This window comes from Streptomyces sp. NPDC003379, assembly GCF_053589195.1.
In genome coordinates this window covers 22,847-79,181 of the sequence record NZ_JBSFRK010000018.1, presented here as the reverse complement: position 1 = coordinate 79,181, position 56,335 = coordinate 22,847, and the positions used below count along the sequence as shown (strand labels likewise).

Annotated in this window: 49 protein-coding genes and 2 pseudogenes (1 of these 51 only partly in view); 13 read left to right on the top strand and 38 right to left on the bottom strand. The window is 71.7% G+C overall.

Translation table 11 applies throughout. The annotated features are described in order from the left end of the window. The 4 genes and pseudogenes from ACWDVB_RS19685 to ACWDVB_RS19670 form a co-directional block, all read right to left on the bottom strand. Window positions 1–546 carry the 5' portion of a helix-turn-helix domain-containing protein gene (locus ACWDVB_RS19685; protein WP_451518213.1) on the bottom strand. It extends 18 nt beyond the left edge of the window, so the window shows 546 of its 564 coding nt (coding positions 1–546); it begins with the start codon at window positions 544–546; its stop codon lies off the left edge, out of view. Between the two features lie 101 nt (window positions 547–647). Then, window positions 648–1,131: pseudogene (locus ACWDVB_RS19680) on the bottom strand (ABC transporter ATP-binding protein); the annotation flags it as partial. A 2-nt stretch (window positions 1,132–1,133) separates the two neighbouring features. Next, window positions 1,134–1,487, bottom strand: a complete 354-nt coding sequence (locus ACWDVB_RS19675) for a hypothetical protein (RefSeq protein ID WP_451518214.1) — start codon at window positions 1,485–1,487, stop codon at window positions 1,134–1,136. Window positions 1,488–1,617: 130 nt separating this feature from the next. Further along, window positions 1,618–2,517, bottom strand: coding sequence for a LysR family transcriptional regulator (locus ACWDVB_RS19670; protein WP_451518215.1), 900 nt, complete (start codon window positions 2,515–2,517; stop codon window positions 1,618–1,620). A 184-nt stretch (window positions 2,518–2,701) separates the two neighbouring features. On the opposite strand from ACWDVB_RS19670, the gene ACWDVB_RS19665 reads away from it, so the two are divergent. Further along, the gene (locus tag ACWDVB_RS19665) at window positions 2,702–3,604 is read left to right on the top strand and encodes an aminoglycoside phosphotransferase family protein (RefSeq protein ID WP_451518216.1); all 903 of its coding nucleotides are present in this window, start codon (window positions 2,702–2,704) and stop codon (window positions 3,602–3,604) included. An 11-nt stretch (window positions 3,605–3,615) separates the two neighbouring features. Here ACWDVB_RS19665 and ACWDVB_RS19660 read toward each other — a convergent pair whose 3' ends face one another. The 3 genes from ACWDVB_RS19660 to ACWDVB_RS19650 all read right to left on the bottom strand — a co-directional run bounded on the left by ACWDVB_RS19660 (window position 3,616) and on the right by ACWDVB_RS19650 (window position 7,207). After that, the gene (locus ACWDVB_RS19660; protein ID WP_451518217.1) at window positions 3,616–4,824 is read right to left on the bottom strand and encodes a glycine C-acetyltransferase; all 1,209 of its coding nucleotides are present in this window, start codon (window positions 4,822–4,824) and stop codon (window positions 3,616–3,618) included. A gap of 46 nt (window positions 4,825–4,870) precedes the next feature. Next, complete coding sequence (gene tdh / locus ACWDVB_RS19655) at window positions 4,871–5,899, bottom strand: L-threonine 3-dehydrogenase (RefSeq protein ID WP_451518218.1); 1,029 nt, start codon at window positions 5,897–5,899, stop codon at window positions 4,871–4,873. Window positions 5,900–6,022: 123 nt separating this feature from the next. Then, window positions 6,023–7,207, bottom strand: a complete 1,185-nt coding sequence (locus tag ACWDVB_RS19650) for a Gfo/Idh/MocA family protein (protein WP_451518219.1) — start codon at window positions 7,205–7,207, stop codon at window positions 6,023–6,025. Between the two features lie 264 nt (window positions 7,208–7,471). On the opposite strand from ACWDVB_RS19650, the gene ACWDVB_RS19645 reads away from it, so the two are divergent. Then, window positions 7,472–9,991: a polysaccharide lyase 8 family protein gene (locus tag ACWDVB_RS19645; RefSeq protein WP_451518220.1), complete on the top strand. Its 2,520-nt coding sequence runs from the start codon at window positions 7,472–7,474 to the stop codon at window positions 9,989–9,991. A 227-nt stretch (window positions 9,992–10,218) separates the two neighbouring features. Beyond that, window positions 10,219–12,117 (top strand): DUF2264 domain-containing protein, encoded by a 1,899-nt coding sequence (locus tag ACWDVB_RS19640; protein ID WP_451518221.1) that lies wholly within the window; start codon window positions 10,219–10,221, stop codon window positions 12,115–12,117. 19 nt (window positions 12,118–12,136) lie between these two features. Here ACWDVB_RS19640 and ACWDVB_RS19635 read toward each other — a convergent pair whose 3' ends face one another. The 6 genes from ACWDVB_RS19635 to ACWDVB_RS19610 all read right to left on the bottom strand — a co-directional run bounded on the left by ACWDVB_RS19635 (window position 12,137) and on the right by ACWDVB_RS19610 (window position 17,464). Further along, window positions 12,137–12,667 (bottom strand): GAF domain-containing protein, encoded by a 531-nt coding sequence (locus ACWDVB_RS19635; protein WP_451518222.1) that lies wholly within the window; start codon window positions 12,665–12,667, stop codon window positions 12,137–12,139. After that, a complete protein-coding gene (locus tag ACWDVB_RS19630; RefSeq protein WP_451518223.1) occupies window positions 12,664–13,257 on the bottom strand; it encodes a GTP-binding protein in 594 nt (197 codons plus the stop codon). The genes ACWDVB_RS19635 and ACWDVB_RS19630 overlap by 4 nt, the downstream gene beginning before the upstream one ends. Next, window positions 13,235–13,606, bottom strand: a complete 372-nt coding sequence (locus ACWDVB_RS19625; RefSeq protein WP_451518224.1) for a DUF742 domain-containing protein — start codon at window positions 13,604–13,606, stop codon at window positions 13,235–13,237. Before ACWDVB_RS19625 ends, ACWDVB_RS19630 begins: the two co-directional genes overlap by 23 nt. 2 nt (window positions 13,607–13,608) lie before the next feature. Beyond that, window positions 13,609–14,043: a roadblock/LC7 domain-containing protein gene (locus ACWDVB_RS19620; protein WP_223778127.1), complete on the bottom strand. Its 435-nt coding sequence runs from the start codon at window positions 14,041–14,043 to the stop codon at window positions 13,609–13,611. A 105-nt stretch (window positions 14,044–14,148) separates the two neighbouring features. Then, window positions 14,149–15,846, bottom strand: a complete 1,698-nt coding sequence (locus ACWDVB_RS19615) for a sensor histidine kinase (protein WP_451518225.1) — start codon at window positions 15,844–15,846, stop codon at window positions 14,149–14,151. A 394-nt stretch (window positions 15,847–16,240) separates the two neighbouring features. Then, complete coding sequence (locus ACWDVB_RS19610) at window positions 16,241–17,464, bottom strand: MBL fold metallo-hydrolase (protein ID WP_451518226.1); 1,224 nt, start codon at window positions 17,462–17,464, stop codon at window positions 16,241–16,243. Between the two features lie 175 nt (window positions 17,465–17,639). On the opposite strand from ACWDVB_RS19610, the gene ACWDVB_RS19605 reads away from it, so the two are divergent. Together ACWDVB_RS19605 and ACWDVB_RS19600 are read left to right on the top strand one after the other, a co-directional pair. After that, window positions 17,640–18,209 (top strand): carboxymuconolactone decarboxylase family protein, encoded by a 570-nt coding sequence (locus ACWDVB_RS19605; protein ID WP_451518227.1) that lies wholly within the window; start codon window positions 17,640–17,642, stop codon window positions 18,207–18,209. 48 nt (window positions 18,210–18,257) lie between these two features. Continuing rightward, window positions 18,258–18,872, top strand: coding sequence for a TetR/AcrR family transcriptional regulator (locus tag ACWDVB_RS19600; RefSeq protein ID WP_451518228.1), 615 nt, complete (start codon window positions 18,258–18,260; stop codon window positions 18,870–18,872). 89 nt (window positions 18,873–18,961) lie between these two features. Here ACWDVB_RS19600 and ACWDVB_RS19595 read toward each other — a convergent pair whose 3' ends face one another. Further along, the gene (locus ACWDVB_RS19595) at window positions 18,962–19,768 is read right to left on the bottom strand and encodes an SGNH/GDSL hydrolase family protein (RefSeq protein WP_451518229.1); all 807 of its coding nucleotides are present in this window, start codon (window positions 19,766–19,768) and stop codon (window positions 18,962–18,964) included. 85 nt (window positions 19,769–19,853) lie between these two features. Next, on the bottom strand, window positions 19,854–21,977 hold the full coding sequence (locus ACWDVB_RS19590; protein WP_451518230.1) for an alpha-galactosidase: 2,124 nt from the start codon (window positions 21,975–21,977) through the stop codon (window positions 19,854–19,856). 182 nt (window positions 21,978–22,159) lie between these two features. Here ACWDVB_RS19590 and ACWDVB_RS19585 point away from each other — a divergent pair, with 182 nt between their 5' ends. Continuing rightward, window positions 22,160–22,966, top strand: coding sequence for a tyrosine-protein phosphatase (locus ACWDVB_RS19585; RefSeq protein ID WP_451518231.1), 807 nt, complete (start codon window positions 22,160–22,162; stop codon window positions 22,964–22,966). Window positions 22,967–22,986: 20 nt separating this feature from the next. Here the strand turns inward: ACWDVB_RS19585 and ACWDVB_RS19580 are convergent, their stop codons facing one another. The 18 genes from ACWDVB_RS19580 to ACWDVB_RS19495 all read right to left on the bottom strand — a co-directional run bounded on the left by ACWDVB_RS19580 (window position 22,987) and on the right by ACWDVB_RS19495 (window position 42,918). Next, window positions 22,987–23,169: a DUF6126 family protein gene (locus ACWDVB_RS19580; RefSeq protein ID WP_451518232.1), complete on the bottom strand. Its 183-nt coding sequence runs from the start codon at window positions 23,167–23,169 to the stop codon at window positions 22,987–22,989. Next, a complete protein-coding gene (locus ACWDVB_RS19575; protein WP_451518233.1) occupies window positions 23,166–23,792 on the bottom strand; it encodes a helix-turn-helix domain-containing protein in 627 nt (208 codons plus the stop codon). Before ACWDVB_RS19575 ends, ACWDVB_RS19580 begins: the two co-directional genes overlap by 4 nt. Before the next feature lie 65 nt (window positions 23,793–23,857). After that, window positions 23,858–25,243 (bottom strand): aspartate aminotransferase family protein, encoded by a 1,386-nt coding sequence (locus ACWDVB_RS19570; RefSeq protein WP_451518234.1) that lies wholly within the window; start codon window positions 25,241–25,243, stop codon window positions 23,858–23,860. Beyond that, complete coding sequence (gene dxs / locus ACWDVB_RS19565) at window positions 25,240–27,150, bottom strand: 1-deoxy-D-xylulose-5-phosphate synthase (protein WP_451518235.1); 1,911 nt, start codon at window positions 27,148–27,150, stop codon at window positions 25,240–25,242. The genes ACWDVB_RS19570 and dxs overlap by 4 nt, the downstream gene beginning before the upstream one ends. A 26-nt stretch (window positions 27,151–27,176) precedes the next feature. Next, window positions 27,177–28,199, bottom strand: a complete 1,023-nt coding sequence (gene hpnH, locus ACWDVB_RS19560; protein WP_451518246.1) for an adenosyl-hopene transferase HpnH — start codon at window positions 28,197–28,199, stop codon at window positions 27,177–27,179. A gap of 5 nt (window positions 28,200–28,204) precedes the next feature. Next, window positions 28,205–28,858: a phosphorylase family protein gene (locus ACWDVB_RS19555; RefSeq protein ID WP_451518236.1), complete on the bottom strand. Its 654-nt coding sequence runs from the start codon at window positions 28,856–28,858 to the stop codon at window positions 28,205–28,207. Continuing rightward, on the bottom strand, window positions 28,858–30,861 hold the full coding sequence (shc, locus tag ACWDVB_RS19550) for a squalene--hopene cyclase (protein WP_451518237.1): 2,004 nt from the start codon (window positions 30,859–30,861) through the stop codon (window positions 28,858–28,860). The genes ACWDVB_RS19555 and shc overlap by 1 nt, the downstream gene beginning before the upstream one ends. Window positions 30,862–30,992: 131 nt before the next feature. After that, complete coding sequence (locus ACWDVB_RS19545; protein ID WP_451518238.1) at window positions 30,993–32,123, bottom strand: polyprenyl synthetase family protein; 1,131 nt, start codon at window positions 32,121–32,123, stop codon at window positions 30,993–30,995. Next, window positions 32,120–33,529, bottom strand: a complete 1,410-nt coding sequence (hpnE, locus tag ACWDVB_RS19540) for a hydroxysqualene dehydroxylase HpnE (protein ID WP_451518247.1) — start codon at window positions 33,527–33,529, stop codon at window positions 32,120–32,122. Before hpnE ends, ACWDVB_RS19545 begins: the two co-directional genes overlap by 4 nt. Before the next feature lie 124 nt (window positions 33,530–33,653). Then, entirely contained in the window at window positions 33,654–34,604 is a 951-nt protein-coding gene (hpnD, locus tag ACWDVB_RS19535) for a presqualene diphosphate synthase HpnD (RefSeq protein ID WP_451518239.1), read from the bottom strand. Next, the gene (gene hpnC, locus ACWDVB_RS19530) at window positions 34,601–35,500 is read right to left on the bottom strand and encodes a squalene synthase HpnC (protein ID WP_451518240.1); all 900 of its coding nucleotides are present in this window, start codon (window positions 35,498–35,500) and stop codon (window positions 34,601–34,603) included. Before hpnC ends, hpnD begins: the two co-directional genes overlap by 4 nt. Before the next feature lie 346 nt (window positions 35,501–35,846). Beyond that, window positions 35,847–36,644, bottom strand: a complete 798-nt coding sequence (locus tag ACWDVB_RS19525) for an ABC transporter ATP-binding protein (protein WP_451518241.1) — start codon at window positions 36,642–36,644, stop codon at window positions 35,847–35,849. After that, window positions 36,637–37,575, bottom strand: a complete 939-nt coding sequence (locus tag ACWDVB_RS19520; protein ID WP_451518242.1) for an ABC transporter permease — start codon at window positions 37,573–37,575, stop codon at window positions 36,637–36,639. Before ACWDVB_RS19520 ends, ACWDVB_RS19525 begins: the two co-directional genes overlap by 8 nt. A gap of 95 nt (window positions 37,576–37,670) precedes the next feature. Next, the gene (locus ACWDVB_RS19515) at window positions 37,671–38,543 is read right to left on the bottom strand and encodes a glycosyltransferase family 2 protein (RefSeq protein WP_451518248.1); all 873 of its coding nucleotides are present in this window, start codon (window positions 38,541–38,543) and stop codon (window positions 37,671–37,673) included. A 17-nt stretch (window positions 38,544–38,560) separates the two neighbouring features. Then, window positions 38,561–39,340 carry a CDP-alcohol phosphatidyltransferase family protein gene (locus ACWDVB_RS19510; RefSeq protein WP_451518243.1) on the bottom strand — a complete coding sequence of 260 codons (780 nt, stop codon included), beginning with the start codon at window positions 39,338–39,340 and terminating at the stop codon, window positions 38,561–38,563. Further along, window positions 39,318–40,382 (bottom strand): iron-containing alcohol dehydrogenase family protein, encoded by a 1,065-nt coding sequence (locus ACWDVB_RS19505; protein WP_451518244.1) that lies wholly within the window; start codon window positions 40,380–40,382, stop codon window positions 39,318–39,320. Before ACWDVB_RS19505 ends, ACWDVB_RS19510 begins: the two co-directional genes overlap by 23 nt. Beyond that, window positions 40,370–41,107 (bottom strand): phosphocholine cytidylyltransferase family protein, encoded by a 738-nt coding sequence (locus tag ACWDVB_RS19500; protein WP_451518245.1) that lies wholly within the window; start codon window positions 41,105–41,107, stop codon window positions 40,370–40,372. The genes ACWDVB_RS19505 and ACWDVB_RS19500 overlap by 13 nt, the downstream gene beginning before the upstream one ends. Next, window positions 41,104–42,918 carry a DUF5941 domain-containing protein gene (locus ACWDVB_RS19495; RefSeq protein ID WP_451518249.1) on the bottom strand — a complete coding sequence of 605 codons (1,815 nt, stop codon included), beginning with the start codon at window positions 42,916–42,918 and terminating at the stop codon, window positions 41,104–41,106. The genes ACWDVB_RS19500 and ACWDVB_RS19495 overlap by 4 nt, the downstream gene beginning before the upstream one ends. A gap of 484 nt (window positions 42,919–43,402) precedes the next feature. Between ACWDVB_RS19495 and ACWDVB_RS19490 the strand changes: the two genes are divergently transcribed. The 3 genes from ACWDVB_RS19490 (at window position 43,403) to idi (ending at window position 46,549) form a co-directional block, all read left to right on the top strand. After that, on the top strand, window positions 43,403–44,341 hold the full coding sequence (locus ACWDVB_RS19490) for a cation diffusion facilitator family transporter (protein WP_451519129.1): 939 nt from the start codon (window positions 43,403–43,405) through the stop codon (window positions 44,339–44,341). Window positions 44,342–44,554: 213 nt separating this feature from the next. Then, window positions 44,555–45,811 carry a GNAT family N-acetyltransferase gene (locus ACWDVB_RS19485; RefSeq protein WP_451519130.1) on the top strand — a complete coding sequence of 419 codons (1,257 nt, stop codon included), beginning with the start codon at window positions 44,555–44,557 and terminating at the stop codon, window positions 45,809–45,811. A gap of 144 nt (window positions 45,812–45,955) precedes the next feature. Continuing rightward, window positions 45,956–46,549, top strand: a complete 594-nt coding sequence (gene idi, locus ACWDVB_RS19480; RefSeq protein ID WP_451519131.1) for an isopentenyl-diphosphate Delta-isomerase — start codon at window positions 45,956–45,958, stop codon at window positions 46,547–46,549. A gap of 46 nt (window positions 46,550–46,595) precedes the next feature. Here the strand turns inward: idi and ACWDVB_RS19475 are convergent, their stop codons facing one another. Further along, window positions 46,596–47,072, bottom strand: coding sequence for an ATP-binding protein (locus tag ACWDVB_RS19475; protein WP_451519152.1), 477 nt, complete (start codon window positions 47,070–47,072; stop codon window positions 46,596–46,598). Window positions 47,073–47,201: 129 nt separating this feature from the next. Continuing rightward, window positions 47,202–47,849, bottom strand: coding sequence for an HdeD family acid-resistance protein (locus ACWDVB_RS19470; RefSeq protein ID WP_451519132.1), 648 nt, complete (start codon window positions 47,847–47,849; stop codon window positions 47,202–47,204). A gap of 71 nt (window positions 47,850–47,920) precedes the next feature. On the opposite strand from ACWDVB_RS19470, the gene ACWDVB_RS19465 reads away from it, so the two are divergent. Beyond that, complete coding sequence (locus tag ACWDVB_RS19465) at window positions 47,921–48,694, top strand: enoyl-CoA hydratase/isomerase family protein (RefSeq protein ID WP_451519133.1); 774 nt, start codon at window positions 47,921–47,923, stop codon at window positions 48,692–48,694. Here the strand turns inward: ACWDVB_RS19465 and ACWDVB_RS19460 are convergent. After that, complete coding sequence (locus tag ACWDVB_RS19460; RefSeq protein WP_451519134.1) at window positions 48,688–49,320, bottom strand: DJ-1/PfpI family protein; 633 nt, start codon at window positions 49,318–49,320, stop codon at window positions 48,688–48,690. The two genes, ACWDVB_RS19465 and ACWDVB_RS19460, sit on opposite strands and share 7 nt — an antisense overlap. Before the next feature lie 7 nt (window positions 49,321–49,327). After that, window positions 49,328–50,365 (bottom strand): GlxA family transcriptional regulator, encoded by a 1,038-nt coding sequence (locus ACWDVB_RS19455; RefSeq protein ID WP_451519135.1) that lies wholly within the window; start codon window positions 50,363–50,365, stop codon window positions 49,328–49,330. Window positions 50,366–50,478: 113 nt separating this feature from the next. Here ACWDVB_RS19455 and ACWDVB_RS19450 point away from each other — a divergent pair, with 113 nt between their 5' ends. From ACWDVB_RS19450 to ACWDVB_RS19440, 3 genes and pseudogenes are all read left to right on the top strand, one after another. Beyond that, the gene (locus ACWDVB_RS19450; RefSeq protein ID WP_451519136.1) at window positions 50,479–51,369 is read left to right on the top strand and encodes an SCO6745 family protein; all 891 of its coding nucleotides are present in this window, start codon (window positions 50,479–50,481) and stop codon (window positions 51,367–51,369) included. A 92-nt stretch (window positions 51,370–51,461) separates the two neighbouring features. After that, window positions 51,462–51,593 (top strand): annotated as a pseudogene (locus tag ACWDVB_RS19445) (LPFR motif small protein); the annotation flags it as partial. A 111-nt stretch (window positions 51,594–51,704) separates the two neighbouring features. Next, a complete protein-coding gene (locus ACWDVB_RS19440) occupies window positions 51,705–54,167 on the top strand; it encodes a Tex family protein (RefSeq protein WP_451519137.1) in 2,463 nt (820 codons plus the stop codon). Between the two features lie 27 nt (window positions 54,168–54,194). Here ACWDVB_RS19440 and ACWDVB_RS19435 read toward each other — a convergent pair whose 3' ends face one another. After that, window positions 54,195–55,853 (bottom strand): ABC-F family ATP-binding cassette domain-containing protein, encoded by a 1,659-nt coding sequence (locus ACWDVB_RS19435; RefSeq protein ID WP_451519138.1) that lies wholly within the window; start codon window positions 55,851–55,853, stop codon window positions 54,195–54,197. Window positions 55,854–56,335: the final 482 nt, after the last annotated feature.

Here is a 56,335-nt window from a genome sequence, read left to right as displayed (position 1 = left end):
GAGCGCGTACCGCACGGCCTGCTCGCCCAGGCAGCGGAACCGCGAGGCGCCCCACAGGCGGTAGCGCAGGCAGTCGCCGGTGCGCAGGGCGTGCGCCTCTCCCTGGACCGTGACCTCCAGGGCGCCTTCGAGCACCCAGATGTGCTGTTCCAGACCGGGCACGGGCGGCCGGTCGTACGTGATGTCGGCGCCCGGCTGCAACCGGGCCTCGACCAGTTCGCCGCGCATCCCGATGTGCGGGGGCGAGACCTGCCAGCGCATGAAGCCCTCGTCGTCGTCCGCCCAGACCGCCTGGTCGACGGCGCGCACCAGCTGCGCGGGCTCCGCCTCCACCTCGCTCAGGAGCTGCGACATGGTCCGCTCGTAGACCGCGCAGAGGCGGTTCAGGAGGGCCGCCGTGGGGCTGATCTCCGCGCGCTCGGCGCGCGACAGGGTGGAGCGGCTGATTCCGCTGAGTTCGGCCAACTCGCCCAGTGACCAGCCGCGTTCGGCGCGCAGCTCGGACAGTCGGGTGGCGAGGCGCGCGTCGACTCCGCCATGTTCCATATTCGGCACGCTATCCCGTATTTGGGATTCCGGGCAAGCGGCGTCTGGTTCGGCGGTGCCGCAGCTCTCAGTCGTGCGCCACGACCGCCCTCAGGAGTTCCCTGATCCATGAGCAGTACGGGCGGCTCGTGCAGCAGCGCCCGGCACAGCGCCACGCGCGCTGCTGCATGCCGCCCGACAGCTCGTGCGGGTAGGCGTCTTCGAAGCCGTCAAGTCCGGTCATGCGATCAAATCGTCGGTACGCGCGCGTGCCCGGGCCGCGGGGATCTTCCGCATCTCCGCCTGGAGCAGGATGTTGCGCCGGGCCAAGCGCCAGTCCAGGAGGGCGGCGCGCTGAAAGACGTATCCGATGTCGCGCCGTGGACCCCGCACCCACTCGCCCCCGAGGAGCACCTCGCCCGCCGGCGGCGCGAGCAGGCCCGCGACCAGCTTGAGCAGCGTGGACTTGCCGCAGCCCGACGGTCCCACGATCGCCACGAACTCGCCTCCGCCGATGTCGAGTGAGACGTCTCGCAACGCGGTGACGTCCTTCTTCTTCGTACGGAAGCGGACGGCGACGCCGTCGAGGCGGACGGCGACTTCCATGCTCACTGCTTGATCCCCTGGACTGAATCCCAGTAGTCGGCGAGGGGCTTGGGGTTCTTGAACCAGCCGTGCTGCCAGAGACAGCCGGGCTTGCCCATGATGACGTCGAACGTCGCGCCGGGCGAGGGCACGAGATAGGACTCGACCATGTCGGTGGCGGCGATCACCCACCAGGCGCCGAAGCAGACGAGCAGCAGCGCGAACGGCCGCCAGCTCTTCTCGGCCGCCTCGGCGGTACGTCGGCCGAGGCTCGGGCGTTGCCGCTCCGCGACGCCGGACGTCGTCTTCTCGGCAGCCGTCTTCGCGGAAGCCGTCTTCTCGGGAGTTGCGGACAGTGCGCTCTGCTTCCCGTTCACGGTGAACTCCCGAGGGGGAAAGTGCTTTCTGTTAACCAGTCAGCCGCGCTCATGACGGGCTGAGCGCAAGGTCAATAGGCGGCACTTGAGTTTCGTGGTGCGGCAGAGTGCAGGTGTGACGGTCGCGGCGTCAGCCCGCCGCTTCCCCGAGCGCCGTCAGGACCGGACGGATCAGCGGATGCCCCTCCGCCCCGCACCGCACCGCCGCGAACACCCTGCGCGTGGGAGCCGCGCCCTCCACCGGGCGCACCACCGCGCCCGACACATCCATGCCCCGCAGCGCCGAGCGCGGCACGAGGGCGACGCCCGCGCCGGCCGAGGCGAGCGCCACGACCGCGCGGAAGTCGTCCGACCAGTGTTCCAGCAGCGGCTGGAACCCTGCCTGTTCGCAGGCGAGGACGACCACGTCGTGGCACGGGTTGCCGGCGAAGGGGCCTATCCAGGCGTCCTTGGCGAGCTCGGCCAGCGGCACGCGTTCGGCGGCGGCGAGCCGATGGCCGAGCGGCAGCACCGCGTCGAACGGCTCCGCGTAGAGAGGGACACGGGTCAGCCGGGGGTCGTCCGCGCCCGGCGCGCCGCGGTACTCGACGGCGACCGCGACGTCGACCTGCCGGTCGAGCACCATCGGCAGGCTGGCGTCGCCCTCCGCGTCCTGCACGCGGACCCTGATCCCGGGCGCGGAGGCGGCGAGGCGGGTCAGGGCCGGGCCGACGACCAGGCCGATGCCGGTGGCGAAGGACGCGACGGTGACCGTGCCCGCCTCGCCCGAGCTGTACGCGGCCAGCTCGGCCTCGGCCCGCTCCAGCTGGGCGAGGACCGCGTTGGTGTGCGTGAGCAGGATCTCTCCGGCGGCCGTCAGTCGTACGCCGCGCGCGGAGCGGTCGACCAGGCGGTGGCCCGTCTCCTGCTCCAGGGCGGTGAGCTGCTGGGAGACCGCGGAGGGGGTGAGGTACAGCGCGGCGGCAGCGGCCGTGACCGTGCGGTGGTCGGCCACCGCACGGAGGATGTGCAGCCGCCGCGCTTCGATCATGTGACCGATTCTCCCGTACCGGCGGCCCGCGCCGCACCACCGGCCTCGTCTGCCGCCTCCGCCACCCGTTTCGTCGATGGCATGGTCGGCATCGACCGCAAAACCGATCGACAGACGAGCCCCGACGCACTGTGATGGCTCCGACTGCCCGCCGTACGGAGCGGGCCGACCGCAGGGGCTGCTCTTGACGACGGAACAGGCACCGGACGTCCGCCCGACGATCGACGCGACACTGGCCGGCCGCCTGGTCTCGGCGCAGTTCCCGCAGTGGGCCGCGCTGCCTCTCGAACTGCTCGACCCGGCCGGCTCGGACCACGTCATCTACCGGCTCGGTGACGAACTGTCCGTCCGGTTGCCGCGCCACGCCGGGGCCATCGGGCAGGCCAGGAAGGAGTCCGAGTGGCTGCCCCGGCTCTCCCCGCACCTGCCGCTGGCCGTCCCCGAGCCGGTGGGCGTGGGCGAACCCGGTCTCGGCTATCCGTGGCCGTGGGCGGTGTCCCGCTGGCTGGGCGGCGAGGTGGCGACCACGGAGGCCCTCGCCGACTCACCTGTGGCCGCTGTCCAGCTGGCGGAGTTCCTCGCCGCCCTTCAGAGCTGCACGCCCTCCGGGGACTTCCCTGCTGAGGCGGCTCTACCCGACTTCACGGCCGGTTCGCTGGCCGACCGGGACGGCGCGACGCGGGCCGCCATCGCCGAGGTCGGCGGCGTGTTCGACGCGGAGGCCATGACGGCGCTCTGGGACTCGGCCCTGAACGCCCCCGAGTGGGATCGCCCTCCGGTCTGGTTCCACGGCGACTTCCACACCGGCAACCTCCTGACCGTCGACGGACGCCTCAACGCGGTCATCGACTTCGGCGAGCTGGGCATCGGCGACCCGGCGTGCGACCTGACCATCGCCTTCACCCTGATGACGGCGGAGAGCCGGGCCACGTTCCGCGCCGCGCTGGGCGTCGACGACGCCACGTGGACCCGGGGCCGCGGCTGGGCCCTGGCGACAGGCCTGAACGCCTACATCTGCTACGCCGCTGTGAACCCCCGGGTCGCCGCGCAGACCACTCGGCAGATCACCGAGGCTCTGACCGGTTGAGCAGCCCGACATCACGCCCCACCCGACGTCTCCCCCAGCTCCGACCGCGCCGCCACGAACGCGTCCACCGCCCGGTTCACGTCCTCCGTGGAGTGCGCCGCCGACAGCTGGACCCGGATGCGGGCCGCGCCCTGCGGCACCACCGGGTAGGAGAAGCCGATCACGTACACGCCACGCTCCAGAAGCAGCTCGGCCATGCGCGCCGCGACCGACGCGTCGCCGATCATGACGGGGGCGATGGCGTGGTCGCCGGGCAGGATGTCGAAGCCCTCCTCGGTCATCCGCGAGCGGAACAGCGCCGTGTTCGTGGCGAGCCGCTCCCGCAGGTCGTCCGCCGACTCCAGGAGGTCCAGGACCTTCAGGGAGGCCGCCGCGATCACCGGGGCCAGCGTGTTCGAGAAGAGGTACGGGCGTGAGCGCTGGCGCAGCAGTGCGACGATCTCCGCGCGGGCGGCGACGTAGCCGCCGGAGGCACCGCCGAGCGCCTTGCCCAACGTACCGGTGATGATGTCGACGCGGTCCATGACGCCGTGCAGCTCGGGGGTGCCGCGGCCGCCGGGGCCGACGAAGCCGACGGCGTGCGAGTCGTCGACCATGACCATGGCGTCGTACCGGTCGGCGAGGTCGCAGATCTCCCGCAGCGGGGCGACGTAGCCGTCCATGGAGAAGACGCCGTCGGTGACGATCAGCCGTCGCCGCGCACCGGACGCCTCCTTCAGCTGCTGCTCCAGGTCCGCGAGGTCACGGTTGGCGTACCGGAAACGGCGCGCCTTGCAGAGGCGGATGCCGTCGATGATCGAGGCGTGGTTGAGCGCGTCGGAGATGACGGCGTCCTCCGCGCCGAGGAGCGTTTCGAAGACGCCGCCGTTGGCGTCGAAGCAGGAGGAGTAGAGGATCGTGTCCTCCTGGCCGAGGAAGGCGGAGAGCCGCGCCTCCAGTTCCTTGTGCACCTCCTGCGTACCGCAGATGAAGCGGACGGACGCCATGCCGTAGCCCCAGCGGTCCAGCGCCTCGTGGGCGGCGGCGACGACGTCGGGGTGGTCGGCGAGGCCGAGGTAGTTGTTGGCGCAGAAGTTGAGGACCTCGCCGGCGCGGCCCCCCGCGGTGACGGCGACCGTGGCGGACTGCGGGGTGCCGATGACGCGCTCGGGCTTGTGCAGGCCCGCGGCGACGATCTCGTCGAGGGTGGCCTGGAGGTCTTCGCGTACGGAGTCGAACATGCTGGGTTCCTTAGGGGATGCGGCCGAGAAGCCGGGCGGGAACGGGTCAGGAGGTCCAGTCGAGGATGACCTTGCCGCCGCGCCCACTGGCCGCGTCGTCGAAGGCGGCCTCGAAGTCGCGGTGGCCGTACCGGCCCGTGATGACGGGGGCCAGGTCGAGGCCGCCTTCGAGCAGTACGGACATCGCGTACCAGGTCTCGAACATCTCGCGGCCGTAGACGCCCTTGATCGTGATCATGGAGGTGACGATCCGTGACCAGTCGACGGCGAACTCCTCGGACGGCAGGCCCAGCATGGCGATCTTGCCGCCGTGGGTCATGTTGGCGACCATGTCGCGCATGGCGCGCGGGTTGCCGGACATCTCCAGGCCGACGTCGAAGCCCTCGCGCAGGCCGAGCGTGCGCTGGCCGTCGGCGATCGTGGAGTCCGCCACGTTGAGGGCGAGGCTGACGCCGACCTTGCGGGCCAGCTCCAGGCGCTCCTCACTGACGTCGGTGACCACGACGTTGCGGGCGCCCGCGTGCCGGGCGACGGCCGCCGCCATCAGGCCGATCGGGCCGGCCCCGGTGATCAGTACGTCCTCGCCGACCAGCGGAAACGACAGGGCCGTGTGCACGGCGTTGCCGAACGGGTCGAAGATCGCCGCAACGTCGAGGTCCACGGGGACGCGGTGCACCCACACGTTCCCGGCGGGCAGCGCGACGTACTCGGCGAACGCGCCGTCGCGGCCGACGCCGAGGCCGACCGTGGCGCGGCACAGGTGGCGCCGCCCGGCGAGGCAGTTGCGGCACTTGCCGCAGACCAGGTGGCCTTCGCCGCTGACCCGGTCGCCGACCTTGATGTCCGCGACGTCACGGCCGGTCTCCACGACCTCGCCGGCGAACTCGTGCCCGACGACGAGGGGCGCGGCGATCGCCTGCTGCGCCCAGCCGTCCCAGGCGCGGATGTGCAGATCGGTGCCGCATATCCCAGTGCGGAGCACCTTGATCAGGACGTCGCCGTGGCCGATGACCGGCTCCGGTACGTCCATCAGCCGGAGTCCAGGCTCCGCTTTCTCCTTGACCAGCGCCTTCAACGCTACGGCTCCTGTCGTACGTCGCTGTTTCCTCCGACGGCACAGGAATCTTCCTTAAGGAGGCGTCCCGGTCCATCGAGGATTTCTTAAGCGCTGCCGCAGGTTTCCTTCAGGCCTGGTGGGTCAGTGGGTCTGGCCGCGTTCGAAATAGGCGATGAGGGCCGGGTCCAGCCCGGGCACCTCGCGCGGTGTGCCGCCGTCGCGCAGCGACTGTGTCGCGCCCACGCCCGCCGCCACGGCCATCCGTGCCGCGACCGGTGAGGTGTCGGTGCGTCCTCCCTCGCGTACGAAGCGGACGAACTCGTCGACGAGCAGCGGGTCGGCACCGCCGTGTCCGCCGTCGTCCTGGGTGTCGGGCACGGGATAGGTGGCGTCGGCCTCGGGCCGGTGGCCGGAGCGGCGCGCGTTCCACACTCTGACCACTCCTCCGGGGCCGTCGCCGAAGTTCTCCAGGCGGCCCGCGTCGCCGATGACGGTGTAGTTGCGCCAGTAGTCGGGGGTGAAGTGGCACTGCTGGTAGGCGGCCAGCACGCCGTTGTCGAGGCGCATGTTGACGAGGGAGACGTCCTCGACGTCGATGACGGGGTTGAGGCCGCGCTGGGTGTGAGGCGGCCAGTGGCCTTCCTTGGTGTACCAGTCGTCGGTCTTCGGTTCGCCGGGTGCGCGGCGGTGCGGGTTGTCGCCGTAGACCATGAGGTCGCCGAGGGCCTGTATGCGCCGGGTGCAGCCGTTCGCCAGCCAGTGGAGTACGTCGATGTCGTGGGCGGCCTTCTGGAGCAGCAGCCCGGTGGTGTAACGCCGTTCGGCGTGCCAGTCCTTGAAGTACCAGTCTCCGCCATAGCCGACGAAGTGCCGTACCCAGATGGTCTTGACCGCGCCGATGTCGCCGCGTTCGATGATGTCGCGCATCAGCCGGACGACGGGCATGTGGCGCATGTTGTGGCCCACGTACAGGCGCGTGCCCGTCTCGTACGCGGTCCGCAGGATCTCGTCGCACGCCTCGACACTGATCTCCAGGGGCTTCTCGACGAAGACGGGTTTGCCTTCACGCAGCGCCTCGCAGGCGAGCGCGGCGTGGGTGTGGTCGGGGGTGAGGACGACGATCGCGTCGACGTCGGTGGCCTCGACGACCTTGCGGTGGTCGCCGGACATGAGGGCCCCGGGGAAGGCCACGGCCGCCTCGGCCCGGGCGGCGGCGTCGTGCTCGGCCAGCGCGGTGACGCGCGAGCCCGCTCCCGGCCGGTGGGCGATACGGGCGAGCGAGCGGCGCAGTCCGTAGCCGAGAACGCCGAGGCGGAGGTCGGTCATGGGACTCCCTTCACTTGTACGGATGTTGCGGTACGGATGTTGCGGCCGGTCGGGTCCTTTTCTCGGCTATGGAGCGGCAACGTAGTAATCGCTTACCGACGCGTCAACACCCGTAACTCCGGGCAGCATCCGCCTGCCGAGCCGCCACCACGGCAGAAAGACGCAGAAAGATTCCCGGCCCTCTTGCGCCGCATAGCAACCGCTTACATGCTGTCGCGCACTCGCCATCACCTCGCGTGTCCCCCGACACCCCTGGGAGTTCGCATGCCCCTGCCTCTTTCCGGCTCCACCGGGCCCAGCCGTCGCGCACTGCTCACGGCCGCGGCCGGGGCGGGGGCCGCGTCCGCAGTCGTGTCGGCGGCGTCGGCGTCAGCGTCGGCGTCGGCCACTGCGGCGTCGGCGTCGGCGTCGGCCACTGCGGCGTCGGCCGCCGACCCCGACGCCCCGTACGACACGCTGCTGACCCGCGCCGCGACCCAGCTGACCGGCGGCGCGTTCGACGTCACGGACCCCGACTTCGCCGCCGCGCTCAAGGCTCTGGACACGCAGGCGGCAGCCCTGTGGCGGCAGTTGGACCGCTCGGCGGGCAGGACCGCGCTGTGGCCCGACCTCTCCCCCGCGTCGGAGCCCGGCAACTTCGGCCAGAGCTACACCCGTCTGCGCACCCTCGCCATGGCTTGGTCGACGCCCGGCTCATCGTTCGGCGGCGGCACGGAGACCGCTGACGTGCTGCTGGACGCCCTGCGTTTCCTGCACTCCACCGGCTACCACCCTGGCCGCCCGGAATCCGGCAACTGGTGGTTCTGGGAGATCGGCGCGCCGCGCGCCCTGATGGACACCTGCGTCCTGCTGCGCGCCCGGATGCCCGCCGGGGACCTGGCCGCGTACACGGCGACGGTCGCGAAGTTCTGCCCGAACCCCGACCGCCGCACCAACGCGCCCTCGCTCTCGGAGACCGGCGCCAACCGCGCCGACAAGGCCGTGATCGTGGCCCTGCGCGGTCTGCTCGCCCGGGACCCGGCCACGGTGGCGCTCGCGCGCGACGGCCTGTCCGACGTGCGGGACAGCGGCAGGAACAGCCTTTTCAAGTACGTCACCTCGGGCGACGGCTTCTACGAGGACGGGTCGTTCGTGCAGCACGGCTCCGTCGCGTACACGGGAACGTACGGCAGTGTCCTGCTCGGCAGCGCCGGCCAGCTGATCGCGCTGCTCGCGGACTCCCCGTGGGCGGTCACCGACCCGAAGACGTCGGTGCTGTACGACGCGGTGGACCGGACGTTCGCGCCGGTGATCTTCGATGGGCTGATGATGGACGCCCTGCGCGGCCGGGCGGTGTCGCGGGAGAAGGCGCGGGACCACAACGACGGCGCGGCGGCGCTCTCCCACATCCTCCAACTCGCCTCCGGCGCCCCGGACGCGTACGCGCGGCGCTGGCGGGCGCTCGTCAAGGGCTGGGTCCGCCGCAACACGACCACCCCGTATCCGGGTCTGGTCGGCATCCCCGCGCTGGCCCGCGCCAAGGCCGTCCTCGACGACCCCGCGGTCCCGGCCGCCGACCGGCTCACCGGGCACTTCGCGTTCGCCGGCATGGACCGGGTGGTGCACCGGCGGCCGGGCTGGGCCCTGACGCTGTCGCTCTCCTCGAAGCGGATCGCCGCGTACGAGGCGGGCAACGGCGAGAACCTGCACGGCTGGTACACCGGCGACGGCATGACGTATCTGTACGACGGCGACGACCTCGGGCAGTTCGGCGACGGCTTCTGGGCGACGGTCGATCCGTACCGCCTGCCGGGCACGACCGTGGACACGCGCGCGCGGGCCGACATCGGCTCCGGTGCGGGCACCGGGACGTACCGCCCGAAGAACTCCGTGGCGGGCGGCGCGGCCCTCGACGGCGGTTACGGCGCCGCGGCGATGGAGCTCCTCGCCGACGGGAGCACGCTGCGCGCCCACAATGCCTGGTTCTTCCTGGACAACGTGGTCGTCGCGCTCGGCGCCGGCATCAGCGCGAGCGACGGCCGCACGATCGAGACGGTCGTCGAGAACCGCAACCTGCACGCCGCCGCCGGGCCCGCCCGGACCCTGACCGTGGACGGCCGTCGGCAGCCGGGTCACCAGGGCTGGTCCGCGCGCCTCGACGACGCCCGGTGGGCGCACCTGGAAGGCACCGGCGGCTACGTCTTCCCCAGCTCCCCCAGCCACCCCGGATACCACGGCTACCCCGTGCGGGCGGACGCCCTCGGTCTGCGCGCCCTGCGCGAGGAGCGCACCGGCAGATGGCGGGACATCAACACGGGGGCGGACACGGCGGGCGGCACCACACCGGTCACGCGCCGCTATCTGACGCTGTGGCTCGACCATGGCACCTCACCCTCTGACGCCTCGTACGCGTACGTCCTGCTGCCCGGCGCGAGCGCGTCCGCGACCGCCGCCTGGGCGCACGCCGGGCCGGTGCGGATCGTGGCCAACGACGCGACCGCCCAGGCCGTCGAGGCGCGCCGCACCGGCCTGCTCGCCGCGCACTTCTGGCGGCCCGGCACCGCGGCGGGCCTCACGGCGTCGGGGCCGGGCACGGTCCTGGTGCGGCGCGACCACCGGGGCGTATCGGTGGCCGTGGCCGACCCGGGCCGCACGGGGACGACCCTCGCGGTCGAACTGCCCTTCCCCGTACGGAGGGTGGTCCGCGCCGACGACACGGTGACGGTCACACCGGGGCGCCGTCCCGTCGTCACCGTCCACGTGACGGGCTCCCGAGGCCGTACGCACACGGCCAAACTGGAGTGAGCCGCACGCGCCGCGTCCGAGGCACGGCCCGTGCCCGCACCGCCACCGAGGCACGACCCCCGACCAACCGCGTCACCGCGCCGCAGGCACGGACCCCCGACCCGCATCACCCCCTGACCCACAAGCCCCCGGCCGCATCACCCCCTGACGCACGGCCCCACAACCCGCACCGCCCCCTGACACACGCCCCTGACCCCCACTCACCCCCAGAGGAGTATGGAACCGCCATGCCCGCCCCACACCTCTCCCTGCCGCCCGCCGACCGCGTCCTGTCCCCGCTGACCGGGTGGACCAGGGCGCACTGGGAGGCGCTCGCCGACCGGCAGTTGGAGGCGCTGGTCCCCTACGCGACGCCGGGGTTCGCGCAGTACCGCCTGCCGGGGCGCCAGAGCTGGTCGGGGGTGGTGTCGGACGGCCTTGAAGGGTATGCGCGGTCATTTCTGCTGGCCTCCTTCCGGATCGCGGGGGCGGGTGGCGAGGTGGATCCCCGCCTGACAGAACGCTACGCGCGGGGTCTGACAACGGGCACGGGCTCCGACCGCGGGAGCGGCGAGGGCTGGCCCGAACTCACCGACTGTTGCCAGCAGATGGTCGAGGCCGCCTCGATCGCGATCGGCCTGCACGAGACGCGCCCCTGGATCTGGGACCGGCTCGACACCCGGGTCCAGGAGCGGGTGGTCGACTGGTTCTCCGGGTTCGTCGGGGCAAAGACGTGGGACAACAACTGGCGCCTCTTCCAGGTGGTCGCCGAGCAGTTCCTCGCCTCGGTCGGCGCCCCGTACAGCCAGTCCGACATCGACGGCGGCCTGGACCGCATCGAGGACTGGTACCGCGGCGACGGCTGGTACAGCGACGGCGACGGACGCAACTTCGACTACTACATCGGCTGGGCGATGCACCTGTACCCGCTGCTGTGGGCGCGGATGGCGATGGCGGGCCCCGGCGGAGACGGCGGGCGCGGCGAGGTCTACCGCGAGCGCCTCACCCGGTTCCTCACCACCTACCCGCACTTCTTCGGCGGCGACGGCGCCCCCGTCCACCAGGGCCGCTCGCTCACCTACCGCTTCGCGGCCGCCGCGCCCGTGTGGATGGGCGCCCTCGCCGACTGCACGCCGCTGGCCCCCGGCCTGACCCGGCGGCTCGCCTCCGGCACGGCCAGGCACTTCGTGGAGCGCGGCGTGCCCGACGAGCGGGGGCTGCTGCCGCTCGGCTGGTACGAGACGTTCCTGCCCGCCACCCAGGCCTACTCGGGGCCCGCGTCGCCTTACTGGGCGAGCAAGGGCTTCCTCGGCCTGCTGCTGCCCGCCGACCACCCGGTGTGGACGGAGCGCGAACTGCCGCTCCCCGTGGAGGAGGGCGACCAGTACACGGCGCTCCCCCAGCCCGGCTGGCTCCTGCACGGCACCCGGCACGACGGCATCGTGCGCCTGGTCAACCACGGGAGCGACCACAATCCTCTGGAAGGCGCCGCCCAGGACGACCCGCACTACGCCAAGTTCGGCTACTCGACGGCGACGGCCCCCGAGACCGCCCCGCGCGCGTGGGAGCGCGCCGTCGACGGCCACCTGGCGCTGCTCGCCCCGGACGGCACGCCCTCGCGCCGCCTGCGCATCCACCCGCTGAGCTGCGAGGGCCGGGTGGCCTCCTCCCGCCACGATGCCCGACTGCCCGGCGTGGAGGGGCAGTTTCCCGTCGTGACGACGAGCGCTCTGCACGGCCCGTGGGAGATTCGTGCGCACCGGCTGCGGGCCCCGGCGGGCGCGACCGTCCGCGAGGGCGGTTACGCGGTGGCGGACCGGACGCGGCCGCACACCGAACGCGGCCCCGGCTGGGCGCTCGCCCGTACGGCATCGGGGCTGACCAGCGCCGTTGTCGCACTGCACGGCTGGGACGAGGAGGCGGGCATCGCCCGTGAGGTCGCGGCCAACGCGTACGGGCCGCACTCCGCGACGCCGTTCCTGGTCTCCCCGAACCATCCGGGCGGAGACAGCGTGCACGTCACGCTGGTCGCCCTCGCGCGGGACACGATCCACCCCCGGGCGCTGCGGGAGTCCGTCACCTGCGCCGTGGACGACGACGGCGGCGTCCGCGTCCGCTTCCCCGACGGGACGGAGCTGAGCCTGTGACCCGGTCGGCCCGGCCGGGTCAGATCCCGCTCTCCTCCCGCCGGTGGATCTGCTCGACCAGCTCCGCGGCCATCGTCTTGATCGTGTCGAGCCCCTCCCTCCCCCAGTGGCGCGGCTCGACGTCGACCACGCAGACCGTGCCGAGCACGGTCTCCGTACGGTCGAGGAGGGGCGCGCCCAGATAGGAGCGGATGCCGATCTCGTCCACGACGGGGTTGCCCGCGAACCGCGGATAGTCACGCACGTCCTCCAGGACGAGGGCCTTGCGACGCACGACGACATGGGGGCAGTAGCCGTGGTCGCGGGCCATGTAGCGGCTCATTCCGCTGCCCGCCTCCGTGTGCAGGCCGGCGAAGAACTGCCGGTTCTCGTCGATGAAGTTGACCATCGCGTACGGCGCGCCGGTCAGCTCCGCGAGGCGGTCCGCGAAGAGGTCGAAGGCCGGTTCGGCGCGGTCCCCGATGCCCAGAGCGCGCAGCCGCCGCACGCGCGCGGGTGCCTCCTTGTCGACGGGGGTGAGCAGCAGGTGCCCGGTCGGGTCGTACCTCACGTGTGGGCTCCGTAGCTCGGCTCCGGTGCGTGGTTGAGGAGGTGTTTGACGAGGATGAGGAGTGTCTGGATGCCGGAGCTGGAGATCCGCGCGTCGCAGCGCACGACGGGCACTTGAGGGTCGAGGTCGATGGCGGAACGCACCTCTTCGGGTTCGTAGCGGTGGGCGCCGTCGAATTCGTTGATCGCGACGATGAAGCCCATGCCGCGCTGTTCGAAGAAGTCCACGGCGGCGAAGCAGTCCTCCAGGCGGCGGGTGTCGGCGAGGACGACCGCGCCGAGCGCGCCTTCGGAGAGCTCGTCCCACATGAACCAGAACCGCTCCTGGCCCGGCGTGCCGAAGAGGTACAGCACGTGTTCGGGGTCGAGCGTGATGCGTCCGAAGTCCATGGCGACGGTCGTCGTGGTCTTGTTCTCGACGCCCGACAGGTCGTCGGTGGCCTCGCTGACCGTGGTGAGCAGTTCCTCCGTGCTCAGCGGCGCGATTTCGCTCACGGCGCCCACGAAGGTCGTCTTGCCGACCCCGAAACCACCGGCGACCAGGATCTTCAGGGCGGTGGGGAAGGGGTCAGAGCTGTCGTCGTAATCCATCGAGCACTGCCTCCAACAGGGACCGGTCAGTGGGGTTGTGGTAGAAGTCCGGGGCCTTCGTGGTGAGGGCCCCGGAGTCGAGGAGATCGCAGAGGATCACTTTGGCCACGACCGCGGGGAGCTTCAGCTGGGCCGCGATCTCGGCGACGGAGGTCGGGGCCCCGCACAGGCCGAGGGCCGTGGAGTGCTCGGGCCCGAGGTAGCCGAGTGGGGTCGCTCCGGTGGCCATCACCTGGGAGAGCAGGTCGAGTTGTGTGGTCGGTCTGGTCCGTCCGTCGCTGACGGTGTAGGGACGGACGAGCCGTCCCGCGGCGTCGTCGAGCCAGGGCCCGTCGTGCGGGGCCGCCATGCTCAGCGCCTCATCGGCGCGGGTTCCCCGGCGGGCTGCCGGGGCGCGGTGATCAAGTACGGGCGCACGCTCTTGACCAGCATCGCCATCTCGTAGCCGAGGACGGCGGCGTCCGCGTCGCGGCCCGCGAGGACGGCGAGGCAGGTGCCGGAGCCCGCCGTGGAGACGAACAGGAGGGTGGAGTCCAGTTCCACGACGACCTGCCGCACGTCTCCGCCGTCCCCGAAGCGGATGCCCGCGCTGCGCCCGAGTGAGTAGAGGCCCGAGGCGAGGGCGGCCATGTGGTCGGCGCTGTCCGGGTCGAGGCCGTGCACCGACTTCACGAGCCCGTCGGAGGAGAGCAGGACGGCACTGCGGGTGTGCGGCACGCGCTGCACGAGGCCGCTCATCAGCCAGTCGAGATCGGATACATGGCCGGTCGGCGCATCGCTCGCCATGGTGGATCGACTCCTTGAGGTACGACGTACGAGGGTCTGCGGACGCGGAGATGGACGCAGAGTTGGTGGGGGTTGATCGGGCGTCATGGGTGCTGGTCGGGGTGGTCAGTCGCCTTGCTCGCTCCCGTCCCGCGGGGTGGGGTCGCGTGCGTCCTGCGCCTGGGCCAGATGGATGCCGCGCTGGAACGCGGCCATCAGACCCGGGTCGTGGCCGACGAGGCGCTCGCTGTCGGGGCGCGGTGCCGGGGCGTCCCGCAGCTGGGGTGCGATGTGTTCCTGCGCGCGCCGTTTGGGGAGTTGGGGCCTGCCGACCCGGTCGCCCGCGGCGGCGCCGCCGAGGGGGGTCAGCGGTGCGGCGGCGTGTTCGGCGGCGGCCTGCCGGTCCTCGGGGCGGATGCCGGGGACGGCGTCGGCGGGCGTCGGCCGTTCCTGCCGGGCGCCGCGCACGGGCAGGGGTTCCTGGCGCGGCGCCGGTGGGGCGGCGGCGTTCGGAGGCTTTACATCTCGTACATCGCGTACGGCTCGTACGGCTCGTACATCGCGTACGGCTTGCGCGGCTTTTACGTCCCGTACAGCTTGTGCGCCTTGTACGTCGCTGGAGGCGCCCAGCAGCTCCTGCGGCAGGATCAGCACGGCCTGCACCCCACCGTAGATGTTCGTGTGCAGCCGGACCGCGACGCCGTGTCTGCGGGCGAGGGCGGAGACGACGAAGAGGCCGATCCGCCCGTCCTGGAGGAGGCTTGCGACGTTCACCTGGTCGGGGTCGGCGAGCAGCCGGTTCATCTTGTTCTGCTCGGCGAGGGGCATGCCGAGGCCGCGGTCCTCGACCTCGACGGCGAGCCCGGCGGTCACGAGGTCGGCGCGGAGCAGGACATGGGTGTGCGGGGCGGAGAACACGGTGGCGTTCTCGACGAGTTCGGCGAGCAGGTGGATGATGTCGGCCACGGCGTGCCCGCGCAGGGTGCCGTCGACGGGGGGCACCAGTTTGACGCGGGAGTACTGCTCGACCTCGGCGATGGCGGAGCGCATCACCTCGGTCATCGACACGGGATTGCTCCACTGGCGGCGCGAGACGGCGCCGCCGAGGACGGCGAGGTTCTCGGCGTGCCTGCGGATGCGGGTCGCGAGGTGGTCGACGTGGAAGAGGCCCTTGAGCAGCTCGGGGTCCTCCACCTCGTTCTCCAACTCGTCGAGCAGGGAGATCTCGCGGTGCACCAGCGACTGCAGGCGCCGGGCGAGGTTGACGAAGACCTCGACCTTCTGCTCGCTGCCCGCGTGGCTGGAGAGCTGGGCGGCCTGTACGACGGCGCCGAGGGCGACGTCCTGGGCGCGGGTCAGCTCGTCGGCGAGCTGATCGAACTCGTCGCCGCCCGGCCGGGCCTGGGGCGGCGTCCCGCGCGCGGGCGGCTGATCCCCCCGGCGCAACTGCTCCACGACACCGCGCAGTTCGGCCTGGCCGCGCGCGGTGGCGCGGCGCAGGGCGCCGACCCGGTCGCGTACGGACCTGGCGGCGCGGTCGGCCGCCACGGCGGCGACGACGATGCCGGTGAGGCCGACGAGTGCCGCGGCGGCGAGGACGGCGAGCAGGACGGGTGCGGGCCGGACGCCGGTCGACCGCAGCGTGAACAGGACGGCCACGCAGGCGCTGAGCCCGACGGCGACGGCGGGCAGCACCGCGATGCGCAGGAGTCGGGGCCGTATATGGGTCTCGGGCAGGGCCGTGGCGGCCCGGCTCCCGGGCCTGCCGTGCCGTCCGCCCTCACGGCGGTCTGCGCGGGCGGCCGGTGCGCGTAGATGCGACATCTGTGTCCTCGGTACGTTGCGACGGGGCTCCAGCGGGCGGCCCGACTCCTGTTGTGCGGCATGGTTTCGGCAGCGCCGTGCCGGCCGGCAGGTCGCGATGGCAAGCCTGCGCCGTGATCCCTGCGTCGCCCGACGGCCACTCACGGTAGTCAACAACGCCGCGCGTGCGGTGGGCAGTTGACAAAGTCGGCGGGGCTGCGTCCCACTCCGGTATGACGCTTCGTACGAGGGTCCGATTCGGGTCGTACGCGGGTCCGAACCACCCGAGGCGCGAGAAGGACGCCGGTGCGCCCCGGGGCCGTGTCACCGCATAACCGGGCCGCATAAGAAGCATAAGAAGACGCCCCGGCCGAAGAGGGCCGGGGCGCGGATGCCGCCCGTGCGGGCGCGAGGGTCAGGCGACGGGCGCCGCTTCCGGCTCCCCGCTGCCCGTCGTCGTGGCCCGCGGCCTGTCCGCCGCCGCAGCCTCCTCGGCCGCGTCCGCCGCCTGCTCGGGCCAGCCGCCGTCCGGCACGACGGCGACGCCGCGCCACCAGGGCGCGGTGGGCACGGTCGCCGCCCCGGGTTCGAAGGGCTCACCGGGGCAGGGCAACGCGATCGCGGCGCCCTCGCGGCGCGCCGCGGCCAGGGTGCCCTCGCCCGGCTCCGACCACGGGTGCGGGGCGAGGTTGAACGTCCCCCAGTGGATCGGCAGCATCAGACCCCGCGGCCGCCCTCCCTGAAGGTCCAGGTGGGCCCGCATGCCCTCCGCGGGCGTCATGTGGATGTCCGGCCAGAAGTGGCTGTACGCGCCGATCTGGACCATCGTGACGTCGAACGGGCCGTGCTCGGCACCGATGTCGCGGAAGCCGGGGAAGTAGCCGGTGTCCCCGCTGTGGTAGACGCGGTGTTCGGGCCCCGCGACCACCCAGGAGGCCCAGAGCGTGTGCTGCTGGTTGCGCAGGCCGCGGCCGCAGAAGTGCCGCGCGGGCGTCGCCGTCAGGGTCAGCCCCGCCACCTCCGCCGACTCGTGCCAGTCCAGCTCGCGGAGCCGGCCCGCGGGCACGCCCCAGCGCTCCAGGTGGGCGCCGACGCCGAGCGGCACCGCGAACACGGTGTCCGTACCGGCCAGCGCCTTGATGGTGGGCATGTCCAGATGGTCGTAGTGGTCGTGTGAGACGACGACGGCGTCGACCGGGCCGAGGGCCTTCAGCGGCACCGGCACGGGATGCAGTCGCTTGGGTCCCGCGAAGGAGAACGGCGAGCACCGCTCGCCCCACACCGGGTCGAAGAGCACGCGCCGCCCGTCGATCTCGGCGAGGACGCTGGAGTGGCCCATCCAGGTGATCCGCAGGCCGCCGGCCGGCGGCCTGGCGAGGTCGGCGAGGGTCGTGGCGTGCACCGGGACCATGCCGGCGGGGCCGCGGCGTACGCGCTCCTCCTTGCGGAAGTAGATCTTGGCGAGCTCCATGGTGGACCCCGCCGGCCTGATCCGCGCCCCCACGGGGTTCTGGAAGGACCCGTCGGCCACGGAGAAATTCGGCGACCTGCGGATCCGCGCCAGCCGCGGACCCACCGGATCCGCTCCGAAGGCGGGCGACCGCAGGGAGCGGAGCCCGGGAATCAGGGACCGGGACACGGGACCTCCTGAAGGGAGTGGACAGGCCTCCCATTATGTCCACCGTCCGCGATGCCACATTCCAGGAGGCCTGATGTGACGTACCGGGCGGCCGGATGTCACATTCCCGGTGCCCCGATCCGTCGCATCAGTGATCCGGTGACCGCCACCGGAGCACGACATCGGAGGTGGCCCCATGGCCCGCGTCTCGCTCGCCCCCCGCCGCACGCTCTTCTTCCGCGTCATGGAGTGGTACTCCAGGCGCACCTACGGCAAGGTCCTCGACCCCGGCAAGGCCATGGCCCACAACCCGCGCGCCCTCTGGTCCTACCTCCGCTTCGAGCAGGGCGTGGCGAAGTGGAACAAGCTGGACACCGATCTCAAGGAGCTCGCCGTGATGGCGTCGGCCGCCTCGATCGGCTGCTCCTGGTGCATGGACTTCGGGTACTGGGAGTCGCACAAGCGCGGTATGAACCCCCAGAAGCTGCGGGACGTCCCGGCCTGGCGGGAGAGCGACGCCTACAGCCCGCTGGAGCGCGACGTCATGGAGTACGCGGAGGCGATGACCGCGAACCCGCCCACCGTCGAGGACAATCTCGCCGACCGTCTGCGCACCCGCCTCGGCGAGCCCGCCTTCGTCGAGCTGACCGCGATGGTCGCCGTGGAGAACTACCGCTCCCGCTTCAATTCTGCGCTCGGCCTGACGAGTCAGGGCTTCAAGGACTCCTGTGACCTGCGCGGTCTGCCGCGTACGACCGCCAGGTGAGGCGGTGGCGGTTCGGGGGCGCACGTGGGCGTGGGTAGGGTGCACGGCGTGACAGGGGTGCGGTTGAGCGTGGCGGAGCGGCGGGCGGAGATGCTCGTCGCCACCGTCGAACAGATCGAGGAGCGAGGCGTCGCCGCCGTGCGGATCGCCGATGTCGCGGCGGCCCTCGGGGTGAGCAACGCGCTGGTGCTCTACCACTTCTCGTCCAAGGAGAAGCTCGTCGCCGCGGCCTTCGAGCATGCCGCGCGGCGCGATCTGACCCGGCTCCGCAAGCTTCTGGGCCGCCGCACGTCGGCGGTGCGCCGGCTGCGCGCGGCCGTGCGGTGGTACGCGCCGACCGGCCAGGCCAAGGGCTGGCGGCTGTGGATAGAGGGCTGGTCCGCGGCCCTGCGCGAGCCGACGCTACGCGCGGTGACCCGGGACCTCGACGAACAGTGGAAGGCGGCACTGGCCGAGGTCATAGCGGAGGGTTCCGCCGCGGGCGAGTTCCGCTGCGAGGACCCCATGGGCACGGCCCTGCGCCTCACCGCGCTCCTGGACGGCCTCGCCGTCCAGATGACGGCCTACGAGGGATCACTCCCCCGCGTCCGGGCCCGCAGATGGGCGGACGAGGCCCTGGCCCGCGAACTGGGCCTGGGGCACGGGGAGTTGACGGCGGCGTAGCTCCTGGACTCCGCCCGCCGCCCACCCGTTGAGCGCCAGGGGGTGCCTCTTCGGTCTTCGAGGGCCCGCGACGACCGAAGAGACGCCCCCTAGAGCGGAAGCAGGTCCGGCCGCTTCGCCTCCACATGGTCGCCCGAGCTCTCTCCGCGGATGCGTCGGCCGATCCACGGGACGAGGTACTCCCGCGCCCAGTGGATGTCGTCGCGCCGCAGGTCCAGCGTGCCGCGTGGCGGCAGTGGCGGCCAGGCCTGGTCGGGGTCCGCGGGCACCTCCAGACCAAGGACCTGGGCGGCGCGCAGCGCCACGCGGGTGTGCCCCTCGGCGGAGAGGTGCAGCCGGTCTCCGTCCCAGGCGCGGCGGTCCTGGACGGTCTTGAGGGACCACAGGTCGAGCACGGGGCAGCCGTAGCGGTCGGCGACCGCGCGGACGTGCATGTTGTACGTGGCGATCTTGCCGCGCAGATGCTTGAGGACCGCGACGCCGCGGGTGTCGAACCCGGTGGTCACCATCACGGTGCCGACCGCCGACGTGAGGTCGGCGACGGCCCGTTCGAAGCGCTCGGCGACCTCGTCGGGGTCGGTGCCGGGGCGGATGATGTCGTTGCCGCCCGCGCAGAAGGTCACGAGGTCGGGGGCCAGCTCCTTGGCGCGCGGCACCTGGTCCGCGACGATCTGGTCGAGGAGCTTGCCGCGCACGGCGAGGTTGGCGTACCGGAAGGTGTGCTCGGGCACTCGGTCGTCCAGCAGGACGGCGAGGCGATCGGCCCACCCGACGAACGTACCGTCAGGTCCCGGGTCACCCACGCCTTCGGTGAAGCTGTCGCCGACCGCTGCGTAGGAGTTGAATACGCCGTTGTTGATGGGGTACTTGCTGAAGGTTGTCGACTCTGCGCTCACGGAACCACATCTTTCACCTCCCTAAGTGACCTACGCCACCGTAGGGAGGGGTTGACGATGGGTGAGATAAGCCACCGGTCAAGATTCACCCAAAGCCGGAATAAGCACCGCCCACCCGCCGCAGCCGGAACACCCCCGCGTCCAGGTCCCCCTTGAGCCCGGTCCGCAGCCCACGGCGCAGGAGCACCGCGCCCCGGTACGTCTCCCCCGTGTCCCGGCACGCGTACGACGCCGAGGGGTCGAGGCCGCGCAACCGTACCGGCGCCGGCTCCTCCCCGTACGCCTGCGCCTGGAGCCAGGCGAGGACGACCGCCTCGTCGCCGCGGACGTACTGGACGGCGCTGAGGCCGCCCTCCGGCGGGCGCAGCCGGTAGAGGTCGCCGAGCTGGACGACGGGCCTGATCTCCTTGTAGAGGTCCACCCAGTCGCGCGCTTCGGCGAGCTCGCTCCCGCTCCACCGGCCGAGGTCGCCGCCGATGCCGAGCACCCCGGCCATGGCGCTCACGAACCGGAAGCACATGGAGCTGACGCGGCCGTTGAGCTGGGTGTTGGGGCTGTCGGTCACCCAGGCGGCCATCACGCGCGCGGGGTGCAGCTGGCTGAAGCCGTGCTGGATGGCGAGCCGGTCCAGCGGGTCGGTGTTGTCGGAGGTCCACACCTGGTCGGTGCGGGAGAGGATGCCGAGGTCGACCCGGCCGCCCCCGCCCGAGCAGGATTCGAAGGCCACGGTGGGGTGAGCCTCGCGCAGCCGGTCCAGCAGGTCGTACAGGTGCTGTCCGTGGGCCCACCACAGCTCGCCGCCGCCCGCCCCGCATGCCCCGCCGGGTCGCCCCGCGTCGGTGAAGCTGCGGTTGAAGTCCCACTTGACGTAGTCGATGGGGGCGCTGGAGAGGAGTTCGTGGAGGCTGCGCCACAGGTACGCGCGCACCTCCGCGCGCGAGAGGTCGAGCACCAGTTGGTTGCGGAACTCCGTCCGCGCACGGCCCGGTTGGTGCTGCACCCAGTCGGGGTGGGCGCGGTAGAGGTCGCTGTCGGGGTTGACCATCTCCGGCTCCACCCAGATCCCGAACCGCATGCCGAGCCCGTGCACCTCGTCGGCGAGCGGCCCGAGGCCCTGCGGGAAGCGGTCCGGGTTGGGCGTCCAGTCGCCGAGTCCGGACCGGTCGCCGGTCCGGCTGCCGAACCACGCGTCGTCGACGACGAACAGCTCGACGCCGAGCCCCGCGGCCTTGTGGGCGAGCGCCCGCTGCTGCTCCTCGCAGATGTCGAAGCCGGTGGCCTCCCAGGAGTTGTAGAGCACGGGCCGCACCGTGTCCGCGCCGGGGATGACGTGTTCGCGCTGGTAGGCGTGCCAGGCCCGGCTCGCGCCGCCGAAGCCGTCCCCGCTCCACAGGCCGGCGAAGACGGGTGTGACGGTCGCCGTGCCGGGTGCGAGGACGGTGGCGCCGGAGTCGTCGTGGCCCAGCCCGCCGGTGATCTGCACCACGCCGTCGGGCAGTTGGTGCACGGCGATCCGCCACGACCCCGACCAGGCGAGCGCGCAGCTGTAGACCTCGCCGTGCTCCTCGCCCGCCCCTTCCGCGTCGAGCGCGACCCAGGGCAGATGCTGGTGCCCGGTGTGCCCGCGCCTGCTGCCGATGGTCTTCTCGCCGTACGTGATGTCGGACCGCACCAGCCGTGACTCCGCCGCCCAGCGGCCGTGCAGCTGGGACAGGCGCCAGCGCTCGCGCCGCGGCAGCGTCCAGGTGGCGGAGTCGGCGCGCAGCAGCTCCAGCGGCCGGGTGCGGTGGTCGCCCTCGTGGGTGAGGACGGCGAACCGTTCGATCACATCGCCGCGCAGGCGGTAGGTGAGGGTGACCTGGAGATGGTGCAGGGGGTCGCGGAAGCGCACCTGGAGTTCGTCGTCGTGCGCCGCCGAGCCGGTGTGGCGCCACTCGGTGCCCCGGACCGTGTCGTCGCGGACGGACAGCGCGGGCCGCACGAAGCGGGGGCCGCCCTCCACCGGGTACTCCTCGCGCCCGTCGAGCGGCGACTCGAAGCCCCGCTCCGGCGGCGGCGGCTCGGCCGCCAGGGCCTCGGCGTCGGCCAGGGCGATCCGCGCGCCCCAGTACAGGTGCAGCAGCTCGTCCCGCTCCGTGAGGCGGAGGGCGTAACTGCTGGTGGGGCCCGACAGGAGCCACGTACGACCGTCGGCGCCGACCTCGATCATCAAACCCCCGCAGAAGCTGTACCGGGACCCGCACAAGCACGCGCGTATACGCACATCTTTGTCGGCTCCTCGCCGCTCGGGCAACGTCTGCGAAGGGGTGATTGCACGGGGAACCGGTGTCGTATCGTCGAAGGCGCATCCACCGGCGAGCCGCGCCGGCAGCAGAGCCTTGAGGAGAGCCCGTGACCCAGCAGGTCCCGCCGCCAGAGCTGTCAGAGCCTGAACTTGCCGGAGTGCGCAACTTCCGAGATGTGGGCGGACTGCCGACCGTGGACGGCCGCCGCGTCCGCCCCGGGCGGCTCTTCCGCAGCGGCCACCTGGCGCACGCCACCGAGGCCGACACGGCCTTTCTGACCTCGCTGGGCCTGCACACGATCTTCGATTTCCGCAACGCCGCCGACCAGCGCCTGGAAGGCCCGGACGTCGCGCTGCCGGGCGTGCGCAACATGAACCTGCCGCTGACCGACCCGGCGGACGGCGCCGAGTTCTGGAAGATGGTCCGCGACGGCGATCTCGACCAGCTGCGCGTGATCCTCTCCGACGGCAAGGCCGCGGAGCGGATGTCGTCCTCGTACCGCACGATCATCAAGGAGCGCACGGCCGAGCACAGCCGGGTGCTGCACGCGCTCGCCGAGGACAGCGTGCCCGCGCTGATGCACTGCGCGGCGGGCAAGGACCGCGCGGGCCTGTCGATAGCGGTCACGCTGCTGGCCGTCGGCGTCGAGCGCGACGCCATCGAGGCGGACTACCTGGAGTCGAACGCGACGCACCGCCGCTACAAGGTGCACCGCACCAGCGACTCCCCGAGCGCGATGTCCCCCGAGGTGATGGAGCTCCTCAACCCGCTCTTCGACGCCCGCGCCGAGTATCTGGCGGCGGCCTTCGAGACGATCGAGCAGACGTGGGGCGACACGGACACGTACCTCTCGGAGGGCCTCAAGGTGTCCCCCGAGACCCGTGAGCGGCTCCGCGAGCGCCTCCTCGACTGAGGCGGGTCCCTGCTTGGTCCCTACTTGTTCTGTGCGCCCAGTTCGAACAGCAGGTAGATGAAGGCCGCGAAGACGTGGCCCACCGCCACATAGATGAACAGCCGGATCCAGAGCGTCCGCGGGAGCTTCTCCTCCATCGTGTTCTCGGCGGGCCGCTTCGGGGCCTGGGGTATCCGGGGTTCCTGCGGGTCGGATTCCGTCATGTCGGTTCTCCCTGGGTGGGGCCGCCGAGGCACAGCACGGTGGCGGGGCTCTGCAGCAAGGTGTGGACGAAGAGGAGATCGGCGCCGCCCCGGTCGGCGGCGGCGATCCGGTGCGGGGTCAGCGAGTCGAAGTGCGCGCTGTCCCCCGGCGCCAGGAGGTGCGCGGTGTCCCCGAGGCGCAGCCGCAGCCGCCCCGTGAGTACGTACAGCCACTCCTCGCCCGGGTGGACGCGCACGATGTCGCCCTGCGCCCCGTACGGGACGTGCACGCGCAGTGCCTGCATGCCACGGCCCGGGGCGCCCGCCTGCCAGTAGGTCCAGCCGCCCGCCCGGGTCGGCTCCATCTCCGCGGCGCGGACGACCGAGTCCCGGTCGGCGACCGTCTCTCCGAGCAGTTCGGAGACCGTCGTACCGTAGACACGTGCGAGCGTGAGCAGCATCGGCAGCGAGGGCTGGCGCTGCCCGGTCTCCAGGCGGGACAGATGGGCGGGCGAGAGCCCCGCGGTGCGGGCGGCGGTCTCCAGCGTGAGGGAGGCGCGGCGGCGCAACTCGCGCAGCTGGGGCGCTACGGCGGGCAGCGCGTCGGCCGCCTGGGACGGCTCGTCGGGCTCGGCGGTGCTCATACGTCGATTGAGCCAGAGGGTTGCCTCTCGGGCAAACTTTTTGCCCGAGAGGCAAAAACGGCCGCTCAGCGGTTGGCGACGGCCTGCTTCACCAGCGTCCTGCCGAAGTCCCACATCAGCCCGCCCCCGCTGTGCGCCTCGTCCATGACGGCGGTGAAGGCCCCGACGAAGCGGTCCACCTCCCGCTCCCCCACGGTCAGCGGCGGGATCAGCTTGATGACCTCCAGATGGTCGCCGGAGACCTGGGTCAGGATGCGGTGCTTCTGCAGCAGCGGTACGACCACCATCTGGGCGAAGAGCCCCTTGCGGGCGGCTTGCAGCATCGTCCAGCGGCCGCGCAGCTTCAGCGACCTGGGCCGCCCGAACTCGATACCGACCATGAGGCCGCGGCCGCGCACCTCGCTGAGCAGTTCATAGCGGTCGACGAGCGCGGCGAGCCTGGACTTGAGCAGCTCCCCCGTCACCCGGGCGTTGTCGACGACCTTCTCGTCCTCCATGACGGCGAGGACGGCGAGGCCCGCCGCCATGGCCTGCGCGTTGGACCCGAAGCTCGCCGAGTGGACGAGTACCCGGTCCATCGACGAGTAGACCTTCTTGAAGATCCAGTCCTTGCCGAGGGTGGCGCCGACGGGCACATAGCCGCCCGACAGTGCCTTGGCGACGCAGACCAGGTCCGGCTCGACGCCGTCCTCGTGCTGGTAGGCGTAGAAGTCACCGGTCCTGCCGAGGCCGGTCTGCACCTCGTCGGCGATCAGCAGTGCCTTGTGCCGGTGCAGCAACTCCTGGGCGGCGCGCAGGTATCCGGGCGGTGTCTCGTGCACGCCCTTGCCCTGGATGGGCTCGACGATGAGCCCGGCGACGTCGCCCTTCCTCAGCTCCTCGTGCAGCGCGTCCAGATCGCCGAGCGGCACGGCGGTGTCGGGCAGCAGGGGCGCGAAGCCGTCCCGGAAGCCGCTCTCGCCGTTGACGGACAGCGACCCGGTGGTCAGCCCGTGGAAGGCGTGCGCGCAGTACAGCACCCGCGGCTTGCCCGTCGCGTACCGGGCGAACTTGAGCGCGGTCTCGACGGCTTCCGTGCCGCTGTTGCCGAAGAACACCCGGTCCAGATGCGGGCTGTGCGTGAGCAGCCGCTCGGCGAGGAGGCCGGGCAGCGGCTGGCAGTCGAAGCGGGTGAGGTCGGCGAGCGAGGCGTCCAGGACGTCGTGCAGCGCCTTGCGTACGACGGGGTGGTGCCGACCGATGCCCATCACCCCGAAGCCCGCGAGCATGTCGAGGTAGTCGTTGCCCTCCGCGTCCCAGAAGTACGCGCCCTCGGCCCGCTCGTAGACCTTGTCGAAGCCGATGGTGTGCAGCATGCGCGGCAGCTGGTGGTTGAGGTGCCGGGCGTGCAGTTCGTACCGCTCGGCGCCCCGCTCGGCGAGGAGCCTGCCGAGGTCGAACTCCTGGGTCATACGTCGAACTCCTTGCCTGAGCCCTGCTCCCCCGCGCTGTCCTTGACCGCCAGGGTGGCGCTGATCCGTCCCGCGATCTCGACCGGCGTGAGCCCCAGGTCCGCGAGGACCTCGCCGCGCTTGGCGTGCGCGAGGAACTGCTCGGGGATGCCGAACCGGCGTACGGGTACGTCCACTTCGGCGTCCCCGAGGGCGAGCGCGACCGCGGCGCCGACGCCGGCGGCCCGGCTGTTGTCCTCGACGACCGCCACGACCCGGTGGAGCGCGGCGAGCGCGGGCAGCTCGGCGTCGACCGGCTTGACCCAGCGGGGGTCGACGACGGTGCAGCGCAGGCCGCGCGCCTGGAGCAGCTCGGCGGCCCGCAGACACACCGGCGCCATCACGCCGACCGCGACGAGCAGCACCTGCGGGTCCGGGTCCTGGAGCAGCACGTCCATGCCGCCGATCCGGTCCACGGCGGGAACCGCGGGCCCCACCGACTCCTTGGGGAAGCGGATGAGGGTCGGCGCGTCGTCCACCGTGACCGCCTCCCGGAGCTGCGCCCGCAGCTGGTCGGCGTCGCGCGGCGCGGCGATCCGCAGGCCGGGCACGACCTGGAGGATCGACAGGTCCCACATGCCGTTGTGCGAGGCGCCGTCCGCGCCGGTGACCCCGGCCCGGTCGAGCACGAACGTCACCCCGCAGCGGTGCAGCGCGACGTCCATCAGCAGCTGGTCGAAGGCGCGGTTGAGGAAGGTGGCGTAGACGGCGACGACCGGGTGGAGGCCGCCGGTGGCGAGTCCGGCGGCCGACACCGCCGCGTGCTGCTCGGCGATGCCGACGTCCCACACCCGGTCGGGATAGGCCTCGGCGAACTTCTTGAGGCCGACCGGTTCCAGCATGGCGGCGGTGATGGCGACGACGTCCTCGCGCTCGGCGCCGATGCGGACGATCTCGTCCCCGAACACGGAGGTCCAGGACTGCCCTCCGGCGGGCGCGAGGGGTTCGCAGGTGAGCGGGTCCATGGCGCCGACGGTGTGGAAGCGGTCGGCGTCGTCGGCGAGCGCGGGTTCGTAGCCGCGCCCCTTCTCGGTGAGGCAGTGGATCAGGACGGGGCCGTGGAAGCGTTTCGCGCGCCGCAGCACCGACTCGACGGCACCAATGTCGTGCCCGTCGATCGGCCCCACGTACTTGAGCCCCAGGTCCTCGAACATGCCCTGCGGCGCGAAAGCGTCCTTGAACCCCTTCTTGGCGCCGTGCAGGGACTCGTAGAGCGGCTGTCCGACGACGGGTGTGTGCTGGAGTATCTCCTTGCCCCAGGCGAGGACCCGCTCATAGCCGTCGGTCGTGCGCAGCGTCGCGAGGTGGTTGGCGAGGCCGCCGATGGTCGGGGCGTAGGAGCGTTCGTTGTCGTTGACGACGATGATCAGCGGCCGGTCCTTCGCCGCGGCGATGTTGTTCAACGCCTCCCACGCCATGCCTCCGGTGAGCGCGCCGTCCCCGATGACGGCGACCACATGGCCCCGCTCGCCGAGTACCTGACGCGCCTTGGCGAGGCCGTCCGCCCAGCCGAGCGCGGTGGAGGCGTGGCTGTTCTCGACGATGTCGTGCTCGGACTCGGCGCGTGAGGGATAGCCCGACAGGCCTCCCTTGCCGCGCAACTTGGAAAAGTCCTGGCGCCCCGTCAGGAGCTTGTGTACGTAGCTCTGGTGGCCGGTGTCCCACACGATGCGGTCGACGGGCGACTCGAAGACGCGGTGGAGGGCGATGGAGAGTTCCACCACCCCCAGATTGGGCCCGAGGTGACCGCCCGTCCTGGCGACCGCGTGCACCAGGAACTCCCGGATCTCCTCGGACAGTCGGCCGAGCTGCGCTCCGGTCAGCGGCTTCAGGTCGCGCGGCCCTCGAATGGTGTCGAGAATGGTCATGCTCGGGCCCCTCTCTGGATCGTTCGTCAGCCGCGGCTTCCGGCGACGGTCTCGCGGGCGGCGCGCAGGGACTCCTTGAGGGAGCCCATGGTCGCGAGGACGGCGGTCGGCTCGTAGCCGCAGTGCGCCATGCAGTTGGCGCAGCGCGGGTCCTTGCCGCGGCCGTACTTGTTCCAGTCGGTCTCCTCGATGAGCTGCCGGTACGTGGGGACGTAACCGTCGCTCATCAGGTAGCAGGGGCGCTGCCAGCCGAAGAGCGAGTAGTTCGGGATCGCCCAGGCGGTGCACGGGAAGTCCGCCTTGCCCTCCAGGAAGTCCAGGAAGAGCGGCGAATGGTTCAGCCGCCAGCGCCGCCGGTTGCCGCCCGCGAAGGCCTTCTTGAAAAGCTCGCGGGTCTGCTCGACACCCAGGAAGTGTTCCTGGTCGGGCGCCTTCTCATAGGCGTAGGCGGGCGAGAGCATCATTTCGTCGACCTGCAGCTCGTCATTGAGGAAATTCAGGACCTCGATGATGGTCTGCGGGGTGTCGGTGTTGAAGAACGTCGAATTGGTGGTGACCCGGAATCCGCGCTTCTTGGCCTCCTTGATGGCCTCCACCGCCTCGTCGAACACACCCTCCTTCGCGACGGACTCGTCGTGCCGCTCCCGCATTCCGTCGATGTGCACGGCGAACGCGAAGTACGGAGAGGGCTGGAACTTCTCCATCTTCTTGCGCAGCAGCATGGCGTTGGTGCAGAGGAAGACGTACTTCTTCCTCTGCACCAATTGCCGTACGATCTCGTCGATCTGTGGGTGCATCAGCGGCTCGCCGCCTGCGATGGACACCATCGGCGCACCGGACTCAAGCACGGCGCCCACGGCCTGGGCCACCGGCATGCGCTGCTTGAGGACACCCGCCGGGTGCTGGATCTTCCCGCATCCCTCGCACTTCAGATTGCACGCGAAGAGCGGTTCCAACTCGACGATCAGTGGGAACTTGTCACGCTTGCGGAGCTTCTGTTCAAAGAGATATGTAGCGACCTTGATGGTCTGGCGCAGCGGCATGGCCATCTGGCTCACCTCCAGGGGAGCAGAGAAGATCGGTGCCATTCGAAGAAAGCGGGAAGCACGGCACGGAGAACGCGGAAAGCTGATATTCCACCGCGCACCGTGCCGATGCGGACGAGTTCGTGCTGTGGGGCGTCCACGACCACCCGGACGGCCGCAACGGGCCGCCGCCCGGCGCGCGCGGCGCAGTGCAGCGTCGCGGCGGACTCCATGTCCGCGGCGATCGCGCCGGTGGCCAGCAGGCCGCGGCGCTCGGGGCCACGGATGACGTGGTCGGAGCCGGTGAGCGGGCCGGTGTGCACGGTGCGTCCGGGCAGGGCCCGCACCAGCTCCTTGACCAGCAGTTCCGTCCCCGTACAGGGGGTGGTGCCGCGTGCGTCCCTGGTCTCCGCGGCGACGACGAGGTCGCCGGGGTGCATGCCGGGGGCCAGGCCCGCGCAGAAGCCGGTGGCCAGGACGGCCGCGTCCCGCAGCGGCGCGGTGCCGAGCGCCCCGCCGACGGCGCGCTCGGCGTTGGCGGCGCCCATGCCGGTGCGCAGCACGGTCATCGCCTCCGGGGCCCCGCCGCGGTCGCCGGTGCGCAGGGCGAGGCGCTCGATGCCGAGCGCGCAGGCGATCAGCAGCGGTGCGGGGCCCGGCCGCCGGGCCGGGGACCCGGCCATCAGCTGCCCTTGGCGGGGTGCCCGGGTCCGCCCGCGAACGGCTCGCCGTTGACGTACCTGCCGAGGGCGGTGAGCGGGAACACCTGCCGGTAGAGGTGGTAGTTGATGGAGAAGTCCCAGGGGAAGCCGGTGCCGGTGAAGTGCGGCTCGTCCCAGGAGCCGTCCGCGCGCTGTGTCGCGGCGAGCCAGGTGATGCCGCGCTCCACGGAGTTGGCCTCGCGCTCACCCGCCGAGAGCAGGGCGAGCAGCGCCCAGGCGGTCTGTGAGGCGGTCGATGTGCCGTGGCCGATCCAGCCCCGGTCACGGTAGGAGCGCAGGTCCTCGCCCCAGCCGCCGTCGTCGTTCTGCACCGACTCCAGCCAGTGCACGGCGCGGCGGATCGCGGGGTGCGAGGCGGGCAGCCCGGCCGTGATCAGCGCGGGCACCACCGACCCCGTGCCGTACAGGTAGTTGACGCCCCAGCGCCCGAACCAGGCACCGTTCGGCTCCTGTTCGGCGAGGAGCCACTCGATGCCGCGCCGGGTGCGCGGATCGTGGGCCATGCCCTCGACGGCGAGCATCTCCACGACGTGCCCGGTGACATCGGCGGACGGCGGGTCGATGACCTCGCCGAAGTCGCAGAACGGCAGCCGGTTGGGGAAGGGGCTGGTGTTGTCGACGTCGAACGCGGCCCAGGCGCCGTTCTTTGACTGCATGCCGAGGTTCCAGCGCACCCCGCGCCCGATGGCGTTCTCCAGGCGCTCCTTGTCCGGGTGCGCGACCCGGCGCAGCGCGAGGGCGACCTCGGCGGTGTCGTCGATGTCGGGGTAGTTGTCGTTGTGGAACTCGAACGCCCAGCCGCCGGGCGTCAGTTCGGGCCTGCGCACCGACCAGTCGCCGGGCCGCACGATCTGCTCGCCCAGCATCCAGTCCGCCGCCTTGATCAGCTGCGGGTGGTCGGAGGGCAGTCCGGCGTCGGCGAGCGCGATCGTCGCGAGGCAGGTGTCCCAGACGGGCGACTGGCAAGCCTCGATCATCCGGGCGCCGTCCTCGCGCCACACGGCGAACCGGTCGAGCGAGTCGAGCCCGGCCTTCAGGACCGGATGGTCGAGGTCGTAGCCGAGCAGGTGCAGCGCGATGATCGAGTAGACGGCGGGCGGCTGGATCCCGCCCCAGCAGCCGTCGTTCTCCTGGCGCTCGATGATCCAGCGGGCGGCGCTGTTCATCGCGGCCTTGCGCAGCCGGCGCGGTGCGACCTTGCGGTAGACGTGCAGCGCCTTGTCGAGCCGCTGGAAGACGCCGTCCCAACTCGCCGCGGCGGCCGCCGCTTTGGCCGGGTTCGGGGCGCTCGCGTCGGTGTGCAGCTCATCCAGGGCGAAGGGCGCCGGGCGCACGGGCCGCTGGGCGGAGACGACGGTGAGCGGCACTATCGTCTGCCGCGCCCAGCAGCCGAAGTCGTAGATGTTGAGCGGGACCCACTTGGGGAAGTAGAGGAGTTCCGGCGGGAGTTCGGGCAGGTCGTCCCAGCTCCACCAGCCGAACAGGGCGAGCCAGATGCGGGTGAAGACCCGGCTCGCGGCGATGCCGCCCCGGGCCCGGATCCACGCGGCGGCCTTCGCCATGTGCGCGTCGTCGGGCCGGTCACCGGCCAGGCGCAGCGCTACGTACGCCTCGATGGTGGTGGAGAGTTCGCCGGGTCCGCCGAAGAAGGTGGCCCAGGTGCCGTCGTCGCGCTGTTCGCCGCGGATGAAGAGCGCGGCGGCGCGGGTGGTGCGCTCGTCCCTGATGCCGAGGAACTGCCGCAGGAGGAGGTCCTCGGCGTCCATGGTCACATTGGTTTCGAGGTCGCCCTTCCACCAGCCCTGGGCGTCCTGCCGGGAGAGCAGGAACTCTGTCGAGCGTTGTATGGCGCGCGCGGCGGCGTCCCGTGCGCCGGTTGTCGCGGCGATCGTGTCGATCGGCTGGCTGGCCGAGGCCGCGCGGGGCGTCACCGCTCCGGTGCTTCCGTCGGTCGTCGCTGTCATGGCTTCCCCTTCGTGCAGTCGGTTCCTCTGCTCTGGGTCCGCCGTCGGCCGGCGCGCTGGGCGCCGGCCGGCGACTGCCTGGTGGTCCGGGGGTCACTCCCCGCAGGGCCCGCATATCCGGGCGGCAGTGCTCATCTCTTCCGTACGACGACGAAGTCGGCGAGCGCGACGAGCTGCGCCCGCACCCGGTCCGGCATCTGGACGGTGTCCAGCGCCTCGATGGCGATGGTGTGCTGGCGCCGGGCCTCCTCGGCGGTCCACGCGCGCCCGCCGGCCTCTTCGATCAGGGCGGCGCGCGCGGCGAACTCCTCCTCGGAGAAGGTGTCGAAGTCGCTGCTCTTGGCGTCGGCGGCGAGCAGGTCGCCGAGGCGCTCGGAGGCGGGCCCGCCCGCGGCGAGCGCGGCGACGACGGGCAGGGACTTCTTGCGCTGACGCAGATCGCTCCACGTCTGCTTTCCGGTGGCCTCCGGATCGCCCCAGATGCCGAGCAGGTCGTCCACGGCCTGGAAGGCGAGGCCGAGGTGGTAGCCGTACTTCTCCAGGATGTCGGCGGTGCGGTCGTCGGCGCCACCGAGGACGGCGCCGATGGAGACGGCGCAGGCCAGCAGGGCGCCGGTCTTGTTGCCCTCCATCTCCAGGCACTCCTCGACGGTGACCCGCTCGCGGTGCTCGTAGGCGATGTCCTGCGCCTGGCCGTCGATCAGCGCGCGCGTGGCGGTGGTGAGGCGGCGCGTGGCGCGGCCCGCCTCGACGGTGCCGATCTCCAGGAGGATCTCGTTGGCGAGCGCGAAGAGGGCGTCACCGACGAGGATGGCCTGCGCGGGGCCGTGGACCTTCCACACGGTGTCGCGGTGGCGGCGCTGCTCGTCGCCGTCCATCAGGTCGTCGTGGAGGAGCGAGAAGTTGTGCACGAGCTCGACGGCGACCGCTCCGGGGACGCCTACCTCGGGGGCCGCGCCCGCGGCCTCGGCGGAGAGCAGGGCGAGCGCGGGACGCACGGCCTTGCCGCCGTCGCCGTCGGACGGGTTGCCCGCGGCGTCGATCCACCCGAAGTGGTAGGCGGCGACGGTGTCCATGGGCGGCGCGAGGCGGTCCACGGCGGCCCGCAGCACCGGGGTGGCCAGCGTCCTTCCGCGCTCGAGCAGTGAGGTCACGTCCACCGTGTCGGCAGCCGTTTCGGCCGAGGGCACAGTCGGCACAGTTTCTCCTCTTGTTCCGGTGCTGGTTCGCTGGGGAGCTGACCCCAGGTGGTCGAGCTTCACGCCACCGCCTCCTCGTACGAGAAGAGGTGATCACGGGGGCGGTCGAGTACGGAGAGGGCGGCGTTCGCCGCGCTGATGCCGCTGCGCACGGCGCTCTCCATGGTCGCGGGCCAGCCGGTGGCGGTCCACGCGCCCGCGAGGTAGAGGCCGCGGGCCTTGGTGCGGGCGCCGGGCCTGAGCCTGCCGACACCGGGGGTGGGGGCGAAGGTCGCCGTGCGCTCGCGGGTGACGAAGAAGTCGCGTACCTCGGCGCCGTGCGCGGCGGGCAGCAGCCGCTCCAGCTCGGGCAGATAGCGCTCGCGCAGCGCGGCGACGGGCGCGTCGATCTCGTCCTGCGCGGCGGACTGCGAGAGCGCGAGGTACTGCCCCTCGGTGAGGCCGGACGCCTCGGTCCGGTCGAAGACCCACTGGACGGGTGTGCCGAGGGCGGCGAAGAACGGCCGTTTCAGCACCTTCCTGTCGTACACGACGTGGACGTTGAGGATCGGCGCGTTGTCGATGTCGAGGAGCCGGTCGGGCCGCTCCAGCGCGCCGTCGGGGAGCAGATCGTGCGCCTCGTGCTGCGGTACGGCGAGCACCACGGTGTCGGCCTCGATGGCTTCGCCGGGAACCTCCACGCGCCAACCGCCGTTGTCCGTACGGGAGATGGAGGTGACGCGTGCCCTCAGTTCGGTACGGACTCCCGCGGAGTCGAGCGCCTTGCGGGCCAGCTTGTCGTGGAGATCACCGAGGGGCACCCGGGACCAGCCGATGTCGGCGGCGCCCGGGTCGGAGAGCAGCCCGGTCTTGAACACCATCGCGGCGAGCCCGAGCGAGGCGTCGCCCGCGACGGCGTTGAGCGTGGCGACGCCCACGAGGTCCCACAGGGCCTCGATGGCGCGCGCCGACTGGCCGTGCTTGGCCAGCCAGCTGCCGAAGTCCTGGCCGTCGAGCACCGGATCGGACGGGTCGAGCCCCTTGAGGGCGAGCGCCGCGCGCCCCACGTTGGCGCGCTCGGCGAGCGACAGATGCGGGTACGTGGCGAGGCTCGCCGCCAGATGCAGCGGCACGGGCAGCGCGGTGCGCCGCAGCCGCCCGAGCCGGTTGTGGTCGGCGTCGAGCACGGGCACGTCGAGACGTTCCTGCAGGGGTGCGAGGTGCGCTCCCTCGACGCGGTCGAGGAACCACCGGTAGGCGGTGCAGCAGCGCAGATAGACGTGCTGGCCGTTGTCGACGGTCAGCTCGCCGCGCCGGAAGGAGAACGCGAGCCCGCCGAGGCGCGGGCGGCCTTCGAGCAGCGTCACGCGCAGGCCCGCGTCGGCCAGCGAGAGCGCGGCGGTGATGCCGGCGAGTCCGCCGCCGATCACCACGGCGGCCGCCCCACCAGGGCGGCCTTCGGCGTCCGCGGTCAGCCCTTCGGGCCGCACGTCGTGACTGTTCACGCACCCTCCTTTTCGGCCGTCGCAGTCTGGGACGCGACCATGGAGCGGAGGGTTGCCCGCCGCTTGGTGGGGCCCGCCCCAGCTGTCCCGGAGCCACCGCGGATGCGCTTCACGCGCGCCTCCTGACGGTCTGCCGTGACACGTTCCGCGCGTCGAGGCCGGACAGTCCGCGCACGGCGACGTACGCCTTCTCGTGGCCCGGCAGCGAGACACGGCCGCGCAGGACGGCCTCCGGTTCCCGCTCGATGCGGTCGAGGAGGCGGCGGTAGATGCCCGCCATGGCGGCGACACAGGCGCCGCTGCGGCGGTCCAGCATGGGCAGCAGGCGGTAGCCCTCGGCGAACAGGGCGCGGGCGCGGCGCACCTCGAAGTGGACGAGGCCCGCGAAGTCGGATCCGGCGGGCGGCTCGGAGCCCGAGAACCCGGCGGAGCAGCCGAACTTGGCGAGGTCCTCGGCGGGCAGATAGATCCGCCCGCCCGTCGCGTCCTCGCGAACGTCCCGGAGAATATTGGTGAGTTGGAGCGCGAGGCCGAGCGTGTCGGCATACTCCGGCGCGCGCTCGGCATGGAGCGCCCCCCGTTCCGTACCGAACACGCCGAGGGAGAGCCGCCCGATCGCCCCGGCGACACAGCGGCAGTAGGCCGCCAGGTCCTCCCAGGTCTCGTACGTCTCACCGCGTACGTCCATCAGGACGCCGTCGATGAGTTCGTCGAGGCCGCCCATCGGGATGGGGAAGTGCGCCGCGGCGTGCGCGAGGGCGACGGCCACCGGGTCGGTGTCGTCCTCCTCCACCGCGCCCTCGCGGATCCGGGCGAGGAGCAGCCGGGTGTCGTCGAGCCGCTCCGCCTTGACGTCGGGGGCCAGCGCGCCGTCACCGATGTCGTCCACGCGCCGCGAAAGGGCGTAGAGCGCGGACATGGCGCGCCGCTTGGGCGCCGGCAGCAGCCTGATGCCGTAGGCGAAGTTCCGTGCCTGCTGCCCGGTGACGGTCTCGCAGTAGCTGTACGCGGCGAGCACCGGCGCGGACACGTACGGATCTGACTCCACGGTCCGGCTCACCCCTCTCCTCGCAGAACCGCCGCCGCCTCGCGCAGCAGGCGGGGCTTGGTGGGCTTGGGCGGACCGGGAAGTACGTCGTATCCGGCGGCGACGATCGCCTGGACCGCCGCCTTCCCCCCGGCCACGAAGCCCGCCAGCAGCAGCTTCAGCCTGCCGTGGACGCTACCCACCAAGGGGGTGCCTTCATTCAGGAGGCCGCGGGCGCGTTCCGCCTCGTATGCGACCAGTGCGCGCACCGATGCGCCTGCTGTGGGTGCGGCGAGGTCGGCCTCGCTGACGTGGAAGCGCAACATGTCCTCGATGGGCAGGTAGATACGGTCGCGCCGCAGGTCCTCGGCGACGTCCTGGATGTGCTCGACGATCTGCAGGCCGGTGCAGACGGCGTCCGACAGGCGCAGGCGTTCGGGCGTCGCGGTGCCGGTGATGGCAAGGACGAGGCGGCCGATGGGGTTGGCCGAGAGCGCGCAGTACGCCACGAGGTCGTCGTACGTCTCATAGCGCGAGACGTGCTGGTCCTGGCGGTTGGCCGCGATCAGGCCGAGGAAGGGGTCGACCGTCACGGCCCCGCGCTCGGCCGCCGGCCGCAGCGCCCGCACCAGCGGATGCCCGGGGCCGCCGCCGTCGAAGAGCCTGCCGAGGTCGGCCTCGACGGCGTCGAGCAGCCGCAGCGGGTCAGCGGCGTCCGCCGGGTCCACGCCGAGGTAGTGGGCGTGCCCGGCCTCGGGTGCGAGGTCACTGTCGCCGATGTCGTCGATGAGCCGGACGACGCCGTACACGGCCATGAGGTCCTCGCGCCAGGCCCTGGGCAGGAAGAAAGGGGCCACGGGGAAGTTCTCCGCCGCGGCCTTGTCGAGGACGGCGGATGCATCGCGGAGCTGGAGATCGTCCGTAGCCATTGCCGTCACATCTCCCGTTCTACACTGCCGACCCAATACATCCTATTTCGGACACGCCGCCCGGCCCTCCCCGAGGCGGGCCGTGCCCCGGCCGGGACGCCGCGCGATATCGCCCCACTTGCCGCGAATCAGCACCGGTACAGCTTACGTTGTACAACCCATCCCGCATCGTCGGGGTGTTCGGCACATCACAACAACACACCGATTGGCGTCAACCTTCCCTGTACACGGGTGAGTTGAGAAACGGGTGGGGCGGGGCGGGTCCGGGGACGCGGCAGGGCCCCGCCGGGATGATCCCTGCGGGGCCCTGCCGCCGAACGAGTGCGTCCGCGTTGGCGCAATCGGGCTACTTGCCCGTGAATTTCTCGTACTCCTTGATGACCTCGTCGGTCGGCCCGTCCATGCGCAGCTCGCCGCGCTCCAGCCAGAGCACGCGGTCGCAGGTGTCGCGGATGGACTTGTTGTTGTGGCTGACCAGGAAGACCGTGCCGGCCTCCTTGCGGAGCTCGCGGATGCGGGCCTCGGAGCGCTTCTGGAACTTGCGGTCGCCGGTGGCCAGGGCCTCGTCGATCATCAGGACGTCGTGGTCCTTGGCGGCCGCGATGGAGAACCGCAGGCGGGCCGCCATGCCGGAGGAGTAGGTGCGCATCGGCAGCGTGATGAAGTCGCCCTTCTCGTTGATGCCGGAGAAGTCGACGATCTCCTCGTAGCGCTCCTTGATCTGCTCGCGGGACATGCCCATCGCGAGCCCGCCGAGGATGACGTTGCGCTCGCCCGTCAGGTCGTTCATCAGGGCCGCGTTGACGCCGAGCAGCGAGGGCTGGCCGTCGGTGTAGACCTTGCCCTGCTCTGCCGGGAGCAGGCCCGCGATGGCGCGGAGCAGGGTGGACTTGCCCGAGCCGTTCGAACCGATCAGGCCGATGGCCTCGCCGCGGTAGGCGGTGAAGCTCACACCGCGCACGGCGTGCACCTTGCGCACTCCGCGCTCCTCGCCGCCGCGCCTGAGGATGCGGCTCAGCGCGGAGGTGGCGCTGCCCTTGCCCGTCTTCGCGCCGTTCACGCGGTAGACGATGTGCAGCTCGTCGGCGATGACGGTCGGGATGTGGCCCTTGCCGATATTCTGGTCGATCTTGTCGTCAGCCACGGCCGTACCGCTCCTCAGCCTTCCAGAAATACACGAAGCCGCCGACGGCGAGCAGGACGGCCCAGCCGGCCGCGACCGCCCAGACGTGGTTCGGGAGGTAGTCGCTGCCGTACCCGTCGATCAGCGCGAAGCGCATCAGGTCCATGTAGATGGCTGCGGGGTTCCACTGCAAGATGTCCGCGATCCACTCCGGCCTGCCCTTGAGCATGACCGGGATGGAGAACATCACGCCGGACGCGTACATCCACGTACGGATCACGAACGGCATCAGCTGCGCGAGGTCGGGGGTCTTGCTGCCCAGCCTCGCCATGATCATCGCGAGGCCCGTGTTGAACAGGAACTGCAGGGCCAGGACCGGGAAGATCAGCAGCCACGACAGCCTGGGATAACTGCCGAAGCCGATCGTGATGATGAACAGCACGATCATCGAGAACAGCAGCTGCTGGAGCTGCTGCAGCGAGAACGAGATCGGCAGCGAGGCCCGCGGGAAGTGCAGCGCGCGGACCAGGCCCAGGTTGCCGGAGATCGACCGGACGCCCGCCATCACCGAGGACTGCGTGAAGGTGAAGACGAATACGCCCGTGACCAGGAAGGGGATGTAGACCTCACGCTCGAAGCCGCGGTCCGCCTTCAGGATCAGACCGAAGATCAGGAAGTAGACGAGCGCGTTCAGGAGCGGCGTCGCCACCTGCCACAGCTGGCCCAGCTTGGCCTGGCTGTACTGGGCGGTCAGCTTCGCCTGGGAGAAGGCGAGGATGAAGTGGCGCCGTCCCCAGAGCTGGCGGACGTACTCGAAAAGTCCGGGCCGTGCGCCACTGACGGTCAGACCGTACTTGGCGGCGAGATCGGCCCGGGAGAGCCCGTCATCGGGCGGCGGTGTCGACGGGGATGCTGTCACCGCGACTCCGCCGTCATGCGTTGTCTCACTCACGAGTGGAAACTTTCGTCTTCAGATGCGCAGCCGGTCGGGCGTAGGCGTGGGCCAGGGACCGGGGTATGGCCCAGATGCTCTCAGACCCGAGCTTGTCAGATGACAGGAGGTCGGCCCAGTCGCGTCAGCCGCCACACCGTACGCCACTTCATGGGTTTGCGCGGCCCGCAGGGCGTGGTCCAGCCCTCCTTGAAGCCGCCGAACCAGGCCTTCAGAGCCGGGCCCGAGGGGCGCCGGGCGAGGGTGAGGAGCATCCAGACGCCGAGGTAGACCGGGACGAGCGGCGCGGGGAGGTTGCGCCGGGCCAGCCAGACGCGGTTGCGGGCCACCATGCGGTGGTAGACCGCGTGCCGGGAGGGGGCGGTCGTCGGGTGCAGGAGCACCATGTCGGACCGGTAGTCGATCATCCAGCCCGCGTCGAGCGCGCGCCAGGCGAGGTCCGTCTCCTCATGGGCGTAGAAGAACTCGCCGGGAAGCGGGCCCGCCTCTTCGATGACCTTCGTACGGACGGCGTTGGCGCCGCCGAGGAACGTCGTCACGCGCGAGGAGCGCATCGGGTCGGAGGCCCGCAGACGCGGCACGTGGCGACGCTGGGTCTCCCCCGTCTCCGGGTCCGCGATGCGGAAGCTGATGATGCCGAGCTCCGGGTCGGCGGCGAAGGCCTCGCGGCAGAGCCGCGCCGTGTCCGTGTGGGCCAGCAGGCCGTCGTCGTCCAGGAAGAGCAGGATGTCGACGTCGGTGCCGCCGGGGCCGAAGGCCTCGATGCCGACGTTGCGGCCGCCGGGGATGCCGAGGTTCTCGGGCAGTTCGACGGTGCGTACGCCTTCGGGGACCTCGGGCACGGGCGCGCCGTTGCCGACCACGACCACCTCGACCGGGTCGCCGTCCTGCTTGGCGACCGAGTCGAGGAGGGCGCGCAGTTCCTGCGGCCGGTTGCCCATCGTGATGATGACGGCGCCGACCTTCAGCTTCTCTGCCGGGGTGTTCACTTCAACCTGCTCGATACGAGGATGGACACGAGGTGGAGCAGGGTCTGGAGCATCGCGATGCCCGCGAGGACCGCGACACCGACGCGCGAGAAGAACAGGTCGCCGCGGGCCTGGTCCACGATCGCGAGGACCAGGATCAGCAGGGACGCCTCGACGCCGAGGACCAGCCGGTGGAACTTCAGCGCGGCGGCGGCCCTGCGGGCCAGCGCCATGCCGGAGGAGCGCGGCTCGGACGCCGACTCCTTGACCGGCTCCTTGCCCGTCTGGTGGCGGGCGACGCCGACGAGGTCGGTCTCGGCCTTGATCAGGATGGCGCCGAGGGCGGCCAGGGTGCCGAGGAAGGCCCACAGCCAGTCGATGCGCCCGGAGCCCCACAGGTCGGCGGCGCGCAGACCGAAGCCGACCAGGACCGCGGCGTCGCACAGGTAGGCGGCGACCCGGTCCAGGTAGACGCCGGCCATCGAGTACTGCTTCTTCCAGCGGGCGATCTCGCCGTCGACGCAGTCGAGCAGCAGGTAGAGCTGGACCGCGAGCACGCCGAGCACGGCGCCCGTGATCCCCGGCACCAGCAGGGCCGGGGCGGCGAGGGCGCCGGCGACGGTCATCACGTAGGTCAGCTGGTTGGGCGTGACCCGCGTGTTCACCAGGTGCCGGTCGATGCGCAGGGAGACCTCGCGCATGTAGAGCCGGCCGGCCCAGTGTTCGCCGCTGCGCCGGTCCTTCACCCCCGGCGGGTGAACAACCGGGCGGAGCTCAGCTACCGATGGCTTTTGCATAGTCGGCGTATGCGTCCCTGATCTGGTCGTTGGACAGGTCGAGGTGTTCGAGGATCGTGTAGCGGCCCGGGCGGGTCTGCGGAGCGAACTCCACGACCTTCACGAACTCCTCCACGGTGAAGCCGATCTCCTCCGGCAGCACGGGCAGGCCGTGGCGACGCAGCACCGAGGCCATGTACGCCGACTCCTCGCGGGCACCGCGCAGGTGCATCGCGAAGGCCGCGCCGAGGCCGCACTGCTCGCCGTGGCTCGCGGCGCGCTTGGGGTAGAGGAGGTCGAAGGCGTGGTTGATCTCGTGGCAGGCGCCGGACGCCGGGCGGGAGTCGCCCGACACGGACATCGCGATGCCGGTGAGGACCAGACCCTCGGCCAGGACCTGGAGGAAGGCGTCGTCGCCGACGCCGCCGGGGTGGCGGAGCACGGCCTCGCCGGCCTGGCGGGCCATGGCGGCCGCGAGGCCGTCGATGTCCTCGCCGCGCTCGCGGGCGGCGAGCTCCCAGTCCCGGATCGCCGAGATGTTGGAGAGGGCGTCGCCGATGCCGGAGCGGACGAAGCGGACGGGCGCCTCACGGATCACATCGAGGTCGATGACGACCGCGATGGGGTTGGGCACGCCGTACGAGCCGCGGCCCGCGTCGTTGTCGAGGGTTGCGACGGGCGAGCAGAGGCCGTCGTGCGACAGGTTCGTCGCGACGGCGACCAGCGGCAGCCCCACGCGTGCCGCGGCGAACTTGGCGCAGTCGATGATCTTGCCGCCGCCGAGGCCGACGACCGCGTCGTAGCGGCCCTTCTTCATGGCGTCGGCGAGCTTGATGGCGTCATCGAGGGTGCCGCCGCCCACCTCGAACCACTCGGCGCCGGGCAGCGACGGCAGGAGGCGGTCCCGCAGAACCGCACCGGAGCCACCGCTGATGGCGATGGCGAGCTTGCCGGTCGACGAGCAGATCCGCTGGTCGGCGAGGACACCGGCCAGGTCGTTGAGAGCCCCCGGCCGGATGTCGACGACGACCGGCGAGGGGATGAGCCTCGTCAGTACTGGCACGCGATCTCCCGGCCCTTGGCGAGGTCGTCGTGGTTGTCGATCTCGACCCACGTGACGTCGCCGATCGGGGCCACGTCCACCTGGAAGCCGCGGTTGACGAGCTCCTGGTAGCCGTCTTCGTAGTAGAGGTCGGGGTCGCGCTCGAAGGTGGTCTTCAGGGCGTCGGCGAGCTCGTCGGCGGCGGAGCCCTCGATGAGGGTGACGCCGATGTACTCGCCGGTGGCCTCGGCCGGGTCCATCAGCTTGGTGATCCGCTGAACGCCCTTCTCGCCGTCGACGATGACCTTCATCTCCTCGTCGGCGAGCTGCTTCACCGTGTCGAGGGCGAGGATGATCTTCTTGCCGTCGCCGCGGGCGGCGAGCAGCGTCTTCTCGACGGAGACCGGGTGCACGGTGTCGCCGTTGGCGAGGATCACGTCGTGCTTGATCGCGTCACGGCCGCACCACAGGGAGTAGGCGTTGTTCCACTCCTCGGCCTTGTCGTTGTCGATCAGCGTCAGCTTGAGGCCGTACTTCGCCTCCAGGGCTGCCTTGCGCTCGTAGACGGCCTCCTTCTTGTAGCCGACGATGATCGCGACCTCGGTCAGACCGATCTCGGCGAAGTTGCCGAGCGTCAGGTCGAGGATGGTCGTGTCGCCGTCGACGGGCACCAGGGCCTTGGGCAGGGTGTCCGTGTAAGGGCGAAGACGCCGTCCGGCGCCGGCCGCCAGCACGAGGCCGATCATGCGGGTTCTCCTTCATCGTGTACGGCGGGTGCGCCCTTTTTCTCGGCGGCGACCCAGAAGCGGATGCTCTCGACGAGCACCACGAGTGCCACGGCCACGGCGAGTGCCGTGAGCGCGACGGTGAAATCTGTGGTGGGCAGCAGGGCTGCGGCCAGTGCGACCAGGAGGGTCCTGCCCTCTTGGCCGCCGATCGCGCGCACCAGCCAGGACGGCGGCGCGCCGGTGCCGCCCTTGATGCGGTACACCGTGTCGTAGTGATGGTAGGCGACCGCGGCCAACAGCCCGAAAGCCGCCGGAAGCGCCCCGTTCACATCGGCTTTGGCCGCCAGTACCAGGACCGTGCCGTACTCGGCGGCACGGAAGAACGGCGGGACCAGCCAGTCGAGGGGGCCTTTGAGGGGCATGACCAGGGCGAGCCCCGACAGGGCGATGTACAGCGCGGCGGCGGCCACGACCACGGGGCTGCCATAGGGGTTGCTCAGCGCCGCGCCGACGAGCACGGCGCCGCCGACGAAGGCGAGCACCGGGGCGGGCCGCAGCCAGGTCACCCGCGGCCTGAGCGCGGCGAACGCCGAGGCGAGCGGGCCGTTGTCGGCGAGGTCGGCAAGCGCCCCCGCGGCGCGGTCGGTGCGGGTGGCCTTGCGGGTCAGCGAGCGCAGGACGCGGCCCGCGGTCGTGTAGCAGGCGGCGAGGGCGCAGCCGACGAGCAGGACGACGAGGGTGACGCGCGGGGTGGTGACCGCGGTGAGCACGGCGATCATCGCCCAGCGCTCGCCGATGGGCAGCACGATCATCCGGCGCGCCCAGACCGTCCATCCGACGCTGTCGAGCTTGTCCGAGAGGGCGGCCGTGGGGCTGGTGTCGGCGGCCGCGGCGATGCTGTCGGCGTTTGCCTCATTGAAGGAGAAGTCCACGACATGCCGGCAGGTCTGGAGGACCATCGCGCCGAGCGCCAGCGCCCATACGTCGTCACCGCCGCGGGCCGCGCCGAGGGCGAGGCCCGCGTAGTAGGCGTACTCCTTGGCGCGGTCGAACGTCGCGTCCAGCCAGGCGCCGAGCGTCGAGTACCGCAGGGAGTAGCGGGCGAGCTGCCCGTCCGTGCAGTCAAGGACGAAGGAGAAGATCAGCAGCAGGCCCGCCGCGACGAAGCCGCCGCGGGTGCCGGTGGCCGCGCAGCCCGCCGCGATCAGCGCGGTGAGCAGGGAGGCGGTGGTGACCTGGTTCGGGGTCAGGCCCCGGCGGGCGCACCAGCGGGCGATGTAGCGCGAGTACGGGGAGACGCAGTACGTCGTGAAGAAGCCGTCCCGCGACTTGACCGCGGTGCGCAGGCGTACGGCCTCGTCGTCGACGGCGGCGACGGCCTGCCGCGCTTCGTTGCGCGTCTGGGGGTCGGTGGGGACGGTGGCGACGAGGGTGCCGAGCTCGGGGCGGTGCACGTCCGTGGCGTCGGACTCCATCGCGGCGGCGATGGAGTCAGGGAGCGCGGCGGGGGCCGGTGCGCCGCCGGTGGTCGCGGCGCCGGTCCGCAGCGCGCGCGTCAGGACTCCGCGGGCCTCCGGCTTGGCGGTGACGGCTCCGGGCACCGCCGAGGCGGCGAAGCGGGGGTCGGTGAGGCCCAGGCGCAGCGCGTGGACGTGCCCGACGAAGCGCGCGTCGACGACGGCGACCCGCTGGTCGCCCGGTACGGCGGCGAGCAGCGTCTCGGCGTCCGCCGCGTCGGAGGCGACCCGCACGTCGAAGCCGAGGGACCGCAGATCGCCTTCGAGTGGCGACCCGGGGACCGGCTGACCGGTGAGGATGGCGGTCGACAGACGAACTCACTCCTTGATTCCCGGCGCGGCTCGCGCCGGGCACGTGCGTAAGAGGGGGCGCCCCTGGCCATGGCGGCCGGGCGGCACGTCGGCAGAGGCTATCGGATGATGAGAAGCGGGCGTTCACCACCCGTTCACGCCCCGATAGAGCCTGTGTCATAACCCCGGCCGGATCAGACGGTGACCGCCCGGCCGGGGTTATGACACAGGCTCTCAGGGCGGCCTGCGAGGGCCTCGGCCTTCGCGATCATCATGGTGGATGGAAGGCCGCCCCTCCAAACCGCGCCTGCGGGTGATCGTCGCGGGGCGCTGACCTGCGCCCCTTGAGGCGCCTCCCCCTTGACGGCAATCGTTGCCATTTTCGCAGGTCAGGGAGATGACAACGGTGTTCAGTGCCGCGTTGCCAGATACCCCCCACCCGTAGTTCACTGTGGTCCGCGACCACCGAACAGCAGACCGATGACCGACGCGGGAGGCGGGCTCCATGGGGGCTGGGCACGATCACGGACACACGCACGGGGCACCGGCCACGGGGACGGCGGCCAACGCCTACAAGGGGCGGCTCCGCATAGCGCTCGCCATCACGATCACGGTGATGTTCGCCCAGATCGTGGGCGGCGTCATGGCGGATTCGCTCGCGCTCATCGCGGACGCGACGCACATGGCGACGGACGCGCTGGGGCTCGGCATGGCCCTGCTCGCCATCCACTTCGCGAACAGACCGCCCACCGAGAGCCGCACCTTCGGTTACGCCCGCGCCGAGATACTCGCCGCGCTCGCCAACTGTCTGCTGCTGCTCGGTGTGGGCGGCTATGTGCTGTACGAGGCGGTCGAGCGGTTCATCACGCCCGCCGAGACCCAGGGCGGTCTCGCCGTCTTCTTCGGCGCCTTCGGCCTGGTCGCGAACATGATCTCGCTGTCGCTGCTGATGCGCGGCCAGAAGGACAGCCTCAATGTGCGCGGCGCGTTCCTGGAGGTCGTGGCGGACACGCTCGGCTCCGTCACGGTCATCGCCTCGGCGACCGTGATCATGCTCACCGGCTGGCAGGCGGCGGACCCGATCGCCTCGCTCGTCATCGGCCTCATGATCGTCCCGCGTACGGTCAAGCTCCTGAAGGAGACCCTGAACGTCCTGCTGGAGTCGGCGCCCAAGGGCGTCGACATGGCGGAGGTGCGGGCCCACATACTCGGCCTGCCGGGCGTCGAGGAGGTCCATGACCTGCACGCCTGGACGATCACCTCGGGCATGCCCGTGCTCTCCGCGCACGTCGTCGTCGGCTCCGACGCCCTCGACTCGATCGGCCACGAGAAGATGCTGCACGAGCTCCAGGGCTGCCTGGGCGACCACTTCGACGTGGAGCACTGCACGTTCCAGCTGGAACCGAGCGGCCACGCGGAGCACGAGGCGAAGCTCTGTCACTGACGGCGCTGGATCACTGACGGCGCTGGATCACTGACAGTGCTAGATCACTGACAGTGCTACATTGGCCTGAGTTCTTGAGTTCCGTAGGAGGTGGGTTGATGACTGTCGCGGCCGACGCTGCTCTGCGCGGCGACACGTGCATCCCCACTTCCCGGGCTCGCGCCTGACGTTTTCTCGTACGTCCGCGGGCCCCTCACTCAAGGGTTTCCCACGTTGACCGACAACACTTCCGTCACCGACGCCTTCTTCGCCCTGCACCACGGCCTTCCGCGGCAGGGTCCGGGCTCCGACGACACCACCCGCCGGCTGCTCTCCCTCACGGGCGCGCTGCCCGAGCGGCCGCGCGTGCTCGACCTGGGCTGCGGGCCCGGCCGGGCTGCGCTCCTGCTCGCCGCCGAGGCCGGCGCCGAGGTGACCGCCGTCGATCTGCACGCGCCGTTCCTGAAGGAGCTGCGCGCGTCCGCGAAGGAGCGCGGGCTCACCGGATCGATCACCACCGTAGAGGCCGACATGGCCGAACTCCCCTACCCTGACGGATCGTTCGACCTCGTCTGGGCCGAGAGTTCCGCCTACAGCATCGGCTTCGACACCGCCCTGCGCGCCTGGCGCCGACTGCTGGCACCCGGCGGGGCTCTCGTCGTCACCGAGTGCGAGTGGACGACCGCCGAGCCGTCCACCGCGGCGCGCGCCTTCTGGGAGCAGCACTACACGCTGCGTACGAGCGAGGAGAACGTCCGGGCCGCCACCGGCGCCGGGTACTCCGTGCTGGGCGTGCACCCGCAGCCCGAGTCCGACTGGGACGAGTACTACGGGCCGCTGGCCGCGCGAGCGGACGCGGCGGACCCGGGCTCGCCCGGGATGGCGGAAGCGCTCGCCGCCACCCGCGCGGAGCTCGCGATGCGGCGCGAGCACGGGGCGGAGTTCGGTTACACGGGCTACGTCCTGCGGCCCGCGGACTCCTGGCCGACGCGGCCGGAGAGCGCCGCGGACATCGCCGCCGTGCACGCCGTGCACGCCGCCGCCTTCGAGACCCGGGCGGAGGCCGATCTGGTCGACGCCCTGCGCGCGGACCCGGAGGCCTGGCTTCCCGGTCTGTCGTACGTCGCCGAGGCGCCGGACGGCTCGGTCGCGGCGCACGCGCTGATCACCCGCTGCCGGGTGGACGGGGCGCCCGCGCTGGCTCTCGCACCCGTCGCCGTGCCGCCGCGCCACCAGCGGACGGGGGCCGGTTCGGCCGTCGTCCGCGCGGTGCTGGATGCGACACGCGCGCGTGGGGAGCGGCTCGTCCTCGTGCTCGGGCATCCGGCGTACTACCCGAGGTTCGGTTTCCGGCCCGCTTCCGGATACGGGATCCGGCCAGGGTTCGACGTTCCGGACGAGGCCATGATGGCGCTGGTCCTGAACGAGACGGACGATTCCGCGCCGCTGCCGCAGGGCACGATCAAGTATCCGGCCGCTTTCGGGGTCTGAGGCCCTCCGGACGCTTTCGCTGATGGCGTCCTTCGCGTGTCCCGGCGTGCCTTCCGCGCGCCGGGACATGCGGGTCCCGGAGTGCCTGGAGTGTCCGGAACGTACGGCAGACTTGAGGCTCGAAGACCGAAGCGAAGGATGGGTATGCCGATCACACCTGCCACCGCGGCGAACAGTTCGTCGAACGGCACCGGAGAAGCGATCTTGCTGGAACTCGTCGACGAGGACGGCAGGACGATCGGCACAGCGGAGAAACTCTCCGCGCATCAGGCGCCCGGGCAGCTGCACCGGGCGTTCTCCGTTTTCCTCTTCGACGAGCAGGGGCGGCTGCTGCTCCAGCAGCGCGCGCTCGGCAAGTACCACTCCCCCGGCGTCTGGTCGAACACCTGCTGCGGCCACCCCTACCCGGACGAGGCGCCGTTCGCCGCGGCCGCCCGGCGCACGTACGAGGAGCTGGGCGTCTCGCCCTCGCTGCTCGCCGAGGCGGGCACCGTGCGCTACAACCACCCGGACCCGGACTCGGGCCTGGTGGAGCAGGAGTTCAACCATCTCTTCGTGGGCATGGTCCAGTCGCCGCTGCGCCCGGACCCCTCCGAGGTGGGCGAGACGGCGTTCGTGACGGCCGAGGAGCTGGCGGCGCGGCACGAGAAGGGGCCGTTCTCCGCGTGGTTCATGACCGTGCTGGACGCGGCGCGGCCCGCGATCAGGGAGCTGACCGGGCCCTCCGCGGGCTGGTAGCGACCAGGGCGCCGGGGCCGGACCGGCCCCGGCGGCCCGGCACCGCCTAGCCTCCGTCGGGTTTCAGGGGCAGGGCGGCCCAGATGACCTTGCCTCCGCTCGTGGTGTGCTCGACGTCGCAGGTGCCGCCCGCCTCCAGCGTGATCTCGCGGACCAGGAGCAGCCCGCGGCCGCCCGTCTGCCCGTGGTCGGCCACCAGCGCCGTCGGGCGGTACGGATGGTTGTCCTCGACGGAGACCCGCACCCACTCGGCGCCGACCGCGACCTCCACCGCGAGCATCGGCGAGAGCAGGGCAGCGTGGCGCACCGCGTTGGTGACCAGCTCGGAGACGATGAGCAGCAGGCCCTGGATGAGGTCGTCCGACGCCGGTACACCCTGCCGGGCCAGCAGATCGCGTACCGCGTGCCGTGCCTGGGGGACGGAGGCGTCCACGGCGGGGGCGGTGAAGCGCCACACCCCTTCGTAGGGCACCCCTCCATCACCCCTGGGGAGTGGGCCGCAGCCCCTCCCGTCGTCCGCCATCGTCCGGTCGCCGCCCTCGCGCTCGATTGTCACCACACAACGAGTGTTGGGAACGTACTGGTCCGGACCGCGCTACTGACCAGAAGTCAGCGGTTATCGACGTGAATTGATCGCAAGGGCATGACGGAGTCAGCCGTACGACTGGTCCTGCCCTCCTTGTTCCCGCTTCACGGTTTCTTCAGGTTGTACGAGGCTGACGATGCGACGGCCGCCGACGCCCGTGGCGATCAGGCCGAGGCCGTCGAAGAGCAGCGCCAGGGAGAAGAAGGTGCCGATGACGTACTGGCTGCTGCTGGGCCACTCGGCGAGGACCAGGACGCCGATCAGCAGGCCGAAGGCGCCCTGCAGCAGCGTCAGGGCGAACTGCGGGCCGCGCACCACCAGGCTGCCGACCAGGCGGAACACCCCGCCGGTCAGGAAGAGGAGCGCCGCGAACATGGTCAGCGCCTCCGCCGCCACGTCGGGCCTGCGGATGATCACGACGCCCGCCGCGAGGTTCAGGGCCGCGACCACCACGCCCAGCCAGAAGAAGCTGCTGCCCCGCGACTGGACGGCGTGCAGCAGGCCGACAATGCCGCCGATCAGCAGCAGCCAGCCGAACAGCAGCATGGAGGTCAGCGTGGCGACGCCGGTGTAGACGAGGCCGACGATCCCGGCGACCGCCAGGATCGCGCCCAGCAGCGCCAGCCAGCCGAAGCCGCGGCTGAGGCGGGCGCCATGGGCCCCGTCGGTCGCGCTCGGTCGCGTGGGGGGCTTGGCGTCCTTGCGTCGGGCCATCAGCGTCTCCGTATCGCTCGGCGGCCCCCTTCTTGATCGTACGTTCGAGGGGTACGGATAGCATCCGGCGCATGGAGCCGCAGCTGAGGCACACCGTCACGGACGGCGTCGCCACCGTCGTCATCGATCACCCGGCCAAGCGCAACGCCATGACCGCCGGCATGTGGCGCCAGGTGCCGCCGCTGTTCGCGGGGCTCGCCGCCGACCCGGCCGTGCGCGCCGTCGTGCTCACCGGTGAGGGCTCCACCTTCTGCGCGGGCGCTGACATCTCCTCGCTGCGGGAGTCGGCCGGGGCCGCGCAGGATCTGGCGGTGCGGGCGGAGGACGCGCTCGCGGCCTTTCCCAAGCCGACGCTCGCCGCGGTGCGGGGTTACTGCGTGGGCGGCGGCTGTCAGCTGGCGGGGGCGTGCGATCTGCGGTTCGCGGACGAGGACGCCTCGTTCGGGATCACGCCCGCGAAGCTCGGCATCGTCTACTCGGCGTCGTCCACCCGGCGCCTGGTCTCGCTGGTGGGGCCCGCCACCGCCAAGTACCTGCTCTTCTCGGGCGAGTTGATCGGCGCGGAGCGGGCGCTGCGCACCGGTCTGGTGGACGAGGTGCTGCCCGCGGGCGACCTCGGCAAGCGGGTCGCGGAGTTCGCCCGCGTCCTCGCGTCGCGCTCGCAGCTGACGCAGGCGGCGGCCAAGGAGTTCACCGCGGGGCGCACCGATCGGGACGCGTACTGGGCGGAGCAGGCGCGCGGCAGCGGCGACACCGCCGAGGGTGTCGCCGCCTTCCTGGAACGCAGGCAGCCGCGCTTCACGTGGAGCGCCCCGCCGGATGAAACCCGCCGCGGCCGCTACTGATCGAAGCGGCTCTTGTCGCGGAACCCCGCCACGATGTGCGCGGGTGCCTTCTCCGGGGACCCTGCGTCGTAGGGCGGCTGCGGGTCGTACTCGGTCAGGAGCTGTACGGTCTGCGCGTGCTCGTCGCCCGCGATCCTGCCGGCCAGGGTGAGCCCCATGTCGATGCCCGCGGAGACACCGGCTCCGGTGACGTACTTGCCGTCGAAGACGACGCGCTCCCCCGTCGACTTGACACCGAGCCGGTCGAGTTCGGGCAGGGCGAGCCAGTGCGAGGTGGCGCGGCGGCCGGTGAGGAGCCCGGCGGCGGCGAGGGCCAGCGAGCCGGTGCACACCGAGGTCGTCCAGGTGGTGGTGGCGTCGACGGCGCGGAGCCAGCCGAGGAGCGCCTCGTTCTCCATCTGGTCGCTCTGTCCGGGGCCGCCGGGGACGACCACGATGTCGGGGCGCCGGACCTCGTCGAAGGTCTTGTCGGCGACGAGCGCGAGGGTGCCGCTGTCGTCGCGCACCGGGCCCACCTGTTCGGCCACGAAGAGGGTCTCGGCGCCGGGGAGGTCCTTCAGCGTCTGGTACGGCCCGATCGCGTCCAGGGCGGTGAAGCGCTCGTACAGGGCGATGGCTATCTGCATGGTGTCCCTATCGGTGGTGGTGAATGGTGGTCGCGCCGGTCGGTGTGGCGGGGGTCTGTGCGATGGAGGTCGGGGCGGAGAGTGCCGGGGCGGGGTGGAAGCGGCGGCGGTACTCCGCGGGCGCCGCGCCGAGCGTCTTGACGAAGGCGCGGCGCATGGCCTCCGGCGTGCCGTAGCCGCACGCGCGTGACACCTCCTCCACCCCGTCGGAGGTGTCCTCAAGGAGCCTGCGCGCGTGTTCGACGCGGACACGCTCGACGTACTTGCCCGGTGTCAGACCGGTCTCGGCCTGGAAGGCGCGGGCGAAGTGGCGGGGCGAGAGGCGGGCGCGCGCGGCGAGCGCGTCGACCGACAGGTCGTCCGCCGGGTGCTCGGTGATCCACTGCTGGACCTCGCGCAGCGGCTCGCGCCGCGCGGTCTGTGCGGAGAGCTGGACGCTGAACTGCGCCTGGTTTCCCGGGCGCCGCAGAAACACGACCAGATAGCGGGCGACGGTCAGCGCCACCGCGCGGCCCAGGTCCTCCTCCACGAGCGCCAGGGCGAGGTCGATGCCGGCGGTGACCCCGGCGGACGTCGCGACATGGCCGTCGCGTACGTAGATCGGGTCCGGGTCGACCTCGATACCCGGGTGCTCCTTGGCGAGCTTGGCGCAGTACGCCCAGTGCGTCGTCGCCCGGCGGCCCTCCAGGAGGCCCGCCTCGGCGAGGCGGAGGGCGCCGGTGCAGACCGATACCAGGCGCCGGGCACGGGGGCCGTGGGCACGCAGCCAGTCGATCAGCCCGGGGTCGGCGGGCCGGGTGCCCGCGCCGCCCGGGACGAGCAGCGTATGCGGGTCGGGGGCGTCGGCCAGGGCGGAGTCGGGGACCAGGGTGAGTCCACTGGACGTCCGTACGGGAGCGCCGTCGAGGGAGGCGGTGCGGATGAGGTATCCGCCGTCGGCGTCACCGACGCAGTGTCCGGCGCCCGTGAAGACCTCCACGGGGCCGGTGACGTCGAGGCTCTGGACTCCTTCGAAGAGGACGACCAGGACGGTTCGCTGCTCCATGCCCCGATTCTTGACCCCCTGCGCGATGGCCGCAATGACAAGCACCCCACCTTTACTGCCATGGGCGCTGACCGGCCCGCAGCACCATACCGACCAGTAGGTACCGTGCTCCCATGACCTCTTCGACGACCTCGCCCTCGGCCGCCGCGCCGCACCCGCGCGCCGGGCGCCGCTGCCACAACGTGCTCAACTCACTCCATTCGACGCACTACTTCTCGCCGGACGTGACGCGGGAGATGGCCGGGCTCGGCATCACGCACCCGAACGCCGTGAACTTCGCGGTACGCGCGGCGGCGCTCGGAGCCGTGAGCGCGGGGACCGTGACCGCCGCCTTCTACAACTACAAGCACGAGCTCGTCGCGGAGCACGTGCCCTCGGTGTGGAGCACCGCCGCGCCCAGGGAGGTGCTCGGGGCCCGCATGCGCGCCGTCGACGCGACGCTGCGCAGGCTCCTCGGCGAGGAAGCCGTCGCCTCGCCGGAGATGGCGGAAGCCGCCGGGCTCGCGCTGCGCGCCACCGATGCCTGTTCGCGCACCGCGCGTCCCCTGTACTCGGCGCACGCCGATCTGCCGGTCCCCGAGGAGCCGCACCTCGCGTACTGGTACGCGGCGACGCTGCTGCGCGAGCACCGCGGCGACGGGCACCTCACCGTGCTGCTCGGCGCCGAACTCGACGGGCTCGAAGCGATGGTGACCCACACCGCCACCGGCAAGGGAATCGCCCCGAAGTGGGTGCTCTCCACCCGCGGCTGGAACCGGCAGGAGTGGGACGCCGCCGTGGAGCGGCTGCGCGGGCGCGGACTGCTCGACGGCGACGGTGAGTTGACCGAGGCCGGTGTGGCGCTGCGCCGGGACGTCGAGGCGGAGACGGACCGCCTGGACCGGGCGCCCTACGAGCACCTGGGCGCGGCGGGCGTCGAGCGCCTCACCGAGCTCGGCACCGTGTTCCTAGGGGCGGCGCTGCAGGCGGGGGCGTTCCCGGCGGATCTGGTCGCCAAGCGCTGAGGACGGTTCCTGCATGGCATCGCCGCGGTGAGGTACCCGTTCGTCTCCTGGCCGCCACCCCGGCCGCGCCGGGAGACGAAAGGGGAATTCTTATGTTCCGTGCCATCGCGGACGTTCTGCGCCAGATCGCCGGCGCCATCGCCACCGTCGTCACGCTGCCGTTCCGGGCGCTGGCCCGGCTGTTCGGCGGAGCCTCCAGTTCCGCGGGGCGGGGCGGCCGGAGCACCGGTCGGCGTTCCGGCCGCATGGGCGGCGCCCGCCGGGTCTGATCACCCGCTGTCGGTGCCACCTGCCACAATTGCCCGGCAACCCCAGCGAGAAGGCGGTACCGGAACGTGGCAGCTTTGAAGACGTCCACACCCTCGTCCATCGAAGGCAGGATCGCCGAGGAACTCGGCGTCCGGGAGCGGCAGGTGAAGGCCGCCGTCGACCTGCTCGACGGCGGTTCGACGGTGCCCTTCATCGCGCGCTACCGCAAGGAAGCGACCGAGATGCTCGACGACGCGCAGCTGCGCACGCTCGAGGAGCGGCTGCGCTATCTGCGCGAGCTGGAGGAGCGGCGCGCCGCGGTCCTCGACTCGGTCCGTGAGCAGGGCAAGCTCACCGACGATCTTGAGGCGCGGATCCGCGAGGCTGACACCAAGGCCCGCCTGGAGGACATCTACCTGCCGTTCAAGCCGAAGCGGCGCACCAAGGCGCAGATCGCCCGTGAGGCAGGGCTGGAACCGCTGGCCGACGGGCTGCTCTCGGATCCGACCGTGGAGCCGCGGGCGGCGGCCGCCGCCTTCGTGGACGCCGACAAGGGCGTCGCGGATCCGCAGGCCGCCCTGGACGGGGCGCGGGCGATCCTCGCCGAGCGGTTCTCGGAGGACGCCGACCTCATCGGCGAGCTGCGCGAGCGCATGTGGGTGCGCGGCCGTCTCGTCGCGAAGGTCCGCGAGGGCAAGGAGGAGGCGGGCGCCAAGTTCGCCGACTACTTCGACTTCGCGGAGCCCTTCAAGGAGCTGCCCTCGCACCGCGTCCTCGCCATGCTGCGCGGCGAGAAGGAGGAGGTCCTCGACCTCGTCCTGGAGCCCGAGGAAGCCACGGAGGGCCCTTCCTCGTACGAGGGGATGGTCGCCCACCGCTTCGGGGTAGCCGATCGGGGGCGTCCCGGCGACAAGTGGCTCCAGGACACGGTGCGCTGGTCCTGGCGGACCCGCATCCTCGTCCACCTCGGCATCGACCTGCGGCTGCGGCTGCGTACGGCCGCCGAGGACGAGGCGGTGCGGGTCTTCGCGTCGAACCTGCGCGACCTGCTGCTCGCGGCGCCCGCGGGCACGCGCGCGACGCTCGGCCTCGACCCCGGTTTCCGTACGGGGGTGAAGGTCGCCGTCGTCGACGCCACGGGCAAGGTCGTCGCGACCGACACGATCCACCCGCACGTCCCTGCCAACAAGTGGGACCAGTCGCTGGCGACGCTCGCGAGGCTCGCGAAGGAGCACGCGGTCGACCTGATCGCCATCGGGAACGGCACGGCATCGCGCGAGACCGACAAGCTCGCCACCGAACTCATCGCCAAGCACCCCGAGTTGAACCTCACCAAGGTGATGGTCTCCGAGGCGGGCGCCTCCGTGTACTCGGCTTCGGCGTTCGCCTCGCAGGAGCTGCCCGACCTCGACGTCTCGATCCGCGGCGCGGTCTCCATCGCGCGGCGCCTCCAGGACCCGCTCGCCGAGCTCGTGAAGATCGACCCGAAGTCGATCGGCGTCGGCCAGTACCAGCACGACCTCTCCGAAGTGAAGCTGTCCCGCTCGCTCGACGCGGTCGTCGAGGACTGTGTGAACGGCGTCGGCGTGGACGTGAACACCGCCTCCGCCCCGCTGCTCGCCCGGGTCTCCGGCATCGGCGCTGGCCTCGCGGAGAACATCGTGGCGCACCGCGACGCGAACGGCCCGTTCAAGAGCCGCAAGGGCCTCAAGGACGTGGCCAGACTCGGCCCGAAGGCGTACGAGCAGTGCGCGGGCTTCCTGCGCATCCGTGGCGGCGATGACCCGCTGGACGCCTCCAGCGTGCACCCTGAGGCGTATCCGGTGGTGCGCAAGATGGTGAAGTCGGCGGGCGGCGCGGTGTCCTCGCTGGTCGGCAACACGGCGGCGCTGCGCTCGCTGAAGCCGGAGGAGTTCGTGGACGAGGTCTTCGGGCTGCCCACGGTCACGGACATTCTGAAGGAGCTGGAGAAGCCCGGACGCGACCCGCGTCCCGCCTTCAAGACGGCGACCTTCAAGGACGGCGTCGAGAAACTCTCCGACCTGGCCGCCGGAATGGTGCTCGAAGGTGTCGTCACGAACGTCGCCGCGTTCGGGGCGTTCGTGGATGTCGGGGTTCACCAGGACGGTCTGGTGCACGTGTCCGCCATGTCCAAGACCTTCGTCAAGGACCCGCGGGACGTCGTCAAGCCCGGTGACATCGTCAAGGTGAAGGTCATGGACGTCGACATTCCGCGCAAGCGGGTCTCGCTGACGCTGCGCCTCGACGACGAGGCGAGCCCCTCGGGCGAGGAGCAGCCGAAGCGCGGCGGACGGCCGCCTCAGCAGCGTCGGCAGGGGCAGGGCGGCGGCCAGGGGCAGAGCGGTCAGGAGCAGAGCGCCGGTCAGGGGCAGCGCGGGGGCCGGCGTGGCGGCCAGAGTCAGCGTGGTGGTCAGAGTCAGCGTGGTGGTCAGCGTGGGCAGCAGCCACGGCAGGGGCCGCCGCCCGCCAACGACGTGATGGCCGAGGCGCTGCGGCGGGCCGGTCTGCTCGACCCGAAGCGGCGCTGAGCCTTTGGAGCTTCGGAGCGGCGGGGGTCAGAGTGACAGTTCGGTCACTCTGCCCTCCGCCACCTCCAGGCGGCGCGTCACGCTCACCGCGTCCAGCATCCGGCGGTCGTGCGTGACCAGCAGCAGCGTGCCCTCGTAGGACTCCAGGGCCGACTCCAGCTGCTCGATCGCGGGCAGGTCGAGGTGGTTCGTCGGCTCGTCGAGGACGAGGAGGTTGACGCCCCTGCCCTGGAGCAGCGCGAGGGCCGCGCGGGTGCGTTCACCGGGCGAGAGCGTCGCCGCGGAGCGCAACACGTGCTCGGCCTTGAGGCCGAACTTGGCCAGGAGCGTGCGGACTTCCGCCGGCTCGGTGTCAGGGACGGCCGCGCAGAACGCGTCGAGCAGGGACTCCTTGCCGTGGAACAGCGCGCGGGCCTGGTCCACTTCGCCGACGAGGACGCCCGAGCCGAGGGCCGCGTGGCCCGCGTCCAGCGGTACGCGTCCCAGGAGGGCGCCGAGCAGTGTCGACTTGCCCGAGCCGTTCGCGCCGGTGATCGCCACGCGGTCCGCCCAGTCGATCTGGAGCGTGACGGGGCCCAGGGTGAAGGTCCCCCGGTGCACCTCCGCGTCGCGCAGGCTCGCGACGACCGCGCCCGAGCGGGGCGCCGCCGCGATCTCCATGCGCAGCTCCCACTCCTTGCGGGGCTCCTCCACGACGTCCAGGCGCTCGATCATGCGCTGCGTCTGGCGGGCCTTGGCGGCCTGCTTCTCGCTGGCGTCGCTGCGGAAGTTCCGGCCGATCTTGTCGTTGTCGCCGCCGCCTGCCTTGGCGGCCTTGCGGCGGGCGTTCTTGACGCCCTTGTCCGCCCAGGAGCGCTGCATCTGGGCGCGGCCCTGGAGCGCCGACTTCTTGTCCGCGTACTCGTCGTACTCGTCGCGGGCGTGCCTGCGGGCCACCTCGCGCTCCTCCAGATACGCGTCGTAGCCGCCGCCGTAGAGGTTGATCTGCTGCTGCGCCACGTCGAGTTCGAGGACCTTGGTGACGGTGCGGCTGAGGAACTCGCGGTCGTGGCTGACCACGACCGTGCCGGCGCGCAGGCCCCGGACGAAGCTCTCCAGACGCTCCAGGCCCGCCAGGTCGAGGTCGTTGGTCGGCTCGTCCAGGAGGAACACGTCGTAGCGGGAGAGGAGGAGCGAGGCGAGGCCCGCGCGGGCCGCCTGGCCTCCGGAGAGCGACGTCATCGCCTGGTCCAGGCCGACGGTGAGGCCGAGGTCGGCCGTGACCTCCTCCGCGCGTTCGTCGAGGTCCGCGCCGCCGAGGGCCAGCCAGCGCTCCAGGCTGTCGGCGTAGGCGTCGTCGGCGCCCGGGGCCCCGTCGACCAGGCCCTGGGTGGCCTCGTCCATGATCCGCTGGGCCTCGGCGACGCCGGTGCGGCGGGCCAGGAACGCGCGGATCGTCTCGCCCGGGCGGCGGTCGGGCTCCTGCGGCAGGTGTCCCACGGACGCGCTCGGCGGCGACAGCCTCAGCGCGCCTCCTTCGGGGGCGTCCACTCCCGCGAGCAGCTTCAGGAGGGTGGACTTGCCCGCTCCGTTGGCCCCGACCAGGCCGATGACGTCGCCGGGGGCGACGACCAGGTCCAGGCCGGAGAAGAGGGTGCGGTCGCCGTGGCCGGCGGCGAGGTCTTTGGCGACGAGAGTTGCGGTCATCAGGGGGGTCATTCTACGGGCGGGGGTCGGTTGCACTGCCGGGCGCCTTGGGCCGTGCCGTCTGCGCCTTCTCTCCGTCTGTGGGGCGGGGCCGCGGGGGTATGTGCGTGCTCGCCATCTTGGTGCGGGCGTTGATTTGCTGCTGGGTTAGTTCTTCCACTGTGCTCCGCTCGCACATACCCCCACGTCCCCTCGCGTGCGCTCGCGGCTGCGGGTGGGTGGGGGTTGCCCCCTCGGGGGCGCGCTCGCGGCTGCGGGTGGGGAACGCCCCCTCGCGTGCGCTCGCGGCTGCGAGTGGGTGGGGGTTGCCCCCTCGGGGGCGCGCTCGCGGCTGCGGGTGGGGGATGCCCCCTCGCGTGCGCTCGCGGCTGCGAGTGGGTGGGGGTCGCCCCCTCGGGGGCGCGCTCGCGGCTGCGGGTGGGGAACGCCCCCTCGCGTGCGCTCGCGGCTGCCGGTGGGTGGGGGTTGCCCCCTCGGGGGCG

What these genes read in the sequence shown, in the direction of transcription:
- ACWDVB_RS19670 (WP_451518215.1), bottom strand. Translation starts at nt 2,517, where the DNA reads ATGATCGAAGCGCGGCGGCTGCACATCCTCCGTGCGGTGGCCGACCAC.
- ACWDVB_RS19660 (WP_451518217.1), bottom strand. Translation starts at nt 4,824, where the DNA reads ATGTTCGACTCCGTACGCGAAGACCTCCAGGCCACCCTCGACGAGATC.
- ACWDVB_RS19650 (WP_451518219.1), bottom strand. Translation starts at nt 7,207, where the DNA reads ATGACCGACCTCCGCCTCGGCGTTCTCGGCTACGGACTGCGCCGCTCG.
- ACWDVB_RS19645 (WP_451518220.1), top strand. Translation starts at nt 7,472, where the DNA reads ATGCCCCTGCCTCTTTCCGGCTCCACCGGGCCCAGCCGTCGCGCACTG.
- ACWDVB_RS19640 (WP_451518221.1), top strand. Translation starts at nt 10,219, where the DNA reads ATGCCCGCCCCACACCTCTCCCTGCCGCCCGCCGACCGCGTCCTGTCC.
- ACWDVB_RS19630 (WP_451518223.1), bottom strand. Translation starts at nt 13,257, where the DNA reads ATGGATTACGACGACAGCTCTGACCCCTTCCCCACCGCCCTGAAGATC.
- ACWDVB_RS19625 (WP_451518224.1), bottom strand. Translation starts at nt 13,606, where the DNA reads ATGGCGGCCCCGCACGACGGGCCCTGGCTCGACGACGCCGCGGGACGG.
- ACWDVB_RS19620 (WP_223778127.1), bottom strand. Translation starts at nt 14,043, where the DNA reads ATGGCGAGCGATGCGCCGACCGGCCATGTATCCGATCTCGACTGGCTG.
- ACWDVB_RS19615 (WP_451518225.1), bottom strand. Translation starts at nt 15,846, where the DNA reads ATGTCGCATCTACGCGCACCGGCCGCCCGCGCAGACCGCCGTGAGGGC.
- ACWDVB_RS19605 (WP_451518227.1), top strand. Translation starts at nt 17,640, where the DNA reads ATGGCCCGCGTCTCGCTCGCCCCCCGCCGCACGCTCTTCTTCCGCGTC.
- ACWDVB_RS19590 (WP_451518230.1), bottom strand. Translation starts at nt 21,977, where the DNA reads ATGATCGAGGTCGGCGCCGACGGTCGTACGTGGCTCCTGTCGGGCCCC.
- ACWDVB_RS19580 (WP_451518232.1), bottom strand. Translation starts at nt 23,169, where the DNA reads ATGACGGAATCCGACCCGCAGGAACCCCGGATACCCCAGGCCCCGAAG.
- ACWDVB_RS19575 (WP_451518233.1), bottom strand. Translation starts at nt 23,792, where the DNA reads ATGAGCACCGCCGAGCCCGACGAGCCGTCCCAGGCGGCCGACGCGCTG.
- ACWDVB_RS19570 (WP_451518234.1), bottom strand. Translation starts at nt 25,243, where the DNA reads ATGACCCAGGAGTTCGACCTCGGCAGGCTCCTCGCCGAGCGGGGCGCC.
- dxs (WP_451518235.1), bottom strand. Translation starts at nt 27,150, where the DNA reads ATGACCATTCTCGACACCATTCGAGGGCCGCGCGACCTGAAGCCGCTG.
- hpnH (WP_451518246.1), bottom strand. Translation starts at nt 28,199, where the DNA reads ATGGCCATGCCGCTGCGCCAGACCATCAAGGTCGCTACATATCTCTTT.
- ACWDVB_RS19555 (WP_451518236.1), bottom strand. Translation starts at nt 28,858, where the DNA reads ATGGCCGGGTCCCCGGCCCGGCGGCCGGGCCCCGCACCGCTGCTGATC.
- shc (WP_451518237.1), bottom strand. Translation starts at nt 30,861, where the DNA reads ATGACAGCGACGACCGACGGAAGCACCGGAGCGGTGACGCCCCGCGCG.
- hpnC (WP_451518240.1), bottom strand. Translation starts at nt 35,500, where the DNA reads ATGGCTACGGACGATCTCCAGCTCCGCGATGCATCCGCCGTCCTCGAC.
- ACWDVB_RS19510 (WP_451518243.1), bottom strand. Translation starts at nt 39,340, where the DNA reads ATGCAAAAGCCATCGGTAGCTGAGCTCCGCCCGGTTGTTCACCCGCCG.
- ACWDVB_RS19500 (WP_451518245.1), bottom strand. Translation starts at nt 41,107, where the DNA reads ATGATCGGCCTCGTGCTGGCGGCCGGCGCCGGACGGCGTCTTCGCCCT.
- ACWDVB_RS19490 (WP_451519129.1), top strand. Translation starts at nt 43,403, where the DNA reads ATGGGGGCTGGGCACGATCACGGACACACGCACGGGGCACCGGCCACG.
- idi (WP_451519131.1), top strand. Translation starts at nt 45,956, where the DNA reads ATGCCGATCACACCTGCCACCGCGGCGAACAGTTCGTCGAACGGCACC.
- ACWDVB_RS19475 (WP_451519152.1), bottom strand. Translation starts at nt 47,072, where the DNA reads ATGGCGGACGACGGGAGGGGCTGCGGCCCACTCCCCAGGGGTGATGGA.
- ACWDVB_RS19470 (WP_451519132.1), bottom strand. Translation starts at nt 47,849, where the DNA reads ATGGCCCGACGCAAGGACGCCAAGCCCCCCACGCGACCGAGCGCGACC.
- ACWDVB_RS19465 (WP_451519133.1), top strand. Translation starts at nt 47,921, where the DNA reads ATGGAGCCGCAGCTGAGGCACACCGTCACGGACGGCGTCGCCACCGTC.
- ACWDVB_RS19460 (WP_451519134.1), bottom strand. Translation starts at nt 49,320, where the DNA reads ATGCAGATAGCCATCGCCCTGTACGAGCGCTTCACCGCCCTGGACGCG.
- ACWDVB_RS19455 (WP_451519135.1), bottom strand. Translation starts at nt 50,365, where the DNA reads ATGGAGCAGCGAACCGTCCTGGTCGTCCTCTTCGAAGGAGTCCAGAGC.
- ACWDVB_RS19450 (WP_451519136.1), top strand. Translation starts at nt 50,479, where the DNA reads ATGACCTCTTCGACGACCTCGCCCTCGGCCGCCGCGCCGCACCCGCGC.
- ACWDVB_RS19435 (WP_451519138.1), bottom strand. Translation starts at nt 55,853, where the DNA reads ATGACCGCAACTCTCGTCGCCAAAGACCTCGCCGCCGGCCACGGCGAC.